Origin of the sequence: Tepidibacter sp. Z1-5 (genome assembly GCF_037844525.1) — a bacterium.
Classification (GTDB): domain Bacteria; phylum Bacillota; class Clostridia; order Peptostreptococcales; family Peptostreptococcaceae; genus Tepidibacter_A.
Map to the genome: position 1 here is coordinate 57,672 of NZ_JBBMMD010000022.1, position 57,671 is coordinate 115,342.

A 57,671-nucleotide genomic window follows, 5' to 3' on the forward strand; every position below is an offset into this window, starting at 1 on the left:
TAAATATCCTTTTATAGCTCTACCGGGTCTTAAATCTAGCAGATTCATTAAGTTTGTACACAATGCAATTAGTAGTGTATTTACACATATATCAATTATATTATTTGATATATTAACTGATATTAATAAAGCTACAAAACCTCCAAACAAAGCTTTAAAGCCTCCTGTTGTAAGTTTACCCTTTAATAAACTTTTAAAATGTCCTTTAAGACCACTAACATCTCTATCTCCTATTAAGTCGTCAAGTATACCTATAAACGCCATACTCATTATACCGAATAAGTATATATATATATCATTACTTTCATAAAAATATCTCAAAATAGATGAATTTATTATAACCATAGGCAAAAATATTATCCCAGCACATACTGGTATCAAATCTTGTCTGTAGTTTTTTCTCACAATATTACTTTCTATTAAAAGCGATTTAAAATAAGGAGTTATTAATAGAGTTCCTAAAAATCCAATTAAAAATACTATATAAATCAACTCGTATTACCTCCCTAATATTTTTTTTAGTAAAGTAATATTTATATGATAAAACTGCTTTCCTCTGTGTATAAATCCTTTTAAATTTCTCCCAGTTTCATTATGCGTCATATTTACTAAAACTTCATTTATTTTATATCCTTTTTTTAATATATCGATAGTCATTCCAACCTCAACACCATATCCAAATGGCATTTCTTGAAAGTTCTGTAATACTTCTTTTTTGAATACTCTCTGTCCTGATAATGTTGAATCTAATTCTTCGCCAGTTAACATTTTAACTCCATTCTTTGCAAGCTTTTTAACAATTCCAAAACCACCTTTTTTCTTTGCAGGTGGAAATTTTGCAATACTTACATCACATTCATCATTTAGCACAGGATATATTAATTTCTCTATATCTCTTGATGTTTCCCCTAAATCAGCATCCAAAAATCCTATAATATCAGAATTTTGCATAGCCATTTTAAGTCCATAGTTTAAAGCAAATCCTTTTCCCATATTCTTATCAAGCTTCAACGACTTTACATAGTCATATGAAGAAGCTATTTTAAATGTATTATCAGTAGATCCATCGTCTACTATTATTATATCATCTATGCACTTTACATCCCTTATACCTTCTATTGTAGATTTTATTTTATTTTCTTCATTGTAAGCAGGTATTATTATACTAATATGTTTATTATTCATAAATTAACTCCTTATTATTTAATTTCTAAAGGTGTGAATTCATCTGCAGTATTCTTTACTCCAAAGTGTCCTGTTTTTCCTTCAATAACCATAATCAATGATATCTTACCCATAACCTCATCTAAATTGTCTATAGTAGATATCTTAGATTCTTTATAAAATGGAATATATGAATTTTGAACATCTCTTCTTTCAGTTCCAAGCAGATTCACATTTTTATCTTTAAAGTATTTAATTACATTTTTATCTACGATATTTAGCTTGTTCTCGTTATTTTCTAAACTTCCACCTTCAAGTATAACAGTGTCTAAATTATTATACTCAAGATTCAAAGTTTTTATCTCTATTATTCCTTTTTGGCTCATTTTATTCAATAACTCAATATTTTTATCTAAATATGTTATTTGACATATATAATTTATAAGTTCGTTCTTATCTTTTAAATTTAAGTTGAATTCTTTATTTAGTCCATCTATTTCAAATTCATTTACCAGTTTATCTTTTATAACAATATTAAATGCCACATTTCCATTAGCCTTGTTTATAACTTCTTCTACATTAGGATAAAAGTAATCTTCTGTCGTTTTGATTATACCTATATTTTTTTCTTTTAATTTATTATCCACTATATAACTAAATGAATTTTCTATATATTTATTTAGATTTTCATTTTCTTTAGTCATGTGTAAAATCTTATCTTCCCTCTTATTATTTTCTTCTTTTATAAGATTGAATTTTTTTTCTAAGTCATCGATTATTTGAGTTTGTTGTTCATCAAATTCTCCATTACTATTTAAGTTAAATCCTATTAATATTCCGATTCCCAAACTTATAAAAATAGCACTTAATGTTACTATAAAATACTTCATATTTACATTCACAAAAAAACCTCCCTAAAAATCCATTAATAATCTAATTTTAATCTGCATAAGTTTTATAAGCTGCTGAATAGATGGTGATAAATAAGCTACTATACAAACAGGGAAAAGAGCTGCTAGCATAAGCCCCCATATGTACTTTAGTTTTAGTTTACTTCTATATAGAAGATTCACTCCTTTTGCATCTATAAGCTTTGAGCCTATTTTAAGCCTTACTAAAAAAGTACTTGCCATTCCTTTTCTTCCTTTTTCAAGAAAATCTATCATATTTGAGTGAGTTCCAAGTGCAACTATTAATTTTGCACCATATTCATATGCTGTAAGCATAGCTATATCCTCACTAGTTCCAGGTGCTGGAAATATAGTAGCATTAAGTCCTAGACTCTCTATTCTTTTAAGTCCTGGTGCCCTTCCATCAGGATACGCATGAACTACTAATTCATTACATTTCCTCAAACATTCATCACTTATACTATCCATATCTCCAACTATCATATCGGGTGTATATCCAAACTCTAAAAGTGCATCTCCTCCACCGTCAACTCCTATTAATACAGGTTTCATCTCTTCTATATATGGAATTATTGTGCTTAAATCCTGTTTATAATCTTGACCTCTTACCACAATCAGTGCATGTCTTCCTTTAAAATCGGTCTTCATTTTAGGAATTTCTAAATCTCCAAGTATAAACCCTTTTTCTTTTTTAGCATATTCTATAGTATTTTCTATAAAATTATCTAATTCATTAGATAAATTCTCATAGCATAATTTTATTTTTTGTTTAATAGTATCTTTGTCTAATATTTCACCTTCACCTATTAATTCATCATTTAAATATAGTTTATTATCTACTATTTCAACAATATCATCTTCATTTAATCTATCAAACACGTCTTTTCCTACATTATCCAATATATATACATTTTTATTAGAAAGTATTTGAGGTCCCTTATTCGGATATCTACCGCTTATTGTAGTATCTGCATTTACTATAGCTTTTATTTTTCCTTCTACTAAAGAGTTAGCTGCAACCTCATCTATATCTTTATGATTTATTACAGCAATCTCTCCTCCTTTTAATCTTTTGGCTAGATTTTTAGTTTTTCTATCTATTTTTATCGGAGCCTTTAGTCGCATATTTTTCCCCCTCATTTTACAAAATACTAGTTTTAGGTTTAATTTTAAACAAATCTAATTATATCACATAAATACCTCTAAATTAAATAAGGATTTAAATTTTGAAATTTTTCTATTAATTTACAAATTAAAAAACATCTTCTGCTATTTTTTATAATAACAAAAGATGTTTCTCTTTACTTTATCTTACCGCTTTATGCTCAAGTCTTAATTTATCAGCTACCATTGCGATAAATTCAGAATTTGTTGGCTTTCCTTTTGTATTGTGAACAGTATATCCGAATAATTGATTTATAGTATCAACTTTACCTCTACTCCAAGCTACCTCTATAGCATGTCTTATAGCTCTTTCAACTCTTGATGGAGTAGTATTGAATATCTTAGCTATATTAGGATATAGTTCCTTAGTAACAGCACTTAAAAGTTCTACATTTTCTATTACCATTGCTATAGCTTCTCTTAAGTATAAATACCCTTTTATATGAGCTGGAACTCCTATTTCATGTATTATATTAGTTATTTCAGCCTCTATATTTCCAGTATTTTGTATAAAATCATTTTTAACAGTTTTAAATTGTACTAATGGTTTATTATTTTCAAGTATTGATACACTTGTTTGTCCAACCAATTCTCTTATCCTGTTTATAAATACAGTAAAATCAAAAGGCTTAACTATATAGTAATCCGCTCCTAAATTTATGGCTCTTTGAGTTATCTTATCTTGTCCAACAGCAGATAATACTATTATTTTTGGCATCTTTTTGATATCCATAGTATTTAATTTTTCTATGACTCCAAGTCCATCAAGATGCGGCATTATTATATCTAGTATTAGTAAATCCGGTTGTTTCTCTGATACTAAATCAAGTGCCTCAATACCATCTTTAGCTATGCCTAATATTTCTATATCATTCTCATTTTGCAAATATTCTTTCAATATTTGGCAAAAGTCCTTATTATCATCTGCTATTATTAATTTTATTTTCTCTTTCACAGAATTACCCCCCAATAAAAAATATTATAATTATACAAGTTAACTAATTCGACATTTGTATTAAATTTCCTTTAATTTATTTCAACTTATTTTAACATCCAATCTATAAATATGGCATATCCTTTTTTAGGATCATTGACAAATACATGTGTTATAGCTCCTATTATTTTGTCATTTTGTATTATCGGAGCCCCACTCATACCTTGTACTATTCCACCTGTATAGTTTATCAGATTTTTATCTACTATTTCAACCACCATACTCTTAGATTTTGGTTTATTTTGGTTAAATATCTTTTTTATTTGTATTTTATATTTTCTTATTCTATTGTTTTCATCAGTAAATAATATATAGGCATCTCCTTTTTTAACTTCGTAATAATGACCGACTTCTATGGCTTTTAAATTGTTCCATATATATTTACTGTTCATGGTACCTTTTATTCCAAAATGATCATTACGATTAAATTCACCCATTATATTTTCTTTATCGAAATCTCCTATTATTTCACCTGGAAGTCCTGATGTTCCCTTTTTAACTCCTATTTTTTCAGGTTTATATAAAACACCATTTTTAACTTCTATTATACTTCCAGTATCTACATCTGTTATTCCATGACCTAAAGCATAAAATTCTTTTGTTTTTGGATTGTAACAAGTCAACGTTCCTATTCCTGCTATTTTATCTCTTACCCATACTCCTATTTTGTAAGTATCATCTTCATCATTTTTATATAATTTTATATTTTCAGATATATACTTACCATCTCTTTTTATAGTTACATTTATAAAATCTTTTTTTATATTATTTGTAATATCTTCTATATCTTGTGCTTTATTTACTTCTTTTCCTTCTATTCTAACTATTATATCTCCGATTTTTATATTTCTATCTTTATATTTCAAGTAATTTTCATCTATTCCTATAACTAATACTCCTTTTGTGTCGAGTTTTATTCCAGCTATATTCCCAAGTGGAATTAATTCTAATTTATTTTGATTAAATGCTTGTGAAATCAAATTAAATGGTGTGAAACTTGTCAATATTGTAGATAAAATTAATATTAAAATCAAAAATTTTCTCTTGGAAATTTTAGCCATAATTATCACTTCCTTAATGTCGTTTTAATATTAATTTTCCTAAAATCGTACTTTTATATCCTCCACAAATAATAATATTATTGTAAAAAAGTCTCATTATAAAAAAGTCTTTCTTTGAAAGATTTTAAATGTGGTTTTATTTAAAAATAATATAAATTCCTATTTATCATAAAAAATAAAGATGCCTAAGCATCTTTATTTTGAGCTATTTGTAAAATTTCTTTTGCATGTTCTATTGTTTTTTCAGTTATATTAGATCCTGATATTAATCTTGCTATTTCCTGTATCTTTTCTTTTGGGGTTAATTTTTCTATTTTCGTATAAGTTCTACTTTCTTGTATAACTTTTTCTATTCTAAAATGAGAATTTGCATTTACTGCTATTTGAGGTAAATGAGTTATACTTATAACTTGTTTTTTATATGATATATCCTTTAATTTTTTCCCTACTATTTCTGCTGCTATTCCACTTATTCCTGTATCTATTTCATCAAACACAAGTGTATTTACTTTATCTATATCAGATAATATAGTTTTAAATGCAAGCATAAATCTTGACATTTCACCACCAGATGCAACTTTGTATATAGGCATTAAATCTTCACCTATATTGAATGATATCATAAATTCTATACTATCTTTTCCTGTTAAAGAATACTCTTCTTTTTTTCTGAAACCAACTTTAAATACAACATTTTCCATATTTAAAGATTTAAGTTGTTCAAATATATCAGTTTCCAATTCATTTGCAATTTCTTTTCTTATAGAAGTTATTTTTTCACTTTTTTGATTTAATACACTTTCAATTTTTGTCAATTTTTCTTTTGATTCTAGTATTTTTTCATCTCTATTTTCTATATCTTCTAATCTTTTCATTATTTTTTCTTTATATTCTAGAATTTCCTGTATAGAGTTTCCATATTTTCGTTTTATGTTATTTATTGTATCTATTCTTATTTCTATGTCATCAAGACTTTTAATATCAAAATCTATATTCTCTTTATAATCTCTTATATCTTTTGATATATCTTGAAGAGTATACATAATTTCTTCTAACGAAGTATGAAATTGTTCTAACCTTTCATCTATATTGACAACATTTTTTAAATCCTGAATACCTTTAGATATTAAATCAAACGCATTGTAATTTGATTCATATAAATTTGAGTACGAGCTATTTAAGCTTGTATATATTTTTTCGCTATTTCTATGTAACTCTCTTTCTTTTAAAAGTTGTTCATATTCTCCTATCGTCAAATTAGCCTCTTCAATCTCGTTTATTTGAAATTTTAAAAGATCTATTTCCCTTGCTATTTGAATATCATCTTTATTCTCAGTTAGTGAGTCTATTTCCTTTTTTAAATCAAAGTATTTTTCGTATATATTTAAATATTCTTTTTTTTCAGGTTCAATTCTATGGTGTCCATATATATCTAAAAATTCTATATGCTTATCCTTATTAAAAAGAACCTGATTTTGATGTTGACTATGTACATCTACCAATAAAGATCCTATAGTTTTTAAAAATGATATTCTTACATTTCTTCCATTTATCCTACTTATGTTCTTTCCATCGCTATGTATTTCTCTTGATATTATCAAATTATCATCTAAAGATGCATCTATTCCGCACTCTAATAATTCTTTAATAACTTTTTCATTTGTAACATTGAATGTAACCTCTACAAGACCTTTATCTGTTCCTTTTCTTACAAATGATTTATCATACCTTCCACCTAGGCAAAGATTAAGAGCGTCTATTATTATAGATTTACCAGAACCAGTTTCTCCAGTCAGTATGTTAAATCCTTCTTCAAAGTCTATTCTAATTTCTTCTGCTAATGCAAAGTTTTTTATATACATCTCAAGGATCATGATAATCCCCCTTATCTATATTAGCTTTCTAAATCTATCTTTTATCAGATCTACATCTTCTCTATTTTTTATCAATACAAATACAGTATCAATACCTGCTATTGTACCTATTATCTCTTTAAGTTCTAGTTGATCTACTGCTTTTGCAACTAACTGTCCAGATCCATCAATAGTCTTTAAGCACACAATATTTTCAGATGAGTCAATCCCTACCAATACTTCTTTCAACAACCTTATAAGTCTATCACAAGATCCCTTTTCTTCTTTTTTAAGTGCTGCATACTTATAATTGCCATCTTTTGTTAAAACCTTAACTAACTTCAAATCCTTTATATCTCTCGAAACTGTAGCTTGAGTAACGTTCATTCCATGATCTCTAAGCTTTTGTACAAGTTCATCTTGAGTCGTTATATCATTGCTTTCAATTATTTCTAATAGTTTGTTATGCCTTGATATTTTCAACTTTAAATCCTCCTAATTACAGTTTTTGATGAGAATCTTCTACCACTTTCAAAATTATTTCATCATAGTTCAATTCATTTTTTTCATTTAAATCATTACTTTTTCTTATATGAAGTAAATATTCTATATTTCCTTCTGGACCTTTTACAGGTGAGTAGTCTAGGTTCAATATGTCAAATCCATTTTGATATACGAATTCTGTTATTCTTTTAATTACATCTATGTGTGTTTGTTTGTCTCTAACTACTCCTTTTTTACCAACCTTTTCTCTACCAGCTTCAAATTGTGGTTTTATAAGAGCTATTATTTCTCCATTTTCTTTAAGTAACTCTTTTGCCTTTGGTATTACGAGTCTTAAAGATATAAATGATACATCTATAGATGAAAAATCAGCAAGTTCTCCTAAATCATCAATTTCAACATATCTTATATTAGTTCTCTCCATGCATACAACTCTATCATCTTGTCTTAGTTTCCATGCAAGCTGTCCGTATCCAACGTCTATAGCAAATACTTTTTTAGCTCCATTTTGAAGCATACAATCTGTAAACCCGCCTGTAGATGATCCTATATCTAGACACACCTTATCTTTTACCTCTACATCAAAGTTTTTTATTGATTTTTCAAGCTTTAATCCACCTCTGCTAACATACGGAATAAGTTTTCCCTTTATAGTTATGTCGCAATCTTCTTTTACTATAGTTCCCGGTTTATCACATCTTTGACCGTCTACAAATACAAGACCTGCCATTAATGATTTTTTAGCTCTTTCTCTGCTTTCAAAATGTCCATTTTCGACTAGTAAGATATCTATTCTTTTTTTCATGATTTATTACCTTTCTTATTTGATTTCTTGTATTATTTTTTGTGCTATTTTTGGTGCTGATAGTCCATACTTATCGTAAAGTATATCTACATTTCCATGTTCTATAAATTTATCTTCAAATCCTATATTTATAAGCTTTCCTTTATATCCAAGCTTTGATAAATAACAAGATATACTACTTCCAAAGCCTCCAATTAAAACATTATCTTCAACAGTTACTATGTAATCGTATTCTTTGTGTATATCTTCTATCATCTTATAATCTAAAGGTTTTAAGAATCTTCCATTTATTAAAGTTACATTTATTCCTCTTTCATTTAATATATCATAGCATTTTAGACAAGTCTTTACCATTGAGCCTATACCTATCAAAGCTACCTTGCTTCCTTTTTTTAGTATGTCCCATTTTCCAATATCTAATTGATAGTCATCTTTATCATACTTCAAAGCTTCACCTCTTGGATATCTTATAGCAACCGGAGTGTTCATTGTTCTTGATAATTCCAACATTTTTTCCAGTTCATATTTATCCATTGGAGCCATAACAGTTAAGTTAGGAATAGAGTTTAAATAACTTAGGTCAAATACTCCATGGTGAGTTTCTCCATCAGCTCCAACAATTCCAGCTCTATCAAGCAACAAGGTTACAGGAAGATTGCTAAGAGCTATATCGTGTATTATCTGATCATATCCTCTTTGAAGAAACGTTGAATATACCGCAAAATAAGGTTTTATACCATTAGCGGCAAGACCACTTGCAAATGTAACTGCGTGCCCCTCTGCTATTCCCACATCAAAGATCCTTTCAGGATAAATATTTTGAAATTTAGAAAGTCCTGTTCCAGATGGCATTGCAGCTGTTACAGCAACTATATTTTCGTCCTTAGCAGCCATTTCAACCATTTTATCTCCTACTACACTTGAGTATGTCTCTTTAGAGCTCTTTTGAATTCCCTTTTTAAGGTCAAAAGGACTTACTCCATGATACTTTTCTGGTTCATTTTCTGCAAATCTATATCCTTTTCCCTTTTTTGTAATTACATGGACTATAGACGGGCCCTTAAATTTTTTTATTGTTTTAAATGTTTGAATAAGCTCTTCAATATTATGTCCATCTATTGGTCCAAAATACTTTATACCCATTTCTTCAAATAAAGCACCTGGACTTACAATATATTTTAAGCTATCCTTTATTTTATCTGCAGTCTTATATACCGTATCTCCAATCTTAGGTATATAATTAGTTATATTTTCAAATTCTATCTTCATCTTTTTATAAGCTTTATTAGTTCTAAGCTTTAATAAATAATTTGACATACTTCCAACATTTTTATCTATAGACATTTCATTATCATTTAATATTACAGTCATATTTGTTTGGGTATGTCCTAAATGATTAAGTGCTTCAAATGCCATACCTCCAGTTAAAGCTCCATCTCCTATTACAGATATAACGTCGTAATCTTCTTTTTTAATATCACGTGCCATGGCAAGACCAAGCCCTGCAGATATAGAAGTTGAACTATGTCCTGTATCAAATGCATCGTGTACACTTTCATTTCTCTTAGGAAATCCACTAAGTCCATTGAATTTTCTAAGAGTTTCAAATTCCCTTATTCTTCCCGTAATCATTTTATGTACATAAGCTTGATGCCCTACATCCCAAACAATTTTATCCTTTGGTGTTTCAAATATATAGTGAAAGGCAAGAGTTAATTCTACTACACCTAAATTAGAAGCCAAATGACCTCCTGTCTTAGATACAGATCTTACTAAGAACTTTCTTATTTCATTAGTAAATTCATTAAGTTCCTTTATATTCATTTTCTTTAAATCTTCAGGATTATTTACATTGTATAAATATTTATACATAACTTCATCCTACTTTCTAAAAATTATTTTTACATATATAAATATACCCTAGTATTTTTTCCAAAAGCTAAAAATTTAAAACCTTACGCTTTCAGATACGCTATATATATTATAATAGCTTTAATTACTAGGATATATACCTATATCATATGTTTAATATTTTATTTTAACTTACACAAAGCATAGATATTATAGCATATTGATAAATCATTTTCAAACCATCATATTAGCTATTACAATACCAAGTATTGCTCCAGCTAAAACTTCTACAGGTGTATGGCCTACAAGTTCTTTCAACCTTTTTTCATTAAAGATATCTTTTCTATGCTCTTGTATATCTTCTATCATTTTATTAAGTATCTTAGCTTGCTTTCCAACAGCCCTTCTAACTCCAGATGCATCATACATTACTATTAAAGCAAATACAAGTGCCATAGCAAACTCCAATGATTCATAACCTCTTTGTATTCCTATTGCAGTTGCAAGACTTGTAACGAATGATGAATGAGAACTCGGCATACCGCCGGAACCTACAAACCTTGAAACATCTATCTTCTTATCAAATATAAAAGTCAGTATAACCTTTAATATCTGTGCTACAAACCAAGATATAAAGCATACTGCAAAAGTTTGATTATTTAAAATCCCTTCAATAAAAGTCACTTAATATCCTCCTCAAATTAGCATTCTCTATCTATAATGTAGTCAGCTAAACAATTTAAAAACTCGTTTTTCCCATCAAAACTAGATATATATTTTTTAGCATCTTCTATAAGATTTCTAGCTATATCTCTTGACTTATCAATACCAAATAATGAAGGATATGTAGACTTGTTGTTTTCTAAATCACTTCCAATATCTTTGCCTAGTTTTTTCTCATCTCCCACTATATCTAATATATCATCTACAACTTGAAAAGCAAGACCTATGTTTTTAGCATAATTTGTTATATCTTCAAGTTCTCTGTCATTAGCTCCTCCAATTATAGCTCCTGCTCTCATTGATCCTATAATCATAGCCGATGTCTTATTCATATGTATAAAATCAAGTGTATCCTTATCTATTCTTTTGTTTTCACTTTCAAGATCTACAACCTGACCTGCTATCATCCCTTTAACACCTGCTGCTTTAGCTATTTCATTCATAGCTTTCACATATTTATAGCTATTTTTTTCATTTTTTAAAGCATGCTCAAGCATTATTTCAAATGAATAATTCAAAAGTCCGTCCCCAGCCAAAACAGCTATACCTTCTCCAAACACCTTGTGATTTGTAGGCTTTCCTCTTCTTAAATCATCATCATCCATCGCAGGTAAATCATCGTGTATGAGAGAATATGTATGAATCATCTCCATAGCACATGCATAAGGTATAGTATCTTCTATATCAGAATTAAATAAAACTGCACTTTCCATTAAAAGTATAGGTCTGAGTCTTTTGCCGCCTGCATCTAAACTATATTTCATCGATTCAAATAAAGTTTTTTGATATGCATTCATATCTGGTATATAATTTTGTAATCTACTTTCAAAATATGTTTTTTTATCTTTTAATGCCGATTTAAAATTCATTTATTATACCTCCTCAATATCGATTTCTATTTCTTCTAAAGTATCGTTTGAAAATCTAGTTATCTTAAGTTGAGCTGATTCTAGCAACTTATTACAATGTCTATACAATCTTATACCCTCTTCATAAAGCTTTAAAGATTCATCTAAAGATATAGTTTCCTCTTCTAAGCTTGCAATTATCTCTTGTAACCTCTTATAAGAAACTTCATAATTCATACTAATCAACCTCTTTTATATTCTGTATTTTACAATTTACACAGACCTTTTCAAATAGTACATTTATATTGTCTCCTAGTTTCAAATTTTTAGGATTTTTAACTAGTTTATCATCTTTTTCAACTAAAGTATAACCTCTAGACATTACAGACAAAGGACTTAAATTGTTTAAATTCTGCCCTATATAATCTAACTCATTCCTAGTTAAAACAAGCTTTTTATTAATAGCATTTTCAATATTCTTTAAGCAATTATCAGTACATATAAACTTATCTTTTATTATTCCTTTATATGTAATATCTATATCCTTCTTTGTACTATCCAAATCTTTTTTATATGTATATACTTTATTTTCAAATATTTTATTCATTCTATCTTTAGATATATCAAGTCTATCTCTTATATCTATATAAGACGGAACAGATATTTCAGCTCCCGCCGATGGAGTAGGAGCTCTAAGATCTGATACAAAATCAGATATTGTAAAATCAGTTTCATGTCCTACTGCACTTATTATAGGAATTTGTGATTTAAATATACTTCTTGCAACCTTTTCTTCATTAAAAGACCATAATTCTTCTATAGAACCTCCGCCTCTAGCCAATATTATAACATCTATAAATTCTCTTTTATTCAAAAAATCAATCGCATAAACTATATCGTCCGCCGAACTATCTCCTTGAACCAAAACAGGATATATTCTAATATTGACCTTTGGATACCTTCTAGCTATAACATTTATAATATCTCTAAGTGCTGCTCCTGTTAAAGATGTAATAACTCCTATATTATTAGGCATACTCGGTATTTTCTTTTTATATTTTTCATCGAATAATCCTTCATTTTGAAGCTTTTGTTTGAGCTTTGCAAACTCTACATGCAAGTTTCCAATTCCTTCAACATCGATTGAATTTATATAAAGCTGATAACTTCCGTCCTTTTCATATAACGATATATACCCAGATGCTCTTACTTCAAGACCTTCCTCTAAATTTAAATTTTTAGGAACATTATTTTTAAATATAACACAATTTATCTTAGATTTATTATCTTTTAAAGACATATATATATGTCCACTTGTATGCATTTTTAAATTAGATACTTCCCCTTTTACCTTTAAATTATATAATATAGGGTCATTGGTAAGAATCCTCTTTATATAAGAATTAACCTCACTGATAGAAAGAGCCTTTAACTTCATAATTATACCTCACTTAAAAATCTATTAACTCCAATAATACCTGTTCCTATTGCATTATCTTTTGCAAAACTAGGTTTTGTAAAAAATGCATTTATTTTATAATTGTTCAATTTGTTTATCATATTACTAGATATATATTCACTAGAAGACACCCCTCCAACAAATAATACATCTTTTATATTATATTTATCACTTAAGTATAAAACTGATTTATATATAGAATCTAAAATAGAGTTTAAAGTCACTTTAGATATATATTCCTTAGAGTAATCATCTATCATAGAAAATATTTGATTCTCAACACCTGAAAAATTGATATATCCTTCTCTAGATGATAGCTTTAAATACTGGACATCAGCATCACATTTTAATGCATTTTGATCTAAATACTTTCCACAAGGGAATTCATAGCCAAGCTTTACTCCTACTCTATCTATAAGTTGCCCTGCACTTATATCCTTTGTAGCACCTACTATTTCTATATCGTACCCATCCAAGTTTCTATTTACCAGAAGTATTTCAGTAGTCCCTCCAGACATATGTATGCACAAAAATCTATCTTTATCCATATTAGTATCATAAAAAGCTGCCTCTATATGGCATTCTTGATGCGAAGTTTCGTACAATTTTGAATTCAATATAGCCGATATAGTTTTTGCAAATTTATATCCACAGCTAAATACAGGCATGTATGACCCTTCAATAGATCTTGGTCTTGAAGATACACATACTCCAACAATATCATAATCCTTAATGCTACTTTTTAAGTCTCCGAACATGTCTCCCAAATTGTTTGTATGTTGAAAAAAAGCATCTGATTGTCTAAGTCCTCTATTTCCATGCTTGACTTTCAACATTTTCTTTTTATTTATTATTATTTCTTTATCTAAATTTATAGCTGCTATAGATGTCGTATAGCAGCTTGTGTCTATTCCTAAAATTATTTTATTTTTGAATATCATTTATTGCACTTCCCAATAATCCGTTTATAAATTTTGTAGACTCATCATCAGAATATCTCTTTGCAAGTTCTATTCCTTCATTTATAGCAACTTTAAACGGAACATTATCCATATATTTTATCTCAGCTATCGCAACTCTTAATATACTAAGATCCACCTTAGCTATTCTGTTTATTTTCCATTTTGTAGAATGAGTACTTATAATAGAATCTATCTCTTCTTTATTTTCTATAATTTTATTTCCTAAATCAACTAGGTATTGTTTATCAAAATTTTCATGAGAATGTTCTTGTATAAACTCTTGAACCTTTTCGCTAGTATATTCTTTAATCATATCCATTTGATAAACCATTTTCATTCCTAATTCTCTACTTATCTTTCTGCTCATTGTAAACCTCCTAAATATTATATACACAAAACTAACCCTCTGATTATTCAGAGGGTTAATATACTTCCTATTAACTATTCTCTTCAATTTTTTCTTTCTTAAAAGTAATTCCTTGAATGTGAACATTAACCTGAGCTACATTTAATCCAGTCATAGTTTCAATAGTTGTTTTAACATTCTCTTGTATTTTCCATGATACATCCGGTATAACAACTCCATATTCTATCATTACAAATACATCTATGAATACTTCGTCTTCTTCTACTACGACTTTAACACCTTTAGATAAATTCTTTTTACCTAAAATTTCCGTTATATTACCTGTAATGCTTCCACTCATAGCTGCTACTCCTTCTATTTCAGAAGCAGAAATCCCTGATATAGTAGCAATTACATCCTCAGATATTTTTACTTGGCCATAATCTTTATTTTCCAAAGGTACACCTCCAAAGTGTTAAATTATACTTTAATTATACCAAATGAAAATAAATTTTACAAACTATCTTTTGTATTCCATTATTTTTATATTCTCAAAAGGAAGTTTTGTTTGAGTGTATACAACATCAAATATTTTTGCAACATCGTCTTTATTCAGTTTTTCTCTATCAACTACTACACTTGCATTATTTTCACTAACGTATGCTACAGGATTTTCAAACCCTTTAGCAGTAAGTAAGCTTTCTATATTAAGCTCGGCTTCTCTAAATTTAACTAAGTTCAACTTCATGTTAGATGCCTCTTCTATTGAATTTTGACTAGAAGCTGGATTTTTAACTATTGCATCTAGTTCTTCTATTAATTCCCCTCTTTCCTTTTCTCTATTCATTTTTATATCTATAAAATATGTATCTTTTTGCATATTTTCTTTTGATAGCATTTCTTTTGTTATATTTGCAGTTGTCTCTTTAACCTTTTCATCAGCTTCACTTTTATTACTGTCTACAACCTTTATTTCGTCAGTATCTAAATTTTCATTAGCTGTTTCCTTAACCTGTTCTTTATCAACATCTACATTTTCATTATCAGCTTGAAGCAACTCTTCGTATTCTTTAAGATCACTAGATGTTTCAAGCATGCCTTGTTTATTAAATTGATAATTAACAGTGCATACAACTACTAACATAAATACCAATACACATACAACAAAATTTCTGCTTTTTAAAATCTGCTTATTAAATTTCTTGAACTTCATAACTTAATCCCCCTCATTTATTTTTTTGGATAAACCTCTATTTTATGGCTAGATACTTGAAGTACTGTTTTAACAGCATCATATAGTCTTTGTTTTACTACAGTATCTTCTGCGCCATCGGCTACAACTATAACCCCTCTAACTTGTGGTTCTATAGATTTTAATAATATAGGTTCATTTCCTTTATTATTATTTTTCGTTACTACAGTCTGAGTTTTATTTTCTGTTGTTACAACCCTCCTTCCTCCAGTCGAATCATTCTCCTGCGTTGTCTCTGTTGCAATCGTTGCATTAAAAGCCGGTTCTAGTTCTCCATTAGTCTCAAAAGTTATCATTACCTTTACAGACTTTACCCCCTGTATATTGCTCAATATTTTCTCAAGCCTATCTTCTAACTCATCTTCTTTAGTAACTATTGTTCCTCTACTAGATTCATCTTTATCAACTAGATCTGCATTTGGATAGTTTTTATCTACATTTTGATTAAATATACCAGAAATACTCACAAGCAGTACTAATGATATTATTATCGCAGCTAAAATAGTGTATATTCTCTTTTTATCAAGGTTCATGTTCATCCCTCACATTAGTTAATTTTTATTTTTTCAATAGATATTTCGAAGATTTTATTTAAATCTTCCTTTATGTTTTTATGTTCAGCATCTTTTACTTCATTAAAAACCTGTTTATAATTTTCATCCTCTTTTAATTGTATTTTTTCTTTTGTTTTATTATTACTATTTTCACTAGTTTTTAAATCTTTTATAATCAAATTTTTCTCACCATTCTCATCAGTTTCTATATCTGTTAATTCATATCCAGACTCCTCTAATTTCATATTTATACTCTGTTTTAAATAATTATCGTAATTAGACATTATTTCTTCTTCATCTATCGAGCTTTTAGAGATCATCTGCTGCTTATATTCATATTGAAATTGATTAAACTGTTTTAATATTTGATCTTCTATATTCATATCTTTTGAGACTACATTTAAAACAGGTGCTATAACTATAAATATGAATATAAAGTTTAAAACTATATTTATGTACTTTTTAAAGCTTCCCGTAGGTATTAATATGTCTATAACATTTATAACAAACGCAGCAATCAATATACTACTTATCCATTGTTTTATACTATTCATAAAGACTTCCCCCTACATTCTCGTTACATTTCCAATAGATGCAAGTATTGCTATTGTTATAAAGAACATGATTCCAACAGCAACAACTGAAGATAAAATTATTATCATAAGATTTGCCATTTCATTTAAATATGTAGATATATTATCATCAGATATAGGTTCTACGATTATAGATGAAAACTTATAAACAAGTATAATAGATACTATTTTAAATATCGGTATTAAGCATATCCCTACAAGTATTACAAGAGCTGCCGCACCTAAGACACTTTTTAATAAGTACGATGATGAAAGTAGTATTTCTATAGAATCAGATACAAATCCTCCTACAACTGGAATAAAATCAACAGCAAATTTAATAGTCTTTATAGAAAACTTATCAAATGAAGTAACGTATATTCCTTGAATAGATATTATCCCAAGATATACAGTTAATAAAAAACCCACAGTAAACACGCTTATCTGTTTAGTAAAGTTATATAGTCTCTTAAGGTTTATATTGCTGGATATATTATTTATTATAAGTATAGAAAACGAAAGTGCCATTATTACCATTAAAAATGTCTTAAAAACTATATTTATAAAAACTATACCACCTAAAAATATAGGACTTAAAGATGCCGAAGTAACAGGAAATCCTAAAGTTACTAAAAAAGCCATTTCAATAGGAATTGCTATTTGCATGAAATTTACCATATTGTCTATCGTTACTCTCGCTATTTCTAGAACATCTTTGTATCCCATAAATGTTATTGATATTAAGAGCACAAAAACTGTATAATTCGATACCTTACTTATAGCAGTTCCAGAAAATGAATTATCTAAGTTTTTAAGTATTGCTGATATCAATGATAGAATTAATATAGTAACTAAAATCTTAAAATTAAATTTAATTTCTTTGAATAAATAATTTTTCACCTGTGCTTTATCTATTATTTCTAATATGTTTTTTTTGCCCTTCATAACATCTATGATGAAATCTTTTAAATTAACGTTCTTAATTACTTGCTCATTTTCAAAAGTTTTTTGCAATCTGTCAATTTGAATAGTTTTTAATTGGTTGTCTATGTACTTATTTATGTCTACTTTTTCATCACTTTGTGCATATGCTAGATTTGTCATCAAGAAAAACATAATTAAAACTCCAACAAACACTCTTTTTTTCATAAGTAATCTCCTAAGGAATAATATTTACTATCGTATTAAGTATTGATAAAAGTATAGGAAAAGATAGTGTAAGTATTATTACTTTTCCACCAAATTCAAGCTTAGTAGCTATAGCTCCTTCCCCACTGTCTTTACACATTTGAATAGCGAATTCCATCAAATACGATATACCTACTATTTTTATTATTGTAGAAAAATACATATGGCTTATATTTATTTTCTTAGTCAAATCATTTATACAGTTTATTACATAATTTATCTTGTATATAGATACTGTAAATATAGCAACCCCTGTAATCAGTGCTATAGCCATGCTTATCTCCGGCTTCTCTTTTTTAAACAATACAGATAGCATAGTTCCAATAAATGCGACCGCAATTAATTTTGTAAATTCCAATCTACCACTTCCCTTTAATAAAGATTGAACATAGTCTTTACAGTGTTAAATAAATTACTAATTTCTTTTATCACTATCATAAGTACGAGCACAACCCCTGTAAGATTTGCAATATAAGCCCATTCATCTTTACCAGCCCTTGTTAAAACAGTATGAAGTATAGATAAAAGTATACCAATACCTCCTATTTTGAAAATCAGATCAACATTTATACCCATAAAATTTCCTCCCTTTTATAATTTTCATTTTATTATAAAAATATTATTACCAGTAAAAATCCCATGGTTAAGCTCAGTTTTTTATACAATATACCTTTTGTTTTAATTTCTAAAAATGCTTCTTTCTCATTTTTTTTCAAATTTTCAATAGCAAGATCTATTATTCTTTTTTGTGAATAATAATCACTTTTTCCAAGATTATTTATTAAATTAGTTATTTCATCTATTTCACCTATACCTAGATTTGTTTTTTGATATATTACAGGAATTGATTCCTGTAATATATCATCCAAGGTGTTATTATTTTCTTTAAGTTTTATACTTAAAGTTTCGAAAAAGTTACTTATACTAAACTCTTTTTTGTGCCCTATATTTTCAAATACTTCCTCTAATGTGTACAAACCAAATTCAAGTTGCATATTCAACACTTCAAATACTTTTACAAGGTCTGCTATATCGCTGTGCTTTTTTTTAAACGACTTATAAATTTCCTCTCCTAATAAGAAAAAACATATTAGTATAAATACAATAAGCACTATTTTAAGCAATGAATAACCACCTCTTTTCTTCTAAATCGTATATTTGCTCTATTGTACCTGCCCCCTTTTTGCAAGACAGTACAATAACTCTTTTGAATAACTCTTTATCTAAAAGTATATTTAATTCCTTTCTATTTCTAATATCTTCTATTCCATTACCATGAACAGATGTTATAAGCGATACCCCTCCATTTAAAGCGGAATATAAAGATTCTATTTCCTTAGTACTACCTATCTCATCTGTAACTATTACATTTGGAGACATACTTCTTAAAACCATCATAATTCCTACACTTTTAGGACAAGACTCTATTACGTCAGTTCTTATACCTACATCCTTTTGAGGTATTCCGTGGTAAGACCCACAGATTTCATTTCTTTCATCTATAACCGCAACCTTTATTCCCTTAAATTTGTATTCATCAATACCTGTACTTATATTTCTAACCAAATCTCTTATAAGAGTGGTTTTTCCGCACTGCGGAGGAGATATTATTAAAGTATTGTATATTTCATTTGAATTTTTGATTATATATTTAATTACATCTTTTGAACAATTCTTTATTTCTCTTGAAACCCTTATATTTAAAGATGATATATGCTTTATATTTTTGATTTCATCTTTATCTAAAATTGCTTTTCCACCAATACCTACTCTATGTCCACCTTTTATTGTTATAAATCCCTTTTTTATATCATCTAAAAAAGAATGTATAGAGTACTTACATATAAGCTGAAATGTATGCTCTATATCCTCTCTCGTGCTTATATAGCAGTGTCGTTCATTGTCATAAAACTTATCATCCTTTATATTAAAAAAATAATCCCTGTTATTCATATTAACTATTAACGGTCGATTGACCCTAAGCCTTATTTCTTCTATATTGCTTATAAATTCATAATCAGCATTTATGAAAAATCGTTTAATCTTTGGACTTAATGAATTTATAATTTCCTCAGAAAGTTTATTCATAAACTCGTCCTCCTCCCTATTTTTAAATAATATTATGTTAATAACAAAAATATGCATAAAAATTTCGCTTCATGCTAACACATAGTTCATATCATCAATTTAAAATAAACTGTTTTTCATTAAATATTAGATCCATGATAATATTACCACATTACATTTTTTCGACATTTATTGACACGAAATCTTACGAAATATATAATATCCAATACAAACACAAGTATTGAGAAAGGAGATAAATCATGAATACAATAAAAAAAGTTAATAAAAAAATAATTATGATTATAACTGTAGTTCTTATTGTCTTTGGTGCTGCTAATGTCTATGCTACTACAGTTTTAGGTACAGATATTATTACTCTTATTCAAAAAGGAATTAATTCACTAGAAAGTGGACTATTAGTAGAAACAGAAAATGAGCTTAACAGAATTAGTGAAGAACAACAACAGCAATTAGATTTTCATATTCAAGCAAAAGCTCAAGAGATAATTGAGGAACTAAAAAAATATCAAAATGAAGAGATTGGTCGTGCTAATGCAGAATTAAATGAATATGTTAAAGAATTAAAATTAGCAGTAGACCAAGAAATTGAAGGAGAAAAACAAAAAACAAAAGATAAAATCAAAAATAAAGTAGATGAGATAAAGAAAAGAGAAAAAGAAAATATAAAAAATAAACTTAAAGACTCTATCTCAAATCATTTCCAAATAAACGAAACACAAACTTAATAAAATTTATGATTTCTAAAAAAGATACCTCCTAAAAATTCTAGGAGGTATCTTTTTATGATGATTAAAGATGGTATTTTATAAAGCAAAATTATGTTTATATAGACTTTTGAATCAATCGTTTCTTCTTTATTTCAGCAACAATCCATATAATAATAGGTAGAATCACTTGAAATGGAAAGGCGTAATATGGATATATTCCTTTATTCCATTCCCAATAAGACATTACACTATCAAATTCAAAATAAGATAAATTAAGTATAAGTAAAGCTATAGGAGTTACAATAAATCGGTAATAATTATATCCAAAAATTCTAGTGAATCCTTTACATGCAGCCAACAATGTTATGCTTACTTTAATAAAGCCTCCTAATATAAATACCAAAGCACCTAATACTTCTAATCTTTGTATAAATTCACCCATACTTATTCTTGTAATAGCATAGTAAGAAGGATAGTATAATGTTGAAGACAAATCTACTCCTAAAACTAAAATATCAGTTAAAGAAGACAAAGAAACTAATATTCCTCCTATCAATAAACCTAGAATATAGATTCTATAAGGCGATTTTTGTGTTTCGAATTCAGAAAAAGCCATTGTAAACGCTACAGTTTCAGCAAAAGGTATTGAAATTGCTCCTAATGCTCCTTTTAAAACCGGTTTTATACCATTATATAAAACCGGTAGAATATTATTTACATTCATACTAAGGGTTAATAATAATACCGTAATAAACATAATAATAGTAACTATAGTCAAAAAAAGCTTTGACCATCTACCGATGGTTTCGATTCCTTCTTTTACCGCCCAATTACATAGTATTATTAAGCTCATAATTATAATAATTATAGGTGTCTCACGAATTGAAACAGTTTTAATAAAATTACCAAAATCTCTTAAAATCAAAGATGTTAAATCAATCATATACCAAGTAAATAATACTATGATTATTTTTCCAATAAACCTACCAAAACAAAATTCTATAATATCAAAAAAATCTTTTTCTGGAAAAAGATAATGAATTCTCGAATATACAGCCATCATAGGTAATGACATAAAAATAGCTAAAATAGTAGCTAGCCATAAATCTTTTTCAGCTTCAAGTCCCATCACCAGTATTGAAGATTCACCCACTATAAACAAAACGATAATCGATATACCTTGCTTATTAGAAATAACTTCTTTATTCACTATTTTTTCCTCCAAAATATAGTAATTACTATCTAAATCATTTACTCAAATATTCGAATTAAATAAATTATTATATAGTTTTCCCACATTAGTCAAATGTATTAAAGAACTTTCTAAAAATATTAATCCCATTAACATACTACATCTTTAATTCACAATAACTATCTATTGCGAAATTAATAATACCTTACCCCTATGATTTTTCTAACACTTGTATTTGATTCATTATAGCTACCTAGATTTCGTACAAACGAAATCTGGGTTATTTTTTTAGGGTCTGTGGGTTATTAAAAACCATAGACATATCAGATTATGCTCAAGCAGATAAAACTGCTAGGGTATATGAGATTCCAAGCACTGTTAGGAATAGGATTATAATAGTTCAAATACTAACAAAACAAGGAAGATTTAAATACTCTCACCTTATCACATTAGAAACCTTAGAACTACTAAGTTTTATGGAATATATGCTTTTCTGTGGATGGTTTTTATAACTCATAATCTTATTGTATTATTTAAAGAAACATATTAAAAAACAAATGGCATTAAAATGTTAGCGAATGATTTAAATATTTTTGTATAAAACTTGAATTNATTTAAGCAACGGAATTCATTAGAATTCGTTGGCGCTATGAGCATAAGCGAATTTTATTAAAAATATTTACAACATTAGCGGTATTTTAATGTCATTTGTTTTGGGATTAAGAGCTATAATTTTTCCAAATTAGAGATTTGATCAATTGGTATTTTATAGTGAATAAATAATTACATTTGTACGAAATTTAGGTAGCTAAAATTATTCGGTTTACTGTGTAATTTAAAATATTTCCAACATTCATAGTATAAGATACGCATCCTTCTTTTTTAATGTATTATCACATCCTTACATAGTTTAGAATATATTGATTTTGTGTAAGAATTTTACAACATATCATGAATAAGGAGTTGATTTTAAATGGCAGATAATCCAAAACTTTGTGAAGGTACATCTTATAAAAATTTAAATTGTTGTGATAAAAATATAGGTATTTCAGTTGTCCAACCAGAATGTCATTGTTTACCAGATGGCAGCGTTGTTACAAATCCTTGTTATGTATCTTCTACCAATAAATCTTTTTGGACATATAAATTAATAACAGACTGTAACGATACAACAATACCTATAACTTCATTCATTATTCCTATATGTGCAATTATAAATGCAGAAATGTTAATTGTATGGGAAAAAATTGATGGATGTGGTGAATGGACTTCTATACCTTATACATTAGTTAATACTGATCCTATTTTTGGAGATGCACCACAAGGTTTTCAATTTGTAAAAATAGAAATTAATGATAGATATACTAATGGAGTTTCTGTTGCTTATAGATTAGAATTAAAAGGAAACTTCCCTGTAGCAACGCAACCTATATCAGTTTATACAAATTCAACCCCCCCAACAGTTTTTGATTGTAATGGAGGATTTTTAGTTCCTGAATGTAACCCTCAAGGTAAATTGTCTATATATAAAGATGCAACTACTATTATCCAAAATAACCAAGCTACACTTGAATACCGTGTGGAAATAGATAATATAGGTAATGCCACTTTAGAAAATGTTGTGCTTTCAGATATTCTTTCTCTTCCTACTCAATTAACACCAGGAACAATCACTACTGTCCCTGATACTTTAAATGTTGTTATTAATCCAAGTGGACGAATTGATATAAATGGTAGTTTAGGTAAATTAGACCCCGGTGGAGAAATAATAGTAACTTACAACATTCCAGTAGCTGGCATATCATCTCCTGGACAATATACAATAAACAATCTTGCTACTGCATCAGCCGAAGGTACAGAAGCATCAGCTACAGCTTCTATTTTTCTTGATGCTGTTCGCCTAGAATCTGATAAATGTTGTAATGTTTTAGATAATGGTTTGGCTGAATTTAAAATAAGTATAACTAATGTAGGAGATTCTCCTAATACTAAAGTTAGTATATTAGATGATCTTATAATTCCAACAGGTGTAACAGTGAGATTTTCAGATTTTGCTGGTTGTAGTGCTGTATTTGCAAATACAGGAGAGCCTGTTCCAATTAATAGCGATATTTCAGGTAATGTTGATATTAGAATCACTTGTGATAATATAGATATACCAAAAGGAGCTAGCGCACAAAAAATCATGAAATTTAAATTAGTATCAAGTTCAGTATCTGGAAGTACTATTATTAGAAATGAACTTGAACAAGTCAATCCAACAACTCCAAATACTCAAATATTCTTAGGAACTGGCGTTTTACCTATACAAGTTGGTATAAAAGTTCTATTAAGTCTTGAATGCGAAAAACCTTGTTAATTAGTTTTCTTATTAAACAAAAAACAGTATATGCTTTTGCATATACTGTTTTTTTATTTAATTTATTCATATTTTTTAAATGCAAGTGTTCCATTGTGTCCACCAAATCCTAATGAATTAGTAAGAGCACATTTAACTTCCTGTTGTCTTCCTTTTCCTACAACATAATCAAGGTCAAGTTCTGGATCTTGATTTTCAATATTTATAGTAGGAGGTATATATCCTTCATTTATAGCTAACGAACAGATTATAGCTTCAATAGCTCCAGCTGCTCCTAATAAATGACCTGTCATAGACTTAGTTGATGATACAGCTAAGTTATATGCATGATCCTTAAATAAAGATTTAATAGCTAAAGTTTCATTTCTATCATTAAGATAAGTACTAGTTCCATGAGCATTTATATAATCTACATCCTCTATTTTTAGTCCTGCATCATTTATTGCCATTTCCATAGATCTAGCAGCACCTTCTCCTCCATCTGCAGGAGCTGTCATATGGTATGCATCTGCTGTTAATCCATATCCAACTAATTCCGCATAGATCTTAGCATTTCTCTTTTGAGCATGCTCTAATTCTTCTAGAATTAACATACCTGCTCCTTCTCCCATTATAAATCCATCTCTGTCTTTGTCAAACGGTCTTGATGCTCCTTTTGGATCATCATTTCTAGTTGACATTGCCTTCATTGTACAGAATCCAGCAACAGCAAGCGGAGTTATAGGACTTTCTGCTCCTCCTGAAATCATAATTTCAGCATCTCCTCTTTGGATAGCTTTAAAAGCGTCTCCTATAGCATGAGTAGACGATGCACAAGCAGTAACAACACTTGTATTAGGACCCTTAGCTCCACACATTATAGATATTTGTCCTGAAGCCATATTAGTTATCATCATAGGTACGAAGAATGGACTTACTCTCTTTGGTCCTTTTTCTAATAATCTTTTGTGCTGTTCTTCTAATGTCTCTATTCCACCTATTCCTGATCCTACTATAACTCCAAATCTGTTTTTATCTATATTATCTGTATCGATATTTGAGTCTTCCATTGCCATTTTAGATGCAGCAACTGCATATTGAGTGAATCTATCCATCCTTTTAGCTTCTTTTTTATCAATAAAATCAGAAGCCTCAAAATCCTTAACCTCTGCTGCTATCTTAGTTGCAAATTCAGTAGTATCAAATCTAGTTATTTGATCTATTCCACAAACTCCATTTTTAATGTTATTCCAGAATACGTCTGTTCCTATTCCAATAGGAGTTACACACCCTATACCCGTAACCACAACTCTTCTTTTCATATTAGTACCTCCAAAACTACTTATTTAGATTCGATATATTTTACTATTTCTCCTATGCAAGTAAACTTTTCTGCTTCTTCATCTGGTATTTCTATTTCAAACTCATCTTCAAGAGCCATCATTATTTCAACTGCGTCTAGTGAATCTGCTTCTAAATCTTTTATTAAAGATGTTTCTAATTTAATCTCATCTACATTGTCTACTCCTAATTGATCTGCTACTATATCTCTCACTTTTTCAAACATAATAAATACCTCCTAAATTTTTATTATATATTTTGATTTTTTTATTGCATTACCATTCCACCATCGACATTAATAGTCTGACCTGTTACATAAGAAGACATATCACTCGCTAAAAATGCAGCTACATTAGCTACGTCTTCTGTTTTACCCATTTTTTTCATAGGTATGCTACTTTCATAAGCTGCTTTTACTTCATCCTTTAATACATCTGTCATATCACTTTCTATAAATCCTGGAGCTATAGCATTTATAGTTATATTTCTAGATGCAAGTTCTCTCGCTGTTGATTTTGTAAAACCTATAACCCCAGCCTTAGAAGCACAGTAATTTGATTGACCTGCATTTCCCATAACACCAACTACAGATGCCATATTTATTATTTTTCCATATTTTTGCTTCATCATAGGTCTAGTTACAGCCTTTGTACAGTTGAATACACCTTTTAAGTTTACAGATATAACTTTATCAAAATCTTCTTCTTTCATTTTCATTAAAAGTCCATCTTTAGTTATACCTGCATTATTTACTAATATATCTAATTTCCCGTATTCATTTATAACTTCATTAACCATATTTTGAGATTCTTCAAAATTAGATACATCACATTTCACAGTAAAGCATCTTACTCCCATATCTTCTATTTCTTTTTTCGCTTCAAGTGCAGATTCTTCTCTTGAAGTATAATTTATAGCTATATCAGCTCCTAATGAAGCAAATTTTGTAGCTATTGCTTTTCCTATACCTCTTGAACCTCCAGTTATAAGAGCCACTCTACCTTTTAAATCTATCATCACTTAGCCTCCTTCATATCTTGTATAAACTTTTCTAAAGTAGCCGCATTTTCTACATTGTAGATGTTTACTTTAGCTGTTAATTTTTTAGATATTTTATTTATAAATCCTTTAAGAGTTTTTCCAGGACCTATTTCAACAAAAGTATCAAATCCATCTTTTATAAGTTTTTCTATAGAATCTTCCCATAATACAGATGAGCTTACTTGCTTTACCAAAGTATCTTTTATTTCATTATGCTCAACATATGTTCCAGTAACATTAGTTACAACAGGTGTTTTAAAAGAATTTATCTTTATATTTTCAAGTTCTCTTTTTAGGTTTTCTCCAGCCTTATTTAACATAGAAGAGTGAAAAGGTGCACTTACATTTAATATAACCGCTTTTTTAGCTCCTCTTTCTTTGCAAAGACTAGCAGCTTTTTCTACAGCCTTTATTTCTCCAGATATTACTATCTGTCCTGGGCTATTAAAGTTAGCAGCCTCAACTATTCCTTCACTAGATACTTCATCTAACACTTGCATAAGTATATCTCTATCAAGACCAAGTATAGCAGCCATAGTACCTACACCTTGAGGAACTGCTTCTTGCATATACTTACCTCTTTTTTTAACAAGCTTTACAGCTTCCTCAAAAGATAGAGCACCAACCGCTACAAGAGCAGAGTATTCTCCTAAAGATAGTCCAGCACATGCATCAAATTTCACATCAAGTTCATCTTTTAACACTTCAAGTAGAGCCGTACTTAAAGTAAGTATTGCCGGTTGAGTATTTTCAGTTTTAGTAAGCTCCTCATCAGGACCTTCAAACATTAAAGATTTTAAGTTCATATGTAAAACTTCATCAGCTTTGTCAAATATTTTTTTCGAGACTTCATAATTTTCATATACATCCTTACCCATACCCACATATTGTGATCCCTGACCCGGGAATACAAAAGCTATTTTACCCATATAAATACCTCCTACAAGCTCAAGTTAGACATTATATCCTTAGCTTCATTCATCATATCTTCTATAATGTTTTTACAAGATTTTATATCATTTACCATAGCAGCACTCTGACCTGCCATTACAGAACCATTTTCTATATCTCCATCTATAACAGATTTTCTAAGTGCGCCTACGCCTTTCTCATCTATATAAGCAGTATCTGCTCCTTCTTTTTCAAGCTTTATAAGTTCTTTCATAAGCTTATTTTTTAAAGCTCTAACAGGATGTCCTGTGCTTCTACCTGCAACTAGGGCATCTCTATCCTTAGCATTTATAATAGCATTTTTATAATTTTCATGTACAATACACTCTTCGCTACATACAAATTTAGTACCTACTTGAACAGCACTAGCTCCTAATGCAAATGCAGCAGCGATTCCTCTTCCATCAGCAACTCCACCAGCTCCAATAACAGGTATACTCACTGCATCTGCAACTTGAGGTATTAATACCATAGTCGTAAGTTCTCCTATATGTCCTCCAGCTTCTGTTCCTTCTACAACAACAGCATCTGCTCCACATCTTTCCATTCTTTTGGCAAGAGCAACCGATGGAACAACTGGAATTATCTTTGTTCCTATTGATTTTAATTTTTCCATATACTTTGCTGGATTTCCTGCTCCAGTAGTTATAACAGGTATTTTTTCTTCATATACAACTTCCATAACTTCGTCTACAAATGGAGATAACAGCATTACATTAACTCCGAACGGCTTGTCAGTAAGTTCTCTAGCTTTTTTAATTTCATTTTTTATAACATCAGCAGGAGCATTTCCAGCTCCGATAAGTCCAAGTCCTCCCGCATTAGATACAGCTGCAGCAAGTTCAGCAGTTGCTATCCACGCCATTCCCCCCTGAATTATAGGGTATTTTATTCCTAAAAGTTCACATACTCTGTTCATCTTTTCTCCTCCTAGATACTCCATTTAATAACACTCGAAGCCCAAGTAAGTCCTGCTCCAAATCCTACTAAAACTATATTGTCACCTTTTTTTATATTTCCTTTTCTATAAGCTTCATCAAGAGCTACAGGTATAGATGCTGCAGACATATTACCGTATTCATGTAAGTTAACATATATTTTTTCCATAGGCATTTTAAGTCTTTTTGCAGATGCCTGTATTATTCTTATATTAGCTTGATGCGGTACTACATAATTTATGTCTTCTTCATTCAATCCAGCTATTTCTATACTCTTTTTAGCAGAATCTCCCATGACTCTAACTGCAAATTTAAATACTTCAGATCCTCCCATTTTTATGTAATGAAGTCTATCATTTATGCTTTGCTCACTTGCAGGCATTCTAGAACCACCCGCAGGCATTTTAAGGCATTCTCCACTTGCTCCATTAGCTCCTAAATATGTAGATAAAATCCCCTCATTTTCATCCACTTCTCCTAAGATAGCAGCACCTGCTCCATCTCCAAATAATACACAAGTGTTTCTATCTGTCCAGTCCATAATTTTAGATAAAGCTTCCGCACCTATTACAAGTACTTTCTTATACATACCAGTTTCTATAAAGTTTTTCCCTACGCTTAATGCATATACAAACCCTGAACAACCAGCTTCTAAGTCAAATGCTGCTGCATTAACAGCTCCTATATTTTTTTGAACAATACAAGCAGTTGATGGAAATAACATATCAGGAGTAACAGTTGCCACTACTATAAGATCTATTTCTTCTGGATTTATTCCAGAGCTTTCCATAGCTTTTTTAGCAGCAATAGTTGCTATATCTGAAGTAGCCATATCATCTTCAACTACTCTTCTCTTCTTTATACCAGTTCTTGAAGATATCCATTCATCAGTTGTATCTACCATTTTTTCTAAATCAAAATTAGTAATAACTTTATCTGGAACATAACTTCCTGTAGCTAATATTCCTGCTCTTTTCAATTTATTCAATCTTATCCACTCCTAATTTATCTATTTTAAACTTTATTTCATTAAGAACATTTCCATTTGCAAAGTGTATCCCTTGCTTTATTGCATTTTTTATAGCTTTAGAGTTAGAACTTCCATGTGCTTTTATAAGACCTCCATTTACTCCAAGCAGCGGTGCCCCTCCATATTCGCTATAATCGAGATTTTTCTTTAGTTTCTTAAGATCATCTTTTAAAAGCATGGCTCCTATCTTAGTCTTCATATTAGTTAAAAAAGTATCTTTTAACATAGAAAATACCGACATAGCCACTCCCTCTGTAACCTTTAAAACAACATTTCCTGTAAAACCATCACATACTATAACATCTGTGTACCCATAAGGTATATCTCTTGCTTCTACATTTCCTATAAAGTTTATATCTTCATTATTTTTTAATAAGTCATAAGATTTTTTAGTTAAATCATTTCCTTTTCCTTCTTCTTGTCCCACATTCACTATAGCAACCTTAGGATTATCAAGTTCTAATATTTTACTTGCATATACAGACCCCATAACTCCAAATTCCAGTAAGTTTCTAGGCTTACAGTCTGCATTTGCACCAGCATCTAATAGTATAGACATTCCTTCTTTGTTAGGTAAGAAAGTACAAAGTGCAGGTCTATCTATGCCCTTTATTCTACCAATTACGAAAAGCCCTCCAGCTAAAAGTGCGCCAGTATTTCCAGCAGAAACTATAGCATCAGCCTTTCCTTCTTTAACTAAGTTAAGAGCTACTACCATAGATGAATCCTTCTTACTTCTTATAGCCTTTACTGGTTTATCTTCATTTATTATTATTTCACTCGTGTGAATTATCTCCAATTTAGTTTTATCAAATTCATACTTACTAAAATTTTCTTCCAATATATTTTTATCCCCTGTAGCTATTATATCTATATTAAACTCCTTTATAGCATCTACTACACCTTCAACTGTAGAGTAAGGAGCATTATCTCCTCCCATGCAATCAACTACTATTTTCATATTCACCACTTCCTTTAATTTATTTCATCGAATATGAACTTGCCTCTAAAAACTTGTTCATGATTTTTATTATTTATTTTAACGTGTACATAATGTTTTTTATCTCTAACTCTTATCACTTCAGCTTTAGCTATTAACCTATCATTTGCTTTTATAGGATTTATATTCTTTATATTAGCAACTCCCATTAATACAACAGGTGCATCTACAACAGCCATTGCTAATGATTCAGCTTGAGCAAATACAAAATGACCCTTTACTATATTAGTCTTAGAATAAACCATATGATCAGTCGTTTCAAGTATTGAAATACCTAAGCTTCCAACATCTAAATCTATTATTTCTCCAACTATTTCCTTGCTTCCTATAGTTTTCACTTTATTTATATTATTTTCAGCAACAAGCTTTACTCTCTCTCTCAGTTCAGGTATTCCAAGTTTAAGTCTATCCAATCTTATAGTCTGTATACTAACACTAAAATAATCCGATAATTCTTCATCTGTATAAAAAGGGTCTCTTTTTAACATTTGGGAAAGTTCTGTCTGTCTTTCTTGTTTGCCTTTTCTTTTCACATCATCCACCCCTAAATTATATACTAATATTAGTACCAGCTACTAATATTAGTATATAATAATTAGTCATATAAATCAATAGAACAAAAATAAAAAGCATGTAGTTATAAACTACATGCTTTTTATTATTTAGCTACTACTTCTTTACCTTTATAGTATCCACAATCCGGGCATACTCTATGTGATAATTTCGGCTCATGACACTGTGGGCAACTTACGAATCCAGTTGCTACCATTTTTGAGTTAGCTGCTCTTCTTGAGTCTCTCTTTGATCTTGATGTTTTACGCTTTGGTACTGCCATTTATCCCACCTCCTTAGTCATTTTTAAATAAGTCTTTTAATTTAGAAAAACGGGGATCAGTAAATTCTTCGTCATTATGACAATTGCATTTTTCTTCATTTAAATTAGCTCCACATGAATTACAAAGACCTCTACATTCTTCATCACATGTTATTCTTTCTGGAACATTTAATATAAAAGTATTTTCAATTATATTTTTAAAATCTAATTCGTCCCCATTGCAAACAATAGTATCTTCATCTTCTAAAACACAATCTTCATCTTCAACTATAAAAGCTTTAACATCATCTTCTATGTTGACTTCAACATCTTTTAAGCATCTGCTACAAGAGTCTACAACAGAGAATTTAATATTACAATCCAGATAAAGTTGTCTATCGATATTAGTTATTTGCCCATCAACTTCAACAGGAGAAGTTAATCTGTAGTTTTTACCACAATAACTAATATTATCAATTTTTTCAGAGAAATTCAAGTCTAAAACTGTTATTTCTCTTTTTATTAATCTAGATAAGTTTATCTTCATATTAATCACCTCAATAATACACTGCAAAATTTATTATACAAATGCTTAATTAGTTTGTCAAGTATTTTTACTTGATAGACAATAAAAAAGGTAGGTCAATACCTACCTTTTATTAGTAAAGTAATTTATTTAACTAATTCAAGAGTATCTCTTGCTATCATTAACTCTTCATTAGTAGGCACTATTAAAAGCTTAACTTTAGAGTCATCTGTACTTATAACTGTATCTTTTCCTCTAACGTTATTCTTTTCTTTATCCATCTTCATTCCTAAACCTTCAAGTCCTTCACAGATTTGCTCTCTCATAGATATAGAGTTTTCTCCTATACCTGCAGTGAATAAAACTACATCTACTCCACCCATTTCAGCCATGTAAGAACCTATATATTTTTTAACTCTCTTACAGTAAGCATCTAATGCTACTATAGCTTTTTCATTTCCTTCAGCTGCTGCATCTTCTATATCTCTAAAATCACTAGATATTCCAGTCATTCCAAGAACACCTGATTTTTTATTCATTAATGAACTTAAACCATCAGCATCTAATCCTTCTTTTTCCATTATAAATGGTACTATAGCAGGGTCCATATCTCCACATCTTGTTCCCATTATTAATCCTTCAAGAGGAGTGAATCCCATAGAAGTATCTTTACATACTCCACCGTCAACAGCAGCAATACTTGCTCCATTTCCTAAGTGACAAGTAATTATCTTTAAGTCTTCTACATTTTTACCAAGCATTTCAGCTGCTCTTTGAGATACATACTTGTGAGATGTACCGTGGAATCCATATCTTCTAACTCCATACTTTTCATATAACTCATATGGTAGTCCATAAAGGTAAGATGATTTTGGCATAGTTTGATGGAAAGCAGTGTCAAATACTCCAACCATTGGAACTCCTGGTAATATTTCTTGACAAGCGTTTATTCCTATTAAGTTAGCTGGGTTGTGAAGAGGTGCAAGTTCAACACAATCTTCTATTCCTTTTTTAACTTCATCATTTATTACAACAGAAGTTGCAAATTTTTCTCCTCCGTGAACTACTCTGTGTCCAACAGCAGAAATTTCCTTCATATCTTTAATTGCACCATATTCTTCATTTACTATAGAATCTAAAACTATCTTAATTGCATCTTTATGATCTTTCATAGGCTTTTCAATAGTTACTTTATCTTTTCCTGTAGTTTGATGCTTAACTACAGAACCTTCAATTCCTATTCTCTCAGCTAATCCTATAGCCATAACACTTTCATTCTCCATGTTTATTAATTGATACTTTAAAGAAGAACTACCACAGTTAATAACTAATATGTTCATATATTTGCTACCTCCCAATATTATTTTTATGTATATATATACATTACACAACAATCTCAACATAAATTAATATAGCATTTTTCACTCAAATTGTACACAAAAAATAAAAAATAAAGTCATTTAAATATTCATTAAAATTCAATATTCTATTAACATTCTACATTTTTTTCAATATTCCTTCTTTATATTTTAAAAATATCAATCTACATACATTAATATTTCTAAAAATACAAAACTTAATTCATAGAAAGTATGATTTCTATAATCAAAGCCTCTAGAAATGATACTTTCTATATTATATAATTTAATAATAACCTCAAAAGGAGATATATATGAAAGTTTTAGGATTAATTGTTGAGTATAACCCATTTCACAACGGTCATATGCACCATCTTTTAGAATCAAAGAAACAATCAGGCGCTACTCATACAGTAGCTATAATGAGCGGTCATTTTTTACAAAGAGGAGAGCCCGCTTTATTTGATAAATGGACAAGAGCTAAGGCTGCTGTTGAATCAGGAGTTGATCTTGTAATAGAACTACCTACTTTATTTGCAACCCAAAGTGCTGAATTTTTTAGCCATGGCGCCATATCTACATTAAATAGCACAAACTCAATAGATAGTATCTGTTTTGGAAGTGAAATAGGAGATATCGATATTTTGTATCAAATAAGTCATATATTAGTCGATGAACCTCTAGAGTTTAAACAATACCTTAAATATTATTTAAGTGAAGGCCTATTATTCCCCACTGCAAGAGCTAAGGCTTTATTTAAATACATCAGTAATAACAAAACATTAAATATAACAGAAGATAGTTTATACGAGGTTTTAAATAGTTCTAACAACATACTAGGAATTGAATATATAAAAAGCATAATCAAATTAAAAAGTTCTATAAAACCATATACTATAAAAAGAATTAAATCAGAATATAATTCAACAGATATAAACAGTTCTATATGCAGTGCTACTGCAATAAGAAAGTATTTAAAATCAAATAAAAATCTAGAAGATTTAATAAATGTAATTCCAAATACAACATACTCTATTATGCAATCTCAAATAGATAATAACTTTAATCCTGTATTTGATGACCAATTTTACGAGATATTAATAGGTACTATATTAAGAGAAGAGAAAAATATAAATAAATACTTTGACGTGAACGAAGGAATAGAGAACAAAATAATAAACTCTGTAATGAACACATCATCACTCTATGAACTTCTTATGAGTGTGAAATCCAAAAGATATACCATGACTAAAATCAAGAGAATACTTACAAATATACTTCTTTCAATAACAAAAGAAGACGTCATGAAGGCTAAAAACATAAATACCATGCCTTATATAAGACTCCTAGCCTTTAACGATAAAGGCAGAGAAATAATCAAAAATATAAAAAAGAACTCAGATGTCACTATAATAAACAAACTAAGTTCAGTAAATGTTAAAGATGAAAATATGAGCTTATTTTTAAATTACGATATAAAAAGTACAAATCTGTACAATCTTATGTATTACAAAAATAGAAAAGACCAGATTAAAGGATATATGGATTATTACATATCTCCTATATACGTAAGAAAATCTTAATTGTATAGACTCACACCTTCTTAGATTATATGTGAGTAATCAAAACTATCTATAAAAATACCGTGAATGTAACGATATTTTGAATACAACTAAGCTTTTGTCTTATTAATAATCTTAAAATTTACGAACTCCCTACGGTCAGACACGCAAATTTCTTAACGGATTATTAAACGACAAAATCAAGTTATATTAGTCAAAATATCCAAAAACATTCACTAACATTTTTATAGACAGTTTTTTAAATCAATTCATGTATTATAAAATGAACCTTGCCTCACTATAAAAAAATTTTTGTTGAATTTTTTAAATTACTTTTTTAAAACAGTATATTTTTGAATATATTAAAAGATTAAGAACTGTACCCACAAAATGAAGGGTATTAAAATATATTCACGGTATTTTAATACCCTTCATTTTGGATTAAGGAATAAATTTATTTATTGATTTTCTATTCTTTCAGCTAAATCATTCAAATATTCCCATCTCTCTAGCTTTTCTTCTAAAACAATTTCTAACTCCTCTTTTTGCTTAGTTAGCTTTTGTAACTTTTCAAAATCACTTCCACATCCATTTATAGATTCATCTATATCAGATATATCACTTTCTAGTTGTTCAATTACTCCATCTATTTCTTCATATTCCTTTTGCTCTTTAAATGTAAACTTAAGTCTTGTATCTTTTTTCTTATATGAGTTCTTATCTTTCTTTTCAACAACTTCCTTTATAACGACCTCTTCCTTTTGACTGCAAAAATCTCTATAATTTGAATAGTTTCCAACATAATGTTCTATAGTAGAATCGCCCTTAAATGATAATATTTTATTTACAACTCTATCTAAGAAATATCTATCATGAGATACAGTTATAACACTACCATCAAACCCATCTAAATATTCTTCAAGTATTGTCAACGTCTGAATATCCAGATCATTAGTTGGCTCATCTAATATAAGTACATTAGGAGATTTCATCAGTACTCTAAGTAAGTATAATCTTCTCTTTTCTCCACCAGATAATTTGGATATTAAAGACCACTGTGCATCTTTAGTAAATAAAAACCTTTCAAGCATAGTCGATGCACTTATATACTTATTATCAGCTGTATACATACCCTCTGCCTGTTCTTTTATATACTCTATAACCCTAAGATTTCCGTCCATATGTTCATTTTCTTGAGAAAAATATCCAACTTTAACAGTAGCACCTATATCTATACTTCCACTATCAGGCTGTATATTCCCAACAATCATATTTATAAGAGTTGATTTTCCACATCCATTGTCTCCTATTATACCAATTCTATCCCCTTTAGATATTGTGTACTCAAAATCGCTAAGTATCTTCTTAGAATCAAAACTCTTTGATATATTATTTATCTCTATTACCTTCTTACCAAGCCTTGAGCTTCCAACAAACACATCTATGCTATTATCATCTATTTCAAACTTGTCCTCTTTTAACTGTTCAAATCTATCTATTCTCGCCTTTTGCTTAGTACTTCTAGCTCTTGCACCTCTTTGTATCCACTCTAACTCTTTTCTAAAAATACTTTTTCTTTTTCTCTCAGAGGCAATTAAACTTTCTTCTCTTTCCTGCTTTGACTCTAAAAATTTAGTATAATTTCCCAGATATGAATACAGCGAACCTCCATCCACCTCTATTATTTTATTAACTACCCTATCTAAGAAGTATCTATCATGAGTTATCATAATAAGAGAGCCTTTTCTATTATTCAAATATTCTTCAAGCCAAATTATAGTATCATTATCCATATGGTTAGTAGGCTCATCTAGTATGAGTAGATCACATGGATTTATAAGTGAGCTTGCAAGTGCTATTCTCTTTTTCTGACCACCCGATAAATATTGTATCTTATCATCAAAATTAGATATCCCAAGTTTTGTAAGTATGCTCTTCGCTTCGCTTTCCAGTTGCCATGCATTCATATTATCCATTTGTTGATTTAAATTTAAAAGCTTAGTCTGTAAATTATTATCTTCTGGATTTCGACTTAATTTTTCAAGTGTATATTCATATTCACTTATAAGTTTCATCACAGGAGATGTTCCTTTGAAAACCTGCTCTATTACAGTTAAATCTCCATCGAAATCTGGATTTTGTGGTAGATACTCTATATTTGCATTTCTAGCCTTCGTTATTTTTCCACTATCATAAGTTTCAACCTCAGCTATTATTTTTAGTAAAGTAGACTTTCCTGTTCCATTTATACCTAGTACCCCTATTTTTTCTCCTTCATTTATACCAAGAGAAACATCTTCTAACAGTTTTTTTTCCGAATAACTTTTGTATATATTTTCTATAGTTATTATATTCATAATCAATCATCCCTTTATTAGCAATAATATATTGTATTATAACATATTAATTTCATAATTTCTTCATAGACAAAAAGAATCCTGTTATATTATACAACAGGATTTTTACTTTAATTTACTTTTTCAAATAAGTACCTTCACTAGTAAGTGTTACTAATCCATCCTTATAAAGCCCACCTAAGGCCTTCTTAAACATTCCCTTGCTCATCTCTAAACTTTTTTGTATATGATCTGGAGATGACTTATCAGTTAAGTATAAAATTCCATCATATTTTTTTAGTTCATCCAATATTCTTTCCTTAGCTTCATCTATTTCTAGGTTTATTTTTTTTCTAATACTAACGTCTATTTTATTATCTTCTCTTATCTTCTTTACAAAACCTTTTACAACATCTCCAACTTTTAAATTTTTATATACCTCATTCTTGTATAAAAGTCCAAAATACTTTCCTTCTATTATAACTTTTACACCCATGTCCGTAAATTGATATATCATCATATCTACTTCTTGTCCTTCTGTAAGATCTATATCATCTTCTTCTATATATCTATTTATTTTTTGACTTGCTATTATCCTATTGCTCACATCATCTTTATATATACTAAAGATATACTTTTTATTTTTCTTTAATTTTTCTTTTTGTTGGCTATATGGAACTAATAACTCTTTCTCAAGTCCCCAATCTATGAATGCTCCATACTGATTTATATCCTTAACCTCTAAGAAAGCTATATCTCCCACCTTAGCCTTTGGGGTCTTTGTAGTAGCTAGATATCTATCTTCAGAATCCTTGTATACAAATACATTTATATTATCTCCAACCTCTAAGTCTTCAGGAACGTACTTTGTAGGAAGAAGAATTTCTCCAACTTCAGAATCCAAAAAGAATCCGAATTCCTTTTCTTTTACTACTTTTAATTCATTAAAATCTCCTAATTTAAACATGTATTTTCTCCTTTTATATTATTATTTCTTAAACTTTGCCAGAGCCTCCGCTAATGCTGAATTCAAACCTTGTTCATTCTCTGTTTTTTGTTTTTTTAAATATTTATTTACATCTTTTTTATTTACCTTATTACCTTCTTTTTTCTTTCTCTCGTTAAATTTAGATAATTTTTCTTTATGTCCACACTTGCATACAAATACTTTTCCTTCGCCTTGACCTCTAAGTTCTAATTTTTTAAAACAGTTTGGACATCTTGCATTAGTTTTTTTAGATATATTTTGTCTACATCCGCATTCTCTATCCTGACATATTAGTATTTTCCCATTTTTCGAGTTGACCTCTAACATATATTTCCCACATTCTGGGCACTTATTTCTAGTTATATTTTCGTGCTTGAATTTTTGATCACTATTTTTTATATCTTTAACTATAATATTTGTATACTCTCTCATTTCATTAGTAAAATCATCTTTTGTTAATAAACCCTTACTTATAAGAGCCAGCTTTTGTTCCCATTTAGCAGTTAATAACGGTGATTTTAAATCATCTGGAACAAGTTCCAAAAGTTGTTCGCCTTTTGATGTTATATGTATGTATCTACCTTTTTTCTCCATTAGAAAATTATTATATAATTTTTCTATAATGTCCGCTCTTGTAGCGACAGTTCCAATCCCACCAGTCTCTTTTATCGTATTTATAAGTTCTTTATTTTCATCGCACATATACTTTTGCGGATTTTCCATAGCAATAAGTAAACTTCCTTCATCAAATCTTGATGGTGGATTTGCATGGCCTTTAGTTTGGTATATATTAGATACATCAAACTCATCACCTACATTTAGATTACTTAACAACTCACTAACCATATTATTATCAGCTTCTGTGTTTTCATACACCTGTTTCCATCCCAGAGATATTATTCTCTTAGTTTTAGCTGTAAATATTTCTTGTCCTATTTTAATTTGTATAGTTATACTTTCATATTCAAATGGTTTATTTAATACAGCTAAAAATCGTTTTACAACTAAATCGTATATTTTGAACTCCTTGTCAGTCAATTCAGCAAAACCACTAGACTCTTCTGTAGGTATAATAGCATGGTGATCAGAAACCTTAGAATCATCTACAAATGTTTTATTTATTTTAATTTCTTTTTTCAAAATATTAAAAGCTATCTTTGAATATTTTCCAACTCTACAAGCCATAACTCTATCTTTTAAAGTATCTACTACATCTTCTGATATATACCTTGAATCCGTTCTTGGATATGTTAGTAATTTATGTTGTTCATATAATTTTTGCATTATAGACAATGTTTCTTTAGCTGAATAAGAATATATTTTATTTGCATCCGCTTGAAGATCTGTTAGGTTATAAAGGCTTGGTGCAAATGTTTTTTTTGTCTTTTTAACTATATTTTCAACTTTAGCTTTTTTATTTTTCAAACTATTTATTACACTATCGCATTTTGCTTTATCAAAAGTATTAGTATTTTTACTTTTACTATCTTGCCATATAAATTCAACATCATTTACAAAAGCTTTTATACCATAAAAATCCTTAGGTTTGAAATTTTGTATATCACTTTCTCTCTTTGATATCATAGATAGTGTAGGAGTTTGAACTCTTCCACAAGAAAGAGATGAATTATATTTGCATGTTAATGCTCTAGTTGCATTAATTCCTACAAGCCAATCTGATTCAGCACGTGCCGTTGCACTTTTATATAGATTTTCATAATTTTTACCAGGTTTCAAATTATTAAAACCATCCCTTATGGCTCTATCTGTAACAGATGATATCCAAAGTCTCTTTATGCTTTTTTTAACGTGTGCTTTTTCTATTATCCATCTTGCTACAAGCTCACCTTCACGCCCTGCATCAGTAGCAATTACTATTTCACCTACATCTTCTCTATTCATCTGTCTTTTTACCGTATTAAATTGTTTGTGCGTTTTATTTATAGTAACTATTTTTAATTTATCAGGAAGCATAGGTAGATCTTCTATTTTCCAAGACTTATATTTTTCATCATAATTTTCAGGAGGAGCCAATGTAACCAAATGTCCAAAAGCCCATGTTATAATGTAATTTTCCCCTTCTATGTATCCATTTTTATTTGAATTGCAATTTAAAACTCTAGCTATGTCTTTTCCAACTGAGGGTTTTTCAGCTAAAACCAATGTTTTTTTCATAATACTGTTCCTTTCTAAATTCATATCATACAGAGTATATAATATCACAATAAAAGCTTTTGTATTAGAAAAAGACTATGAAACATAGTCTTTTTTTATAAATTCCATAACTTATCAATACAAATCTTTCCCAGGAAATAAATTAAATAATCTTGCGTATATAATAGCTACTGCTAAAGTAAATTAAAATCTAAAATTGTATTAATCCACAGTAATATCCTTATTATTAATTCTATCCTTAATTACAAGTGTATATTCATTTGTGACTTTTATTTTCTACATAAACTGTATATTATTTATCTTATATCGTACTTTTTTATTTTTCTATAAAGTGTAGCTATTCCTATATTCAAAGCATCTGCTGTTTTTTTCATTCCATCTGTAGTATTTCCATACTTTTTTATAGCTTTTAAAATCTCTTTTTTTTCTAATTCTTCAAAAGAACTTATTTTATCATTAGCATAATCAAGATCATCTATATTTTTAAGCTTTAAAGACATCAAATCAGCTATATTAGATATAAAAAGCATTAGTTCACTCTTTTTTAAAAGCATCATGTCTCTTTGCTTCTCATCAAAAGCCACAAGTCCTATTACACCTATTACCGTATGTTTAATTTTAATAGGACAACATATATCTGCAATTTCTTTACAATAATGTCTTTGATTACACTGTCCACATTTTTCACTATCATATTTTTCATTCATAGTATAAGTCTCTCCCGTTTCTAAAACGTGAGAGTATATAGAATTTTTATCTATACTAGTTCCAATTTTTTGTTTAAATACTCCAGTTCCAGCTATTCTAACCAAATTAGAGTCAACTAAAGTAACCTCAACATCTAGTAATTTTGATATATTTTCACAAGTTTTTTGTATATCTTCATTTACTTTTGTTAACCTCACATCCATAACCTCTTTCTGTTCTTTTATTTCAAATGTTAAATTAACTTATTAAATATATTTTTTTAAATTATATCACACTAATTATTAAAAAGTCTTTATTTTCACATATATCAAATCAATACTTTTTTTAATCAAATAAAACAAAACTTAATTCTGATAAAATTTTAATCTTCTATTTAAATAAGAAAACACCTAACAATTTATGTTAGCTGTTTTTTTATTTATTCAAAAGCAATATTAACTTTAATAGATATATCATCCACTAAAACTTCACTAGCTATGATTTTATCCGTATTTGTTTTAACTTCAAAATCACTTCCATAAGTCAATGTAGGAGTAGATATATTAGTATTTATTCCTTCTTTTTCAAGATTTATACTAGCTTTTGCTGTAAGCATATTAGATAGTTCAGATATAGCACTTTGAGCCATATCGTCAAATTCTAAAACTGGCATTCCCATCATCATTTTAGAAGCTATCTTTTTAGCATCATTTTCACTCATACTATAAATTACATTTCCCTTCATATCTCCTACTACACCTAAATTCAACATTACACCGTGTACCTTAATACTGCTTTCTTTAACCAAAATATCTTTTTTTTCTATGTTACTAAATCCTAGTTGAGGCATTATGTCTAAAACCGAATTTAAAAAATGTTTTATAATTTTTGAACTCATATACTGTCACCTCTTTTTAAAACAGATTCATATATACTTACTATATGTCAATCTATCCTTTTTCTTATATTATATCACATTTCATTAGTCAAACAATTATTTTTTGACAAAATAATCTTAATTTAAACTCTATTTTAAATTCATAGATAACCAAATAATTTAATATAATTATCTTAGATTAATGTTTTGGAGGCGTTTATATGAAAAATTCAAGATTACTACGATCCATACTCCCCGGAATAATAGTTCTATTTTTTATAACAAGTATAGTTGTATTTCCTAAAGATTCTATAGAGTCTGCAAGAGTAGGAATGAACATATGTATTAATATATTAATACCATCACTTCTCCCTTTTTTAATAGGGGCTAATCTATTAATAAATTTAAAAGTTATAGACATTCTCGGCGTATTTTTAGAAAAACCCTCTAGAATCCTATTTAATGTACCAGGTAAGAGTTCATTAATATTTGCTATATCTATACTCTCTGGATACCCTATAGGTTCAAAACTTATATCAAATCTTAGACAAGACAATGAGATATCAAGAGTAGAAGCTCAAAGATTGGCATCCTTTTGCTCAACATCAGGTCCATTATTCATGGTAGGATCTGTTGGAATAGGTATGTTTAATAATCCTAAAATAGGTTATTTCATACTCCTATGTCACTATATTGGAGCATTGAGCATAGGTATTTTGTTTAGATTTTACAATACTTCTTCAGATATCAAGCATTACAATAATACAAGTATACTTACTAGATTAAAAAAAATAATATTTTATGAAAATGAAGAAAAGTCATTTTTTTCTATATTTGGAGACTCTGTTAGAAATGGAATAAACACGATACTAATAGTCTGTGGCTTTGTTATAGTATTTTCTGTATTATTTAAAATACTTACTTTATTAAAATTCATAAATTTAATAAGTTCTATGTTATTTGTATTTCTTCATCCATATAATATATCTATTGAAGTCATTCAAGCATTTATAAGTGGTCTATTCGAGATAACAATAGGATGTAATAATATATCTTTATTGAATGAACCTTCTTTAATATTCAAGATAGCTCTTTGTACATTCATAATATCTTTTAGCGGAATATCAATACTTGCTCAATGTTGTAATTTTTTATCTCTGTCCGATATTAATATACCTATTTATATTTTCGGAAAATTTCTACATGGTATTAATTCATTTTTATTTTGTTATCTCCTTTATCCTCTATTTAAAAATAATTTAGATATACAAACTTTTAACAATTCTTTTTATTATAATATTTACGTTGATAAAATTTTCACTGAGACACCTTTTAATAATAATATATTTTTCATATTTATTTTAGTAGTATATATACTTTCATATATTAATAATAGATATAAAAAAGGCTTCCTTCGAAGATTTTAAATGTAGACTTTTTTGCTTAAAAATAGTTGCAAATTTAGTTCTTTTAAATATAAAAATGATGGTTATTAAAATATTAACTCAAGTAGCTATATTTTAATAACCATCATTTTTCAGTTGTACACTATAGTTCTCTATTTCAATTCTTCTCTATTAGCTGCTATTACTTCTCCTATATTTCTTAAATCTGATTGAACCTTTCCAAGTATACTATCAGCATACTCTTTTGCGCCTCTTCTTATTTCTTTAGATGTGCTTTGAGCCTGCTCAATTATTTTTTCAGCTTGTTTTTGAGCTTGTTTTATAACTTCACTTTCTTCAACCTGTTCTTGCATATATGACTTAGTATTTTCGACTATAGCATCTGCCTCTTGTTGAGCTTCTGCAAGTATTCTTTGTCTTTCTGTATTTATCCATTCTGCTTGTTTTATTTCATCAGGTAATTGAAGTCTTATTTCTTTTATTATTTCTAAAAACTGTTTTTTATCAACAAAAACCTTATTTCCAAACGGAATTCCAGAACTTTCCTCTACCAAATCTTCTATTTCTTCTATTAATCTTAATAATTCCAAGATTAATCCCCCCCGTGTAATTTTTTGTATACCGCTTTCGATACATTGTTTGGAACTAATTCCGATATATCTCCTTTGAATTTCGCCACTTCTTTCATTAGTGAGGAGCTTATAAAAGAATATTTTGTACTAGTTGTAAGTATAACAGTTTCTATATCTTGATTTAATTGTCTATTCATCTGAGCCATTTGAAGTTCATATTCAAAATCAGAAACAGCTCTTAATCCTCTTATTATAGCATTAACCTTTTTATCATTACAATAATCTATTAAAAGACCTGTAAAACTATCCACCTCTACATTATCTATATCTTTAATAGCTTCTTTTATAAGTTCAACTCTTTCTTCAAATGTGAATAGAGAGTTCTTACTAGAATTGTATAAAACACCTACTATCAATTTGTCAAATAGTTTAGATGCTCTTTTTATTATATCTAAATGTCCTTTAGTTATTGGATCGAAACTTCCTGGATATACTGCTATTTTTTTCATTCTAGTCCTCCCAAGCAAAAAATGAAATCATTGTGTTTCCATATTTCTTTTCTCTGTATTTTTTTAGTTTTTCTATATTATCTTTTACTTCATCCTTTATGTCATGTTCCACTATTATTATTCCATCTTCTTCCAATATCTCTCTTTTACTTATTTCTATTAATGTTTTTTCTATAAAGTTTTTTAAATATGGAGGATCCATAAATATTATATCAAATTTATCTCTTCTAACACCTAGTTTATTTACAGCACTTATACTATCTGACAAAATTAATTCACTTTTATCATTAACTCTAGCCTTTTGTATATTCTCTTTTATTATATCCATACTAGATTTACTTGCATCCACAAAGGTAGCTCTTTGAGCCCCTCTTGATAAACTTTCTATTCCAAGTGATCCAGTTCCAGAGAATAGATCTAAAACAAAGCTGTCCATAATTCTATCACTTATAATATTAAATAAAGATTCCTTTACTCTATCAGTAGTAGGTCTTACATCCATATTTTTGGGAGATTTAAGTTTCAATCCCCTAGCGCTTCCAGAAATAACTCTCATATAAATTCTCCTTTTTTTAATTTAATGTTATATCGTTTAATTTTTCCTCAAATCTATTTATTATTTCTTTTTTGAGTATTTTGTTTTTATCAAGATTTAATTTTTCATCTTCTTGTATTATACTTTGTGCTTCTCTTTGAGCTTCTTTTAATATTTTTATATGCTTGAATATATTTGCTACCTTTAGTTCTGGAAGACCGTGTTGTCTTGTTCCAAAAAATTCTCCAGGCCCTCTTATTTCTAAATCCTTCTCAGATATTTTGAAGCCATCTGTCGTTTGTTCCATTGTTTTCATTCTCTCAAATGTAACTTCATTCTTTGATCCATATATAAGTATGCAATACGATTTATGTTCTCCTCTTCCAACCCTTCCTCTTAGCTGGTGTAGCTGTGCTAGTCCAAATCTTTCCGCATTTTCTATAATCATGAGTGTAGCATTTGGCACATTCACTCCAACCTCTATAACGGTTGTTGAAACTAGTATATCAACATCCCCATTTTTAAATTTTCTCATTATCTCTTCTTTATTAGAAGCTTTCATTTTTCCATGTAAAAGTTCTAGCCTCAAATCTGAAAAATATTCAGTTTTTAACTCCTCTAATAAATCTACTGCTGCCTTTGCATTTATTACCTCTGATTCTTCAACTAGAGGACATACTATATAAACCTGCCTTCCAAGTTCTACCTGGCTTCTTACAAAATTATATGCTCTAAGTCTTTTTTCTTTCGCAATAGCAAATGTATCTATAATCTGCCTTCCAGGAGGAAGTTCATCTATTATAGATATATCAAGATCACCATAAAGTATAAGCGCCAAAGTTCTAGGTATAGGAGTTGCAGTCATAACCAATATATCAGGGTTATCTCCTTTTTCGGATAACTTATTTCTTTGTCTTACTCCAAATCTATGTTGTTCATCTGTTATAACCATTCCCAGCTTTTTAAATTCAACTCCATCCTCTATAAGAGCATGCGTTCCTATTAATATATCTATTTCGCCTTCTTTAGCTTTTTTTAGAACATCCATTTTTTGTTTTTTAGTAAGACTTCCAACCAACAACCCTATATTTATATCGAATTTAGATAGTATTTCCTGAAGTGAATTAAAGTGTTGTTCTGCTAATATTTCAGTTGGAGCCATCATAGCTGCTTGATATGAGTTTAAAACTGCATTTGCAAGACTCAAAAGAGCAACTACTGTTTTTCCAGATCCTACATCCCCTTGAACAAGTCTATTCATAACCTTGTTAGAGCTCATATCATTTAGTATATCATCAAGAGATTTTCTTTGAGCATTAGTAAGTGAAAACGGAAGTGACTTTATAATTTCTTCCAATCTATCCTTTTTCTCAAATTTTATTCCCTCTTTATCTACTACCCCACTTTTTAAGTATAATAACCCTAATTGAAGTATTAAAAATTCCTCATACACAAGTCTATATAAAGCCACTTTCAAGCTTTGTATATTTTCTGGATTGTGAATATTTTTTATAGCAAAGTTTAAATCACACAGTTTATTTTTATTTACAATATCTATTGGAATATATTCATCTATTTTTAAGTTTTCATTAATAAATACACTCTGTATTGTATTTATTAATTCTTTATTTGAAACTCCATAAGTCAAAGGGTAGATAGGAACTATTTTCCCTATTGAATTTGCAGATGTTGTATCAAATTCAATTTCACAGTTTAATAATTCAGTTTTCCCATATTCTTTTTTAACCTTACCATATGCAAGTATATTGTCCCCTACTTTAAAGTTATTAACTATATACTTTTGATTAAAGAATACAAGCTTTATATATCCAGTATCATCCCTTACCTCTATTTTATTTATAATCATCTTCTTTTTTGGTTCATGAGTCTCAAACCCTGTAATAATTCCTCTTATAGATACTTTTTCTTCATTTACTAGGTTGAATACTTTCTTGAATTTGCTTCTATCTTCATATTGCCTTGGAAAATAATATACCAGATCCTTTAATGTATATATTCCAAGCTTATTTAATTTTTTATATTTTTTAGGACCCACGCCCTTTATGTATTGTAAGTTCTTATTTAAATCCATCAATATCACCTTGTAAATTCCATTTTTTAAGCCATGGTATTTAAATATCCATGGCTTAAAAAATGATAATATATAAACTTTTACTCTACAGAAATTATATAATAATATAGAGGTTGATTTCCACAGTAAACTTCTACATCTAAATCATCATATTTTTCTTCTATCTCTTCTCTTAACACATTAGCATCATCTTGACTTAATTCTTCACCATAGAATAAAGTTATAATTTCACTGTCCTCATCAACTAATTTGTCTATTAAAGATAGTGTTACCTCTTTTATATCTTTTCCAGCTTCTTGTATCTTACCTTCTCCAATACCTATTATATCGCCTTCTTTTATGTCTATATCATTCATATTAGTATCTCTTACAGCAAATGTTATTTGACCTGTTTTAACATTTTCAAGAGCATACTTCATAGCTTTTTGATTAGACTCAGCGTCAGCTTCAGGGTTAAATGCCAGTAAAGCAGAAAATCCTTGTGGAGTTGTTTTTGAAGGTATTACTATTATATTCTTATCAGATATTTCTTTAGCCTGATTTGCCGCCATTATAACATTACTATTATTAGGTAATATAATTATGTTTTTTGCATTTATATTATCTATAGCTTGTATAAAGTCTTCAGTACTAGGGTTCATAGTCTGTCCACCCTCTATTACGTGATCCACTCCAAAATCTTTAAATATTGAAGTTATTCCAGATCCCATAGCTATAGATATAAATCCATACTCTTTCATCTCTTTTGGCTGTTCTTTTATTTCTTCTTTAATTAATATGTTTTCATGTTGAATTCTCATATTTTCTATTTTTATTTTATCCAATTGACCATACTTTGTAGCTTCTTGTAAAACAAAACCTGGATTATTAGTATGTATATGAACCTTTATTAAAGAATCATCCCCAACAACTATTAAACTATCTCCCTGTCCTTGTATAAGATCCTTCATTTTACTATCACTTATTTTATCCGTATCTAGTATAAACTCAGTACAATAAGCAAATTTAATATCCTCAGTAGATATTTGTGTATTCTTACTTACCTCTTGTACTTCATTAGATTCAGTGTTTCTATCTATAAATTCTCCTATAAAAGCTTTATAAGCTCCCTCTAGTATACATACTAATCCTTTTCCACCCGAATCCACAACTCCAGCTTCCTTTAAGTTTTTAAGAAGATTTGGAGTATTTTCTAAAGAACGGTTAGATTCTTCTAATACTTTTTCCATGAATTTTTTTATATTTTTTTCTTTTTGAGATATTTTAACTGCAAACTCTCCAGTTTCTCTTGCAACTGTAAGTATAGTTCCCTCTATAGGTTTTATTACAGCTTTATATGCAGTGTCTGCTCCATATTTTAGGGCATTTGCTAAGTCTTTTGTATCTAATTGTTCTTTATCCTCTATAGCCTTGGCAAATCCTCGTAAAAGCTGAGATAATATAACTCCAGAGTTTCCTCTAGCTCCCATTAACGATCCTTTAGAGGCTGCTTTTCCTATTTCTTTAATAGTATTATTTGATTCCTTCATCACTTCCTTTACAGCTGCTTGTATAGTAAGTGACATATTCGTCCCAGTATCTCCATCTGGTACTGGAAATACGTTTAGTTTATCTACAAGCTCTTTATGATTTTGCAAATTATTCGCACCTGATAATATCATCTGCCTAAAGAGCTTTGCATTAATATATTCTACTTTCAATTTGTTACCTCCTAACTATTTGTTTACTCTGACTCCTTGTACATTTATATCTATTTTTCTCACTTTAAGAGAGGTCATTTTTTCCAAAGTGTATTTAACTCTATCTATTATATTATCTGCTACAACAGATATCTTTGTTCCATATTGTATGATAACAAATAATTCTATGCTAACAGTATCTTCTTCTATTTCAACTTTTACTCCATTGCTCATATTTTCTTTTTTTAAAAGTTCAACAAGTCCATCTACTTTAGACTTATAACTGAATCCAACAATCCCATAGCACTCTGTAGATGCTTGAGATGCTATTTTTGCTATAACTTCTTTATCAATATAGATATTACCATATTTATTGGCAATTGTTCCACTCATTTTTTTACCCCCTACGAAATATTAATATTTTTTTATATTTATATATACTTTATTGAATATTATATGTATAATATATTTTATATTATATGTTTCATATATTCAATACAAATATAACATTTGTCTTGCAAAAGTGAGATTAATATGATAATATAATTATGTTTTTAATGCCAATGATAAAGGTTTGAAGGAGGTGTTAATCATGGCAAAAGTTTGTTCAGTTTGCGGAAAAGGTAAGGTTTCTGGTAATACAGTGAGTCACGCAAACAATCACAATAAAAGAACTTGGTCTCCAAACTTAAGAAAAGTTAGAGCTATAGTTGATGGTACTCCAAAGAGATTAAACGTGTGCACAAGATGTTTACGTTCTGGTAGCGTAGAAAGAGCTATCTAGTTTAATATAGTAAAGATTAATCGTATAATTAATCTTTATCTCTTACAAAAAAGCCGAACAATTTTGTTCGGCTTTTTTCTATTTATCTAATAGCATTTCACTAAATATTATTTTTATTATAGCGGCTATTGGAACCGAAAATATCATTCCCATTATTCCAAAGAACCCACCTCCAACAGCTATTGTAAATATTATCCAAAACGGAGATAATCCTATATAATTCCCCATAACCTTAGGTCCAACTATATTTGCATCTACTTGCTGAAGAACCAATATGAGAACACATACCCACAACGCCTTCATAGGCGAATAGAAAAGAGTAACTATGACAGCAGGCGTTGCACCTATAAACGGTCCTATATACGGTATTACATTCGTACAGGCTATTATAACTGATAACAAAAGTGAATACTTTATTTTTAAAATTAAAAATCCTATAAAGCACAGTGTACCTAGTATCGAAGCCTGAACTATAAGACCCGTTAAAAAACTTGAAAATACAACATTTGCTTTTTTGCTAAACTCTATAAATTTGATACTTCTATCTTCTTTTAATATTTTCTTAACTATCTTATATCCAAGTGATTTTAAAGATTCTTTTTCAATTAACATATAGACAGATATTATCAAACTAAAAGAAATAGTTACCACAGCTGATCCTATATTTGTTATAAATATCAAGAAATTGTTTAAAAAATAATTAATGCCTTTAGAAATTTTTTGCAAATTTCCTATAAAATTTTTATCTACGTATTTTTGAATCTCATTCAATATATTCATGTCTAAATTATTTGCGAAATGAACCACATTGTCTACATAGTTAGGCATTTCATTTATTATCTGTACTATACTCTTAACCGCTACCGGTATAACTATTATGACCATAACTACCATCATAAGTATGAAACAACTATATACTATAAGTATAGCCATTCCATTTTTAATTTTTAATTTTTCTTTTAAAAACATTATTATCGAGTTGAATACATAAGCTATAAAAAAAGCTATAAAAAACGGCTTTAATATACCAAAGAGCGTAGTAAAACCGTTCGATATACTAGCTGTATTTACATACACAAATCCCAACAAAATCAATCCTATTAACACTATTGCATACTTTTCTATAAATTTTTTGTTATCCTTTATCATCTGTCCCTCCAAGTATTTTTTAGATTAATTCTAACATATAATTCTATTTATTAGCAATAAAACTATAGTTAATACTATTCAAACAGCAAAAAACCATTATAAAATGGTTTTTTGTTATTTCTTTCTTATAAAGAATTTTACTATTGCTGATAGAAATTTCGGTAATTTTATAGCCACTATCTTCATAATATATACCCCCTATTTAAAGCAAATACAACCTGTTATAATAAGTACGGTTGCAAAACAACTCATCCATAACCAATTCGGTAAAACTAGAGATAAAATAATACTAATGCCTACTGCTACACATACTAACCCCACTAAATGCTTTGTGCACCTTCTCATTACACCCACCTCATCAATTCTTCATATATATAGTGTATTCAAATTTATATGGAATTGATACAAAAAAAATACTTATTAAATTTCTTTAATAAGCATTTTTTATATTTAAGTAAATTTAGTTATTAATCTCTAGCCTTTATAACCAACACACATCCACTTTTAATACTTATTTCGCATTTATCATCTACTAGGACGTTTGATATTCCCCTTGATGTTGCAAACCCTAAATCATAGTTCTCAAGAGGATATTCAAGCCCCTTTAAAGTAACTCCTAGTACATCTGAATGTATTGGTATAATAGATATAATATCTCCTTTATTTCCTGCAATTTGTATCTTATCATCAGTTATATGTATTTCATTATTTTCATTTATTATTCTTGATTTAATCCCTCTTTTCAAAAGAGAATATAAAAGATTCACATTAGCAAGAGAATGGTCCATACGGGTCCCTAAAACGCCTATAAAGTCTATTTCTTTTGATCCTATATGTATGGCATAATCTATACATATTTCGGTATCCGTTTTATCTTTTTTAGATGGAAATTTGTTAAACCTTATATTTTTATCTATAAAATGCTGCTTTACTTTATCATCTATAGAATCAAGGTCTCCTATTATAATATCAGGATCTATATTTATATTGTATGCATGATTAGATGCTCCATCTGCACATATTATGCAATCGTAGCCCTTTATTATATTTTTATAAAAATCATAATCATTCATGCTTCCATTTGCTATTATTAAAGACTTCAATACATCACTTCCTAAAGCACTGAATTTGATCTAAACTCTTGTACAGTCTTATTTATATCATCACTACCAAATATAGCTGATCCTGCAACAATAACATCAGCTCCAGCTTTTACAGCTTTATGAACATTACTTGGTTTCATTCCTCCATCAACTTGTATCTCAATGTTTAGATTTCTCTCATTTGCAAGATCTCTAACCTCTTTTATTTTATCAATCATACCATCTATAAACGATTGACCCCCAAATCCAGGGTTAACAGTCATTATAAGAACCATATCAAGTTCATCTATAACATGCTTTATAGTCTCAACAGAAGTTGCAGGATTTAATGATACACAAGCCTTAACACCCATTGATTTTATATTTTGTATTGTTCTATGAAGGTGTTTACATGTTTCTTGATGTACTGTTATTATATCAGCACCAGCATTTACAAAATCCTGTATATAATTGTCAGGATTTTCAATCATAAGATGAACATCAAACACCATATCTACATCTTTTCTCAAGCTTTTTACTATACTAGGTCCTAGGGTAATATTAGGTACAAAATGTCCGTCCATTACATCTATGTGCAAGTACTCACATCCTGCATTTTCTACCTTTTTAACATCATCTAGTAATCTTGCAAAATCTGCTGAAAGTATTGATGGGGCTAATTTTATCATATTTAGTACCTCCTATTTTTTTTTCTTATTTCATTTAATAGTTGTAAGTAGCTTTCATATCTTTGAGTAGTTATTTTTCCTTCTTCAAGAGCATTCTTTACTGCACAGTTGGGTTCATTTTCATGTAGACAGTTTCTGTAAAACTTACAATCATCAGCATAATCATCAAATTCTACAAAGTAATCTTTTAAATCTTGTGCTTCTATACCATCTAATGTTAAAGAACTAAATCCAGGTGTGTCAGCAACCATGCCACCATCTTTTAATTTTAAAAGCTGTGCATATCTGGTTGTATGCTTTCCTCTTTTTATCTTTTCACTTATTTCTCCAGTTTCAAGACTTAAATTTGAATCTATCTTATTTAAAAGACTAGATTTTCCAACTCCAGATGGTCCAGCAAATACCACTATGTTGCTTTTTATTTCATCTTTTACAAGTTCTATATTTATATCCCTTTTTTTACTAATAGGTATTACTTTATACCCTGCATTATTGTATACTCTTTTTACATTTTCATATTCTTTTTCTTCGTCTAAATCTATTTTACTAATAACTATAACTACTTCTAAACCTTCTTTTTCAGCTAAAACTATGAATCTATCTAAAAGTGAAAAATGAGGTTGTGGATTTTTGATACTAAATACTATTATAGCCTTGTTTATATTTGCTATAGGAGGTCTTATTAATTCACTTTCCCTTTTTTTTATATCCTCTATTACGCCTTTTTTTTCTTCTTCATTTACCACAGATATATCTACCATGTCACCTACAAGAGGAGTTATCTTCTTCTTTCTAAATATACCTCTAGCTTTACATTCATATATGCCATCACTTGTATCTATATAATAAAAACCACCTATACCCTTTGTTATCCTACCTTTTAACATAATTTTCTCCTTCTATTTGAATTCAGCCGTTGTCTTAGCATAAAAAGCATTATCTACATATATTTCATATTCTTTTGTTTCTCCTTCATAACCTTGAATAGGAACTGATATCATGTTCCCTGATTCTTGTATATTTATAGTCTTGTCATATACAGTCTTTGAAGTATTTTTTTCTTTTACGACAACCTTTACAGCTTCCTCTTCTTCTGATAATGCAAATGATATTTGCTTTTCTATAATTTTCTTAGAAGGCGATTCTACTACTTTTTCTTCTTTATATTCATTTACTATTAAATCTATCTTTTTACTTTCCTCTACGTGTTGTCCAGCATTTATACTCTGGCTAAGTATGACGCCTTCTTTCTTATCCTTATTTTCTTCATATTTTATTTTTCCTACTCCTAGGTCAACTAGTAATATTCTAGCATCTTCCAAAGTCTTTCCAACTAGATTAGGTACCTTAACTAGTTTTACTTCTTCTCCCTTACTTACTATAAAATCTATACCCGTTCCTTGCTCTACTTCCGTAAACGCTCTTGGCTTTTGACTTATTATAGTTCCTTCAGCTAATGAGCTAAATTCATAATCTATAACTCCTTCTTTTAAATCACTTTCTTTTAATATATCTTCTACGCTTTCAAGTGTTTTTCTAACTAGATTAGGAACAATTACAGGCTCTCCACCCTTACTTACATCAAATTTAACTGTTTGCCCCTTTCTAATTGAACTTCCTACGGCTGGAATTTGGCTTATTATATGATTTTTTTCTACTGATGAGTCGTATGATTCATTTCTAACTTCAACACTAACACCTATACTTTCAAGTCTACTAGTAGCATCTTCGAGTGTAGCATTTTCAAAGTCTGGCATTTTATAATTTTTTGTAGTAAATAAATCCTTAACACTATATGCCACAAACGCAATTGAACAAGACAATATAAGCGCGAATAAAACACCTAAAATAGTCATCTTCTTCTTGTTGTTGATTTTATCTTTAGATCTTTTTCTCATGTTCGTATTAACACCTTCTTCTTTAAGTTGTTTAGGTATATTAGTTTTCAATTCTTCATTTAAAGAATTTAGTTTTTGTGTATGGTAAAGTTCATAATCTTCTTCGAAATCAAGCTCTACATCGTTTTCTATATGCTCTATATCCTTTATTAATTCGTATGCATCTTGATATCTATCCGATTGTTTTTTTTGAGTCAATTTATATAACAAATTTTTTATATCTTTTGGTACATTGTTCGGTATATCCTTTTCAAAATTTATATCTTCATTTATGTGCTTTAAAGCTATATTTACAGGTGTATCTCCTTTAAACGGAACCTTTCCTGTTAAAATTTCATAAAGAACTATACCAAGCGAATATAGATCCGAGGTTTTATCTATATATCCTCCTCTCGCTTGCTCTGGAGAAAAATAGTGTACAGACCCTATTACATTTCCAACTACTGTTATAGTTGAGCTAGTAGTCGCTTTAGCTATACCAAAATCAGCAACCTTAGCTACCTTATCTTTTGATATTAAAATATTATGGGGTTTTATATCTCTATGTACTATTCCATTTTTATGTGCTTGATTTAAAGCCATGGCTATTTGCTTCGTTATATCAAGTGCATAAGAATAATCTAGTGATCCTTCTTTCTTTATCAAATCTTTAAGATTCATGCCATCTACATATTCCATCACTATATAGTTTATATCTTCGTCTTGTCCTACATCATATATATTAACAATATTAGGATGAGTAAGACCAGCCGATGCCAATGCTTCATTTTTAAATTTCAAAAGAAACTCTTCGTCATTGCTAAATTCGGGTCTTAAAACTTTGATAGCTACAATCCTATTTAAAATAGTACATCTAGCCTTATAAACGAACGCCATTCCCCCATCGCCTATTTTATCTAATATTTCATACCTATCATTAAGCATCTTCTTCATAAACTTTATCACCAACTCTCTGTTCAAATTGTTATGCATATAACTGATATATTATCTTTGCTTCCATTTTGTTTTGCCATATCAATCATCTCACTACAGCATTTTTCTAAATTATTGTTATTTGTCAGTATATTATTCATATCATTTATAGTTACGGAATTTGTAAGGCCATCAGTTGCCAATATTATTTTGTTATCTTTTTCTAACATTTCTTTATAAAAATCTATTTTTATAAATTCATCTGTACCTATTGCTCTTGTTATTACATTTCTTTGAGGATGAGTAAGAGCCTCTTTCTCTGTTATAGCACCTTCATCTATAAGCTCTTGCACTAATGAATTATCCTTTGTAACTTTTTTAATATCCTCATTAGTAAATAAATAGCAGCTGCTATCTCCAATATTTGATATATACAAATCTTTTTTATAAATTATAGCAGTCGTAAGCGTAGTTCCCATGCCCTTGAATTCTTTTTCATATAAAGAGGTATTGTATACTATAGTATTAACATATTTATAAGCTTGCCTTAATACAGATTTAACCTCTATATAATTATCAAAATTTACATTTACTAAATTCTTTTTTAAAAAATACAATATATTTTCTACGGACAACTTACTAGCTACTTCTCCTTTTTTATGACCACCCATTCCGTCTGCTATGGTAAATACAGCGATATTTTGATTATCGTGTTCTATTATCTCATAGCCACAAAAATCTTCATTTTGTTTTCTCTTATTTCCTATATCAGATAAAATATGATACTTCATAAAATCACACCCCAATCAAAGGACCTTACAGTTTCATCTTCTTATTTTCCACCTTTATTTAAATGTTTTCTTCTCAATTGTCCACAAGCGCCCTTAATATCGCTTCCCATTTCTCTTCTTATAGTACAATTAATTCCTGTTTGTTTCAAGTTTTCTTTGAATTTATATACATAATTTTTATCTGGTTTTTCATAACTTCGCTCTTCAACTTTATTTATAGGTATTAAATTCACATGACATAAAATCCCGTTTAGTTTCTTACTTAAAAGTGTTACATCTTCTTTTTTATCATTAACTCCTTTTATAAGTGAGTATTCAAATGTAATTCTTCTATTAGTTTTTTGTATATAATACTTACAAGCTTTAATAATTTCATATATAGTATATGATTTTGCTATTGGCATTATTTCTCTTCTAGTATTTTCATCTGCCGCATGAAGTGATATAGCCAAATTTATAGGAATTTGCATATCAGCAAGTTCATATATTTTAGGTACTATACCGCAAGTAGAAAGAGTTATATGTCTATATCCTATATTAAGACCATTTTTCTCATTTACTATTTCTAAAAACTTTTTGACATTTTCAAAATTGTCAAAAGGTTCTCCACTTCCCATCAATACAATATTTGATACTCTAATTTTAATATCTTTTTGAATTTGAATAACTTGGTCTAATATCTCCCAAGGTTCTAAATTTCTTTCCAAACCATCTATTGTAGACGCACAGAAATTACATCCCATTCTACAACCTACTTGAGTTGATATACAAACAGATACTCCATGTTCGTACTTCATCATAACACTCTCTATTATATTTCCATCTTCAAGTGCAAACAGATATTTTATAGTTCCATCTACTTTTGATTCAAACTTTTTGTATATCTCAAGCTTTCCAAGCTTTGATTTTTCTGATAGTTTTTTTCTTAAATCCTTAGAAATATTACTCATATCATCTATAGTATCTATTTCTTTATATATCCAGCTAAAAATTTGATTTGCCCTAAATGACTTTTCTCCTATTTCCTTCATAAATTCCTTCATATCATTTTCAGTTAAAGACTTTAAGCATACCTTGTCCATTTAAATCACTACCTCATCCTTCTTAATTTAGCTATAAAAAATCCATCCATACCGTGTACATTAGGATATAGCTTTATATATCCATCTTCTTGGTTTTCTAAATCAACGTTTATATTTTCTATTGGTTCAAGTTTAAAATTATCATTTAGTTTTAAAAATTCATTTACTATATCTATATTTTCTCTATCTTCTATAGTACATGTACTATATATTAATAATCCACCCTTTTTTACATATTTAGAACTATTTTGAAGTATCTTGTTCTGAATCTTAGGTATACCCTCTAAATCCTTTTTCTTTTTATATTTTATTTCAGGTTTTCTTCTTATTA

At 28.9% G+C, this 57,671-nt stretch carries 61 protein-coding genes (2 of these 61 cut by a window edge); 5 read left to right on the forward strand and 56 right to left on the reverse strand.

The window, feature by feature from the left end; translation table 11 throughout:
- The 25 genes from WJW32_RS05485 to spoIIIAA all read right to left on the reverse strand — a co-directional run.
- A protein-coding gene (locus WJW32_RS05485; protein ID WP_340256158.1) for a glycosyl transferase crosses the window boundary here: on the reverse strand, positions 1-492 show its 5' portion. The gene continues 309 nt to the left of window position 1, outside the view; only the first 492 of its 801 coding nucleotides appear in the window; it begins with the start codon at positions 490-492; its stop codon lies beyond the left edge, outside the window.
- A gap of 6 nt (positions 493-498) precedes the next feature.
- Positions 499-1,185, reverse strand: a complete 687-nt coding sequence (locus WJW32_RS05490) for a glycosyltransferase family 2 protein (RefSeq protein ID WP_340256161.1) — start codon at positions 1,183-1,185, stop codon at positions 499-501.
- 14 nt (positions 1,186-1,199) lie between these two features.
- Entirely contained in the window at positions 1,200-2,066 is an 867-nt protein-coding gene (locus WJW32_RS05495; protein WP_340256164.1) for a copper transporter, read from the reverse strand.
- A 12-nt stretch (positions 2,067-2,078) separates the two neighbouring features.
- Entirely contained in the window at positions 2,079-3,200 is a 1,122-nt protein-coding gene (gene steA / locus WJW32_RS05500) for a putative cytokinetic ring protein SteA (RefSeq protein WP_340256167.1), read from the reverse strand.
- Between the two features lie 181 nt (positions 3,201-3,381).
- A complete protein-coding gene (spo0A, locus tag WJW32_RS05505; RefSeq protein WP_340256170.1) occupies positions 3,382-4,194 on the reverse strand; it encodes a sporulation transcription factor Spo0A in 813 nt (270 codons plus the stop codon).
- Positions 4,195-4,280: 86 nt separating this feature from the next.
- The gene (gene spoIVB / locus WJW32_RS05510) at positions 4,281-5,294 is read right to left on the reverse strand and encodes a SpoIVB peptidase (protein ID WP_340256173.1); all 1,014 of its coding nucleotides are present in this window, start codon (positions 5,292-5,294) and stop codon (positions 4,281-4,283) included.
- Positions 5,295-5,479: 185 nt separating this feature from the next.
- Entirely contained in the window at positions 5,480-7,168 is a 1,689-nt protein-coding gene (gene recN, locus WJW32_RS05515; RefSeq protein ID WP_340256176.1) for a DNA repair protein RecN, read from the reverse strand.
- A gap of 15 nt (positions 7,169-7,183) precedes the next feature.
- Complete coding sequence (locus tag WJW32_RS05520) at positions 7,184-7,630, reverse strand: arginine repressor (RefSeq protein WP_340256179.1); 447 nt, start codon at positions 7,628-7,630, stop codon at positions 7,184-7,186.
- 16 nt (positions 7,631-7,646) lie between these two features.
- Positions 7,647-8,456: a TlyA family RNA methyltransferase gene (locus WJW32_RS05525; RefSeq protein ID WP_340256182.1), complete on the reverse strand. Its 810-nt coding sequence runs from the start codon at positions 8,454-8,456 to the stop codon at positions 7,647-7,649.
- Positions 8,457-8,471: 15 nt separating this feature from the next.
- Entirely contained in the window at positions 8,472-10,328 is a 1,857-nt protein-coding gene (gene dxs / locus WJW32_RS05530) for a 1-deoxy-D-xylulose-5-phosphate synthase (protein WP_340256185.1), read from the reverse strand.
- 213 nt (positions 10,329-10,541) lie between these two features.
- Positions 10,542-10,991, reverse strand: coding sequence for a divergent PAP2 family protein (locus WJW32_RS05535; protein WP_340256188.1), 450 nt, complete (start codon positions 10,989-10,991; stop codon positions 10,542-10,544).
- A 17-nt stretch (positions 10,992-11,008) separates the two neighbouring features.
- Positions 11,009-11,899 carry a polyprenyl synthetase family protein gene (locus tag WJW32_RS05540; protein WP_340256191.1) on the reverse strand — a complete coding sequence of 297 codons (891 nt, stop codon included), beginning with the start codon at positions 11,897-11,899 and terminating at the stop codon, positions 11,009-11,011.
- A 3-nt stretch (positions 11,900-11,902) separates the two neighbouring features.
- On the reverse strand, positions 11,903-12,115 hold the full coding sequence (xseB, locus tag WJW32_RS05545; RefSeq protein ID WP_340256194.1) for an exodeoxyribonuclease VII small subunit: 213 nt from the start codon (positions 12,113-12,115) through the stop codon (positions 11,903-11,905).
- Position 12,116: 1 nt separating this feature from the next.
- Positions 12,117-13,316: an exodeoxyribonuclease VII large subunit gene (gene xseA / locus WJW32_RS05550; protein ID WP_340256197.1), complete on the reverse strand. Its 1,200-nt coding sequence runs from the start codon at positions 13,314-13,316 to the stop codon at positions 12,117-12,119.
- Between the two features lie 2 nt (positions 13,317-13,318).
- On the reverse strand, positions 13,319-14,278 hold the full coding sequence (locus WJW32_RS05555) for an O-sialoglycoprotein endopeptidase (protein ID WP_340256200.1): 960 nt from the start codon (positions 14,276-14,278) through the stop codon (positions 13,319-13,321).
- Positions 14,262-14,666 (reverse strand): transcription antitermination factor NusB, encoded by a 405-nt coding sequence (gene nusB, locus WJW32_RS05560; RefSeq protein ID WP_340256203.1) that lies wholly within the window; start codon positions 14,664-14,666, stop codon positions 14,262-14,264. The genes WJW32_RS05555 and nusB overlap by 17 nt, the downstream gene beginning before the upstream one ends.
- 70 nt (positions 14,667-14,736) lie before the next feature.
- Positions 14,737-15,102 (reverse strand): Asp23/Gls24 family envelope stress response protein, encoded by a 366-nt coding sequence (locus tag WJW32_RS05565; RefSeq protein WP_340256205.1) that lies wholly within the window; start codon positions 15,100-15,102, stop codon positions 14,737-14,739.
- A gap of 63 nt (positions 15,103-15,165) precedes the next feature.
- Positions 15,166-15,858: a SpoIIIAH-like family protein gene (locus WJW32_RS05570; protein WP_340256207.1), complete on the reverse strand. Its 693-nt coding sequence runs from the start codon at positions 15,856-15,858 to the stop codon at positions 15,166-15,168.
- 17 nt (positions 15,859-15,875) lie between these two features.
- Positions 15,876-16,430, reverse strand: a complete 555-nt coding sequence (locus WJW32_RS05575; RefSeq protein ID WP_340256210.1) for a stage III sporulation protein AG — start codon at positions 16,428-16,430, stop codon at positions 15,876-15,878.
- A gap of 14 nt (positions 16,431-16,444) precedes the next feature.
- Entirely contained in the window at positions 16,445-17,005 is a 561-nt protein-coding gene (locus WJW32_RS05580; protein ID WP_340256213.1) for a stage III sporulation protein AF, read from the reverse strand.
- Between the two features lie 12 nt (positions 17,006-17,017).
- Positions 17,018-18,172 carry a stage III sporulation protein AE gene (spoIIIAE, locus tag WJW32_RS05585; protein WP_340256216.1) on the reverse strand — a complete coding sequence of 385 codons (1,155 nt, stop codon included), beginning with the start codon at positions 18,170-18,172 and terminating at the stop codon, positions 17,018-17,020.
- A gap of 10 nt (positions 18,173-18,182) precedes the next feature.
- Positions 18,183-18,569, reverse strand: coding sequence for a stage III sporulation protein AD (gene spoIIIAD / locus WJW32_RS05590; protein ID WP_340256219.1), 387 nt, complete (start codon positions 18,567-18,569; stop codon positions 18,183-18,185).
- A 14-nt stretch (positions 18,570-18,583) separates the two neighbouring features.
- Complete coding sequence (gene spoIIIAC, locus WJW32_RS05595) at positions 18,584-18,787, reverse strand: stage III sporulation protein AC (protein WP_277730982.1); 204 nt, start codon at positions 18,785-18,787, stop codon at positions 18,584-18,586.
- Positions 18,788-18,819: 32 nt separating this feature from the next.
- A complete protein-coding gene (locus tag WJW32_RS05600; protein ID WP_340256223.1) occupies positions 18,820-19,335 on the reverse strand; it encodes a stage III sporulation protein AB in 516 nt (171 codons plus the stop codon).
- Positions 19,328-20,299, reverse strand: coding sequence for a stage III sporulation protein AA (gene spoIIIAA / locus WJW32_RS05605; protein WP_340256226.1), 972 nt, complete (start codon positions 20,297-20,299; stop codon positions 19,328-19,330). The genes WJW32_RS05600 and spoIIIAA overlap by 8 nt, the downstream gene beginning before the upstream one ends.
- Before the next feature lie 239 nt (positions 20,300-20,538).
- On the opposite strand from spoIIIAA, the gene WJW32_RS05610 reads away from it, so the two are divergent.
- Entirely contained in the window at positions 20,539-21,024 is a 486-nt protein-coding gene (locus WJW32_RS05610) for a hypothetical protein (protein ID WP_340256229.1), read from the forward strand.
- 97 nt (positions 21,025-21,121) lie between these two features.
- On the opposite strand, the gene WJW32_RS05615 is transcribed toward WJW32_RS05610, so the two are convergent.
- Positions 21,122-22,216: a GerAB/ArcD/ProY family transporter gene (locus WJW32_RS05615; RefSeq protein WP_340256232.1), complete on the reverse strand. Its 1,095-nt coding sequence runs from the start codon at positions 22,214-22,216 to the stop codon at positions 21,122-21,124.
- A gap of 955 nt (positions 22,217-23,171) precedes the next feature.
- On the opposite strand from WJW32_RS05615, the gene WJW32_RS05620 reads away from it, so the two are divergent.
- Positions 23,172-24,557 carry a hypothetical protein gene (locus tag WJW32_RS05620; RefSeq protein ID WP_340256235.1) on the forward strand — a complete coding sequence of 462 codons (1,386 nt, stop codon included), beginning with the start codon at positions 23,172-23,174 and terminating at the stop codon, positions 24,555-24,557.
- Positions 24,558-24,619: 62 nt separating this feature from the next.
- On the opposite strand, the gene fabF is transcribed toward WJW32_RS05620, so the two are convergent.
- The 11 genes from fabF to WJW32_RS05675 all read right to left on the reverse strand — a co-directional run bounded on the left by fabF (position 24,620) and on the right by WJW32_RS05675 (position 33,517).
- The gene (fabF, locus tag WJW32_RS05625) at positions 24,620-25,858 is read right to left on the reverse strand and encodes a beta-ketoacyl-ACP synthase II (protein WP_340256238.1); all 1,239 of its coding nucleotides are present in this window, start codon (positions 25,856-25,858) and stop codon (positions 24,620-24,622) included.
- A gap of 20 nt (positions 25,859-25,878) precedes the next feature.
- On the reverse strand, positions 25,879-26,103 hold the full coding sequence (gene acpP, locus WJW32_RS05630) for an acyl carrier protein (protein ID WP_340256241.1): 225 nt from the start codon (positions 26,101-26,103) through the stop codon (positions 25,879-25,881).
- A 41-nt stretch (positions 26,104-26,144) separates the two neighbouring features.
- Positions 26,145-26,894, reverse strand: a complete 750-nt coding sequence (gene fabG, locus WJW32_RS05635; RefSeq protein WP_340256244.1) for a 3-oxoacyl-[acyl-carrier-protein] reductase — start codon at positions 26,892-26,894, stop codon at positions 26,145-26,147.
- Positions 26,894-27,847, reverse strand: coding sequence for an ACP S-malonyltransferase (gene fabD / locus WJW32_RS05640; RefSeq protein WP_340256247.1), 954 nt, complete (start codon positions 27,845-27,847; stop codon positions 26,894-26,896). Before fabD ends, fabG begins: the two co-directional genes overlap by 1 nt.
- An 11-nt stretch (positions 27,848-27,858) precedes the next feature.
- Entirely contained in the window at positions 27,859-28,788 is a 930-nt protein-coding gene (fabK, locus tag WJW32_RS05645; RefSeq protein WP_340256250.1) for an enoyl-[acyl-carrier-protein] reductase FabK, read from the reverse strand.
- An 11-nt stretch (positions 28,789-28,799) separates the two neighbouring features.
- The gene (locus WJW32_RS05650; protein WP_340256253.1) at positions 28,800-29,795 is read right to left on the reverse strand and encodes a beta-ketoacyl-ACP synthase III; all 996 of its coding nucleotides are present in this window, start codon (positions 29,793-29,795) and stop codon (positions 28,800-28,802) included.
- A complete protein-coding gene (gene plsX, locus WJW32_RS05655) occupies positions 29,788-30,798 on the reverse strand; it encodes a phosphate acyltransferase PlsX (protein WP_340256256.1) in 1,011 nt (336 codons plus the stop codon). Before plsX ends, WJW32_RS05650 begins: the two co-directional genes overlap by 8 nt.
- 14 nt (positions 30,799-30,812) lie before the next feature.
- Positions 30,813-31,370 carry a transcription factor FapR gene (gene fapR / locus WJW32_RS05660; protein WP_340256259.1) on the reverse strand — a complete coding sequence of 186 codons (558 nt, stop codon included), beginning with the start codon at positions 31,368-31,370 and terminating at the stop codon, positions 30,813-30,815.
- A gap of 125 nt (positions 31,371-31,495) precedes the next feature.
- Positions 31,496-31,672, reverse strand: a complete 177-nt coding sequence (gene rpmF / locus WJW32_RS05665; protein ID WP_277730995.1) for a 50S ribosomal protein L32 — start codon at positions 31,670-31,672, stop codon at positions 31,496-31,498.
- Positions 31,673-31,685: 13 nt separating this feature from the next.
- Positions 31,686-32,198: a YceD family protein gene (locus tag WJW32_RS05670; protein ID WP_340256262.1), complete on the reverse strand. Its 513-nt coding sequence runs from the start codon at positions 32,196-32,198 to the stop codon at positions 31,686-31,688.
- 125 nt (positions 32,199-32,323) lie between these two features.
- Positions 32,324-33,517, reverse strand: coding sequence for an acetate/propionate family kinase (locus WJW32_RS05675; RefSeq protein WP_340256265.1), 1,194 nt, complete (start codon positions 33,515-33,517; stop codon positions 32,324-32,326).
- Between the two features lie 332 nt (positions 33,518-33,849).
- On the opposite strand from WJW32_RS05675, the gene WJW32_RS05680 reads away from it, so the two are divergent.
- Positions 33,850-35,118: a nucleotidyltransferase gene (locus WJW32_RS05680; protein ID WP_340256268.1), complete on the forward strand. Its 1,269-nt coding sequence runs from the start codon at positions 33,850-33,852 to the stop codon at positions 35,116-35,118.
- Positions 35,119-35,555: 437 nt separating this feature from the next.
- Here WJW32_RS05680 and WJW32_RS05685 read toward each other — a convergent pair whose 3' ends face one another.
- The 5 genes from WJW32_RS05685 to WJW32_RS05705 form a co-directional block, all read right to left on the reverse strand.
- On the reverse strand, positions 35,556-37,454 hold the full coding sequence (locus WJW32_RS05685; RefSeq protein WP_340256271.1) for an ABC-F family ATP-binding cassette domain-containing protein: 1,899 nt from the start codon (positions 37,452-37,454) through the stop codon (positions 35,556-35,558).
- 115 nt (positions 37,455-37,569) lie between these two features.
- Positions 37,570-38,400, reverse strand: a complete 831-nt coding sequence (locus WJW32_RS05690; RefSeq protein WP_340256273.1) for a CvfB family protein — start codon at positions 38,398-38,400, stop codon at positions 37,570-37,572.
- A gap of 21 nt (positions 38,401-38,421) precedes the next feature.
- The gene (locus WJW32_RS05695) at positions 38,422-40,596 is read right to left on the reverse strand and encodes a DNA topoisomerase III (RefSeq protein ID WP_340256276.1); all 2,175 of its coding nucleotides are present in this window, start codon (positions 40,594-40,596) and stop codon (positions 38,422-38,424) included.
- Between the two features lie 296 nt (positions 40,597-40,892).
- Entirely contained in the window at positions 40,893-41,501 is a 609-nt protein-coding gene (locus WJW32_RS05700; RefSeq protein WP_340256279.1) for a helix-turn-helix domain-containing protein, read from the reverse strand.
- 221 nt (positions 41,502-41,722) lie between these two features.
- Positions 41,723-42,181, reverse strand: coding sequence for a chemotaxis protein CheX (locus WJW32_RS05705; RefSeq protein ID WP_340256282.1), 459 nt, complete (start codon positions 42,179-42,181; stop codon positions 41,723-41,725).
- A gap of 200 nt (positions 42,182-42,381) precedes the next feature.
- On the opposite strand from WJW32_RS05705, the gene WJW32_RS05710 reads away from it, so the two are divergent.
- The gene (locus tag WJW32_RS05710; protein ID WP_340256285.1) at positions 42,382-43,587 is read left to right on the forward strand and encodes a sporulation integral membrane protein YlbJ; all 1,206 of its coding nucleotides are present in this window, start codon (positions 42,382-42,384) and stop codon (positions 43,585-43,587) included.
- Between the two features lie 131 nt (positions 43,588-43,718).
- Here WJW32_RS05710 and WJW32_RS05715 read toward each other — a convergent pair whose 3' ends face one another.
- The 6 genes from WJW32_RS05715 to WJW32_RS05740 form a co-directional block, all read right to left on the reverse strand.
- Entirely contained in the window at positions 43,719-44,156 is a 438-nt protein-coding gene (locus WJW32_RS05715; protein WP_340256288.1) for an ATPase, read from the reverse strand.
- Positions 44,157-44,158: 2 nt separating this feature from the next.
- Complete coding sequence (coaD, locus tag WJW32_RS05720) at positions 44,159-44,647, reverse strand: pantetheine-phosphate adenylyltransferase (protein ID WP_340256291.1); 489 nt, start codon at positions 44,645-44,647, stop codon at positions 44,159-44,161.
- Position 44,648: 1 nt separating this feature from the next.
- Positions 44,649-45,203, reverse strand: a complete 555-nt coding sequence (gene rsmD, locus WJW32_RS05725) for a 16S rRNA (guanine(966)-N(2))-methyltransferase RsmD (RefSeq protein WP_340256294.1) — start codon at positions 45,201-45,203, stop codon at positions 44,649-44,651.
- Positions 45,204-45,219: 16 nt separating this feature from the next.
- Positions 45,220-47,274, reverse strand: coding sequence for an ATP-dependent DNA helicase RecG (recG, locus tag WJW32_RS05730; RefSeq protein ID WP_340256297.1), 2,055 nt, complete (start codon positions 47,272-47,274; stop codon positions 45,220-45,222).
- Between the two features lie 80 nt (positions 47,275-47,354).
- Positions 47,355-48,935: a DAK2 domain-containing protein gene (locus WJW32_RS05735; protein ID WP_340256370.1), complete on the reverse strand. Its 1,581-nt coding sequence runs from the start codon at positions 48,933-48,935 to the stop codon at positions 47,355-47,357.
- A 54-nt stretch (positions 48,936-48,989) separates the two neighbouring features.
- Positions 48,990-49,346 carry an Asp23/Gls24 family envelope stress response protein gene (locus WJW32_RS05740; protein ID WP_277731010.1) on the reverse strand — a complete coding sequence of 119 codons (357 nt, stop codon included), beginning with the start codon at positions 49,344-49,346 and terminating at the stop codon, positions 48,990-48,992.
- A 199-nt stretch (positions 49,347-49,545) separates the two neighbouring features.
- Between WJW32_RS05740 and rpmB the strand changes: the two genes are divergently transcribed.
- On the forward strand, positions 49,546-49,737 hold the full coding sequence (rpmB, locus tag WJW32_RS05745) for a 50S ribosomal protein L28 (protein WP_277731011.1): 192 nt from the start codon (positions 49,546-49,548) through the stop codon (positions 49,735-49,737).
- A gap of 78 nt (positions 49,738-49,815) precedes the next feature.
- Here the strand turns inward: rpmB and WJW32_RS05750 are convergent, their stop codons facing one another.
- The 8 genes from WJW32_RS05750 to rsmB all read right to left on the reverse strand — a co-directional run.
- A complete protein-coding gene (locus WJW32_RS05750; protein ID WP_340256302.1) occupies positions 49,816-50,886 on the reverse strand; it encodes an AI-2E family transporter in 1,071 nt (356 codons plus the stop codon).
- A gap of 467 nt (positions 50,887-51,353) precedes the next feature.
- Complete coding sequence (locus WJW32_RS05755) at positions 51,354-51,989, reverse strand: thiamine diphosphokinase (RefSeq protein WP_340256305.1); 636 nt, start codon at positions 51,987-51,989, stop codon at positions 51,354-51,356.
- Between the two features lie 11 nt (positions 51,990-52,000).
- Positions 52,001-52,657, reverse strand: coding sequence for a ribulose-phosphate 3-epimerase (gene rpe / locus WJW32_RS05760; protein ID WP_340256308.1), 657 nt, complete (start codon positions 52,655-52,657; stop codon positions 52,001-52,003).
- Between the two features lie 2 nt (positions 52,658-52,659).
- Positions 52,660-53,544: a ribosome small subunit-dependent GTPase A gene (rsgA, locus tag WJW32_RS05765; protein ID WP_340256310.1), complete on the reverse strand. Its 885-nt coding sequence runs from the start codon at positions 53,542-53,544 to the stop codon at positions 52,660-52,662.
- Between the two features lie 12 nt (positions 53,545-53,556).
- Positions 53,557-55,488, reverse strand: a complete 1,932-nt coding sequence (gene pknB / locus WJW32_RS05770; RefSeq protein WP_340256312.1) for a Stk1 family PASTA domain-containing Ser/Thr kinase — start codon at positions 55,486-55,488, stop codon at positions 53,557-53,559.
- 23 nt (positions 55,489-55,511) lie between these two features.
- On the reverse strand, positions 55,512-56,258 hold the full coding sequence (locus tag WJW32_RS05775) for a Stp1/IreP family PP2C-type Ser/Thr phosphatase (RefSeq protein WP_340256315.1): 747 nt from the start codon (positions 56,256-56,258) through the stop codon (positions 55,512-55,514).
- Between the two features lie 41 nt (positions 56,259-56,299).
- Entirely contained in the window at positions 56,300-57,340 is a 1,041-nt protein-coding gene (gene rlmN / locus WJW32_RS05780) for a 23S rRNA (adenine(2503)-C(2))-methyltransferase RlmN (protein ID WP_340256318.1), read from the reverse strand.
- A gap of 8 nt (positions 57,341-57,348) precedes the next feature.
- Positions 57,349-57,671, reverse strand: the end of a protein-coding gene (rsmB, locus tag WJW32_RS05785) for a 16S rRNA (cytosine(967)-C(5))-methyltransferase RsmB (RefSeq protein WP_340256320.1). Its footprint extends 1,009 nt past the window's final position; 323 of the gene's 1,332 nt are visible here — the last part of the coding sequence; its start codon lies off the right edge, out of view; it ends in the stop codon at positions 57,349-57,351.

What these genes read in the sequence shown, in the direction of transcription:
- WJW32_RS05705 (WP_340256282.1), bottom strand. Translation starts at nt 42,181, where the DNA reads ATGAGTTCAAAAATTATAAAACATTTTTTAAATTCGGTTTTAGACATA.
- xseB (WP_340256194.1), bottom strand. Translation starts at nt 12,115, where the DNA reads ATGAATTATGAAGTTTCTTATAAGAGGTTACAAGAGATAATTGCAAGC.
- pknB (WP_340256312.1), bottom strand. Translation starts at nt 55,488, where the DNA reads ATGAAGAAGATGCTTAATGATAGGTATGAAATATTAGATAAAATAGGC.
- WJW32_RS05620 (WP_340256235.1), top strand. Translation starts at nt 23,172, where the DNA reads ATGGCAGATAATCCAAAACTTTGTGAAGGTACATCTTATAAAAATTTA.
- rpmB (WP_277731011.1), top strand. Translation starts at nt 49,546, where the DNA reads ATGGCAAAAGTTTGTTCAGTTTGCGGAAAAGGTAAGGTTTCTGGTAAT.
- nusB (WP_340256203.1), bottom strand. Translation starts at nt 14,666, where the DNA reads ATGAGCAGAAAGATAAGTAGAGAATTAGGAATGAAAATGGTTTATCAA.
- WJW32_RS05675 (WP_340256265.1), bottom strand. Translation starts at nt 33,517, where the DNA reads ATGAACATATTAGTTATTAACTGTGGTAGTTCTTCTTTAAAGTATCAA.
- WJW32_RS05570 (WP_340256207.1), bottom strand. Translation starts at nt 15,858, where the DNA reads ATGAAGTTCAAGAAATTTAATAAGCAGATTTTAAAAAGCAGAAATTTT.
- WJW32_RS05580 (WP_340256213.1), bottom strand. Translation starts at nt 17,005, where the DNA reads ATGAATAGTATAAAACAATGGATAAGTAGTATATTGATTGCTGCGTTT.
- WJW32_RS05685 (WP_340256271.1), bottom strand. Translation starts at nt 37,454, where the DNA reads ATGAATATAATAACTATAGAAAATATATACAAAAGTTATTCGGAAAAA.
- rsgA (WP_340256310.1), bottom strand. Translation starts at nt 53,544, where the DNA reads ATGTTAAAAGGTAGGATAACAAAGGGTATAGGTGGTTTTTATTATATA.
- acpP (WP_340256241.1), bottom strand. Translation starts at nt 26,103, where the DNA reads ATGTTTGAAAAAGTGAGAGATATAGTAGCAGATCAATTAGGAGTAGAC.
- spoIIIAA (WP_340256226.1), bottom strand. Translation starts at nt 20,299, where the DNA reads ATGAATAAACTTTCTGAGGAAATTATAAATTCATTAAGTCCAAAGATT.
- WJW32_RS05575 (WP_340256210.1), bottom strand. Translation starts at nt 16,430, where the DNA reads ATGAACCTTGATAAAAAGAGAATATACACTATTTTAGCTGCGATAATA.
- WJW32_RS05610 (WP_340256229.1), top strand. Translation starts at nt 20,539, where the DNA reads ATGAATACAATAAAAAAAGTTAATAAAAAAATAATTATGATTATAACT.
- xseA (WP_340256197.1), bottom strand. Translation starts at nt 13,316, where the DNA reads ATGAAGTTAAAGGCTCTTTCTATCAGTGAGGTTAATTCTTATATAAAG.
- WJW32_RS05695 (WP_340256276.1), bottom strand. Translation starts at nt 40,596, where the DNA reads ATGAAAAAAACATTGGTTTTAGCTGAAAAACCCTCAGTTGGAAAAGAC.
- rpe (WP_340256308.1), bottom strand. Translation starts at nt 52,657, where the DNA reads ATGATAAAATTAGCCCCATCAATACTTTCAGCAGATTTTGCAAGATTA.
- fabF (WP_340256238.1), bottom strand. Translation starts at nt 25,858, where the DNA reads ATGAAAAGAAGAGTTGTGGTTACGGGTATAGGGTGTGTAACTCCTATT.
- recG (WP_340256297.1), bottom strand. Translation starts at nt 47,274, where the DNA reads ATGGATTTAAATAAGAACTTACAATACATAAAGGGCGTGGGTCCTAAA.
- WJW32_RS05775 (WP_340256315.1), bottom strand. Translation starts at nt 56,258, where the DNA reads ATGAAGTATCATATTTTATCTGATATAGGAAATAAGAGAAAACAAAAT.
- fabD (WP_340256247.1), bottom strand. Translation starts at nt 27,847, where the DNA reads ATGGGTAAAATAGCTTTTGTATTCCCGGGTCAGGGATCACAATATGTG.
- WJW32_RS05690 (WP_340256273.1), bottom strand. Translation starts at nt 38,400, where the DNA reads ATGTTTAAATTAGGAGATTTTAATGAATTAAAAGTAGTAAAAGAAAAG.
- WJW32_RS05735 (WP_340256370.1), bottom strand. Translation starts at nt 48,935, where the DNA reads ATGATATTATCAGGTGCGAATAATTTGCAAAATCATAAAGAGCTTGTA.
- fabG (WP_340256244.1), bottom strand. Translation starts at nt 26,894, where the DNA reads ATGATAGATTTAAAAGGTAGAGTGGCTCTTATAACTGGAGGTTCAAGA.
- rpmF (WP_277730995.1), bottom strand. Translation starts at nt 31,672, where the DNA reads ATGGCAGTACCAAAGCGTAAAACATCAAGATCAAAGAGAGACTCAAGA.
- spoIIIAE (WP_340256216.1), bottom strand. Translation starts at nt 18,172, where the DNA reads ATGAAAAAAAGAGTGTTTGTTGGAGTTTTAATTATGTTTTTCTTGATG.
- rsmD (WP_340256294.1), bottom strand. Translation starts at nt 45,203, where the DNA reads ATGAGAGTTATTTCTGGAAGCGCTAGGGGATTGAAACTTAAATCTCCC.
- WJW32_RS05710 (WP_340256285.1), top strand. Translation starts at nt 42,382, where the DNA reads ATGAAAAATTCAAGATTACTACGATCCATACTCCCCGGAATAATAGTT.
- WJW32_RS05680 (WP_340256268.1), top strand. Translation starts at nt 33,850, where the DNA reads ATGAAAGTTTTAGGATTAATTGTTGAGTATAACCCATTTCACAACGGT.
- steA (WP_340256167.1), bottom strand. Translation starts at nt 3,200, where the DNA reads ATGCGACTAAAGGCTCCGATAAAAATAGATAGAAAAACTAAAAATCTA.
- rlmN (WP_340256318.1), bottom strand. Translation starts at nt 57,340, where the DNA reads ATGGACAAGGTATGCTTAAAGTCTTTAACTGAAAATGATATGAAGGAA.
- plsX (WP_340256256.1), bottom strand. Translation starts at nt 30,798, where the DNA reads ATGAAAATAGTAGTTGATTGCATGGGAGGAGATAATGCTCCTTACTCT.
- spoIIIAC (WP_277730982.1), bottom strand. Translation starts at nt 18,787, where the DNA reads ATGGGTATAAATGTTGATCTGATTTTCAAAATAGGAGGTATTGGTATA.
- fabK (WP_340256250.1), bottom strand. Translation starts at nt 28,788, where the DNA reads ATGAACAGAGTATGTGAACTTTTAGGAATAAAATACCCTATAATTCAG.
- WJW32_RS05540 (WP_340256191.1), bottom strand. Translation starts at nt 11,899, where the DNA reads ATGAATTTTAAATCGGCATTAAAAGATAAAAAAACATATTTTGAAAGT.
- WJW32_RS05555 (WP_340256200.1), bottom strand. Translation starts at nt 14,278, where the DNA reads ATGATATTCAAAAATAAAATAATTTTAGGAATAGACACAAGCTGCTAT.
- spoIVB (WP_340256173.1), bottom strand. Translation starts at nt 5,294, where the DNA reads ATGGCTAAAATTTCCAAGAGAAAATTTTTGATTTTAATATTAATTTTA.
- WJW32_RS05670 (WP_340256262.1), bottom strand. Translation starts at nt 32,198, where the DNA reads ATGAAGATAAACTTATCTAGATTAATAAAAAGAGAAATAACAGTTTTA.
- WJW32_RS05750 (WP_340256302.1), bottom strand. Translation starts at nt 50,886, where the DNA reads ATGATAAAGGATAACAAAAAATTTATAGAAAAGTATGCAATAGTGTTA.
- WJW32_RS05490 (WP_340256161.1), bottom strand. Translation starts at nt 1,185, where the DNA reads ATGAATAATAAACATATTAGTATAATAATACCTGCTTACAATGAAGAA.
- WJW32_RS05525 (WP_340256182.1), bottom strand. Translation starts at nt 8,456, where the DNA reads ATGAAAAAAAGAATAGATATCTTACTAGTCGAAAATGGACATTTTGAA.
- recN (WP_340256176.1), bottom strand. Translation starts at nt 7,168, where the DNA reads ATGATCCTTGAGATGTATATAAAAAACTTTGCATTAGCAGAAGAAATT.
- WJW32_RS05740 (WP_277731010.1), bottom strand. Translation starts at nt 49,346, where the DNA reads ATGAGTGGAACAATTGCCAATAAATATGGTAATATCTATATTGATAAA.
- dxs (WP_340256185.1), bottom strand. Translation starts at nt 10,328, where the DNA reads ATGTATAAATATTTATACAATGTAAATAATCCTGAAGATTTAAAGAAA.
- coaD (WP_340256291.1), bottom strand. Translation starts at nt 44,647, where the DNA reads ATGAAAAAAATAGCAGTATATCCAGGAAGTTTCGATCCAATAACTAAA.